The organism is Streptomyces sp. NPDC037290 (assembly GCF_055603245.1).
On the sequence record NZ_JBVJVZ010000010.1, the window covers coordinates 1 to 55,904 of the forward strand.

Annotated in this window: 54 protein-coding genes; 10 read left to right on the forward strand and 44 right to left on the reverse strand. The window is 70.9% G+C overall.

Translation table 11 applies throughout. The annotated features are described in order from the left end of the window. Positions 1-138: 138 nt before the first annotated feature. The 7 genes from ACZ7HQ_RS29485 to ACZ7HQ_RS29515 form a co-directional block, all read right to left on the reverse strand. Positions 139-936, reverse strand: coding sequence for a maleylpyruvate isomerase family mycothiol-dependent enzyme (locus ACZ7HQ_RS29485; RefSeq protein ID WP_470996191.1), 798 nt, complete (start codon positions 934-936; stop codon positions 139-141). Between the two features lie 25 nt (positions 937-961). Then, positions 962-1,981 (reverse strand): ABC transporter ATP-binding protein, encoded by a 1,020-nt coding sequence (locus ACZ7HQ_RS29490; RefSeq protein ID WP_470996194.1) that lies wholly within the window; start codon positions 1,979-1,981, stop codon positions 962-964. A gap of 29 nt (positions 1,982-2,010) precedes the next feature. Continuing rightward, positions 2,011-3,612, reverse strand: coding sequence for an ABC transporter permease (locus ACZ7HQ_RS29495; RefSeq protein ID WP_470996963.1), 1,602 nt, complete (start codon positions 3,610-3,612; stop codon positions 2,011-2,013). 38 nt (positions 3,613-3,650) lie between these two features. Continuing rightward, on the reverse strand, positions 3,651-4,724 hold the full coding sequence (locus tag ACZ7HQ_RS29500; RefSeq protein WP_470996196.1) for a thiamine ABC transporter substrate-binding protein: 1,074 nt from the start codon (positions 4,722-4,724) through the stop codon (positions 3,651-3,653). 215 nt (positions 4,725-4,939) lie between these two features. Further along, positions 4,940-6,046 carry a dual-specificity RNA methyltransferase RlmN gene (gene rlmN, locus ACZ7HQ_RS29505; protein WP_470996199.1) on the reverse strand — a complete coding sequence of 369 codons (1,107 nt, stop codon included), beginning with the start codon at positions 6,044-6,046 and terminating at the stop codon, positions 4,940-4,942. A 384-nt stretch (positions 6,047-6,430) separates the two neighbouring features. After that, on the reverse strand, positions 6,431-6,754 hold the full coding sequence (locus tag ACZ7HQ_RS29510; RefSeq protein WP_470996202.1) for a hypothetical protein: 324 nt from the start codon (positions 6,752-6,754) through the stop codon (positions 6,431-6,433). Then, positions 6,754-7,020 carry a hypothetical protein gene (locus ACZ7HQ_RS29515; protein ID WP_470996205.1) on the reverse strand — a complete coding sequence of 89 codons (267 nt, stop codon included), beginning with the start codon at positions 7,018-7,020 and terminating at the stop codon, positions 6,754-6,756. Before ACZ7HQ_RS29515 ends, ACZ7HQ_RS29510 begins: the two co-directional genes overlap by 1 nt. A gap of 181 nt (positions 7,021-7,201) precedes the next feature. Here ACZ7HQ_RS29515 and ACZ7HQ_RS29520 point away from each other — a divergent pair, with 181 nt between their 5' ends. Beyond that, a complete protein-coding gene (locus tag ACZ7HQ_RS29520) occupies positions 7,202-7,855 on the forward strand; it encodes a YceI family protein (protein WP_470996208.1) in 654 nt (217 codons plus the stop codon). A 70-nt stretch (positions 7,856-7,925) separates the two neighbouring features. Here the strand turns inward: ACZ7HQ_RS29520 and ACZ7HQ_RS29525 are convergent, their stop codons facing one another. From ACZ7HQ_RS29525 to rpsB, 5 genes are all read right to left on the reverse strand, one after another. After that, positions 7,926-9,065, reverse strand: a complete 1,140-nt coding sequence (locus ACZ7HQ_RS29525; RefSeq protein WP_470996211.1) for a phosphatidate cytidylyltransferase — start codon at positions 9,063-9,065, stop codon at positions 7,926-7,928. Continuing rightward, positions 9,065-9,622, reverse strand: coding sequence for a ribosome recycling factor (frr, locus tag ACZ7HQ_RS29530; RefSeq protein WP_055706853.1), 558 nt, complete (start codon positions 9,620-9,622; stop codon positions 9,065-9,067). The genes ACZ7HQ_RS29525 and frr overlap by 1 nt, the downstream gene beginning before the upstream one ends. A 176-nt stretch (positions 9,623-9,798) precedes the next feature. Continuing rightward, on the reverse strand, positions 9,799-10,557 hold the full coding sequence (gene pyrH, locus ACZ7HQ_RS29535; protein ID WP_067010707.1) for a UMP kinase: 759 nt from the start codon (positions 10,555-10,557) through the stop codon (positions 9,799-9,801). Between the two features lie 227 nt (positions 10,558-10,784). Then, positions 10,785-11,621, reverse strand: coding sequence for a translation elongation factor Ts (gene tsf / locus ACZ7HQ_RS29540; protein ID WP_470996214.1), 837 nt, complete (start codon positions 11,619-11,621; stop codon positions 10,785-10,787). Between the two features lie 160 nt (positions 11,622-11,781). Beyond that, positions 11,782-12,678: a 30S ribosomal protein S2 gene (gene rpsB, locus ACZ7HQ_RS29545; protein WP_365583871.1), complete on the reverse strand. Its 897-nt coding sequence runs from the start codon at positions 12,676-12,678 to the stop codon at positions 11,782-11,784. A 284-nt stretch (positions 12,679-12,962) separates the two neighbouring features. Between rpsB and ACZ7HQ_RS29550 the strand changes: the two genes are divergently transcribed. Then, positions 12,963-13,532 carry a murein hydrolase activator EnvC family protein gene (locus ACZ7HQ_RS29550; RefSeq protein ID WP_470996966.1) on the forward strand — a complete coding sequence of 190 codons (570 nt, stop codon included), beginning with the start codon at positions 12,963-12,965 and terminating at the stop codon, positions 13,530-13,532. Between the two features lie 50 nt (positions 13,533-13,582). Here the strand turns inward: ACZ7HQ_RS29550 and ACZ7HQ_RS29555 are convergent, their stop codons facing one another. The 17 genes from ACZ7HQ_RS29555 to ACZ7HQ_RS29635 form a co-directional block, all read right to left on the reverse strand. Continuing rightward, positions 13,583-14,140 carry a TetR/AcrR family transcriptional regulator gene (locus ACZ7HQ_RS29555; RefSeq protein WP_470996969.1) on the reverse strand — a complete coding sequence of 186 codons (558 nt, stop codon included), beginning with the start codon at positions 14,138-14,140 and terminating at the stop codon, positions 13,583-13,585. An 86-nt stretch (positions 14,141-14,226) separates the two neighbouring features. Further along, on the reverse strand, positions 14,227-15,069 hold the full coding sequence (whiG, locus tag ACZ7HQ_RS29560) for an RNA polymerase sigma factor WhiG (protein ID WP_399174884.1): 843 nt from the start codon (positions 15,067-15,069) through the stop codon (positions 14,227-14,229). A 320-nt stretch (positions 15,070-15,389) separates the two neighbouring features. Beyond that, on the reverse strand, positions 15,390-16,550 hold the full coding sequence (dprA, locus tag ACZ7HQ_RS29565) for a DNA-processing protein DprA (RefSeq protein ID WP_470996217.1): 1,161 nt from the start codon (positions 16,548-16,550) through the stop codon (positions 15,390-15,392). After that, positions 16,547-18,172, reverse strand: a complete 1,626-nt coding sequence (locus tag ACZ7HQ_RS29570) for a YifB family Mg chelatase-like AAA ATPase (RefSeq protein WP_470996220.1) — start codon at positions 18,170-18,172, stop codon at positions 16,547-16,549. The genes dprA and ACZ7HQ_RS29570 overlap by 4 nt, the downstream gene beginning before the upstream one ends. Further along, positions 18,173-18,538 (reverse strand): YraN family protein, encoded by a 366-nt coding sequence (locus ACZ7HQ_RS29575; RefSeq protein WP_470996222.1) that lies wholly within the window; start codon positions 18,536-18,538, stop codon positions 18,173-18,175. Positions 18,539-18,626: 88 nt separating this feature from the next. Continuing rightward, positions 18,627-18,935 carry a DUF2469 domain-containing protein gene (locus tag ACZ7HQ_RS29580; RefSeq protein ID WP_003965949.1) on the reverse strand — a complete coding sequence of 103 codons (309 nt, stop codon included), beginning with the start codon at positions 18,933-18,935 and terminating at the stop codon, positions 18,627-18,629. An 89-nt stretch (positions 18,936-19,024) separates the two neighbouring features. Further along, a complete protein-coding gene (locus tag ACZ7HQ_RS29585) occupies positions 19,025-19,549 on the reverse strand; it encodes an NUDIX hydrolase (protein ID WP_470996226.1) in 525 nt (174 codons plus the stop codon). Further along, on the reverse strand, positions 19,539-20,273 hold the full coding sequence (gene lepB / locus ACZ7HQ_RS29590) for a signal peptidase I (protein ID WP_470996228.1): 735 nt from the start codon (positions 20,271-20,273) through the stop codon (positions 19,539-19,541). The genes ACZ7HQ_RS29585 and lepB (ACZ7HQ_RS29590) overlap by 11 nt, the downstream gene beginning before the upstream one ends. A 94-nt stretch (positions 20,274-20,367) precedes the next feature. Then, on the reverse strand, positions 20,368-21,348 hold the full coding sequence (gene lepB, locus ACZ7HQ_RS29595) for a signal peptidase I (RefSeq protein ID WP_470996230.1): 981 nt from the start codon (positions 21,346-21,348) through the stop codon (positions 20,368-20,370). Beyond that, complete coding sequence (gene lepB / locus ACZ7HQ_RS29600) at positions 21,236-22,327, reverse strand: signal peptidase I (protein ID WP_470996233.1); 1,092 nt, start codon at positions 22,325-22,327, stop codon at positions 21,236-21,238. Before lepB (ACZ7HQ_RS29600) ends, lepB (ACZ7HQ_RS29595) begins: the two co-directional genes overlap by 113 nt. Further along, positions 22,320-23,021, reverse strand: a complete 702-nt coding sequence (lepB, locus tag ACZ7HQ_RS29605; RefSeq protein WP_470996236.1) for a signal peptidase I — start codon at positions 23,019-23,021, stop codon at positions 22,320-22,322. The genes lepB (ACZ7HQ_RS29600) and lepB (ACZ7HQ_RS29605) overlap by 8 nt, the downstream gene beginning before the upstream one ends. A 45-nt stretch (positions 23,022-23,066) precedes the next feature. Then, positions 23,067-23,417, reverse strand: coding sequence for a 50S ribosomal protein L19 (gene rplS, locus ACZ7HQ_RS29610; RefSeq protein ID WP_055704359.1), 351 nt, complete (start codon positions 23,415-23,417; stop codon positions 23,067-23,069). A 135-nt stretch (positions 23,418-23,552) separates the two neighbouring features. Beyond that, complete coding sequence (trmD, locus tag ACZ7HQ_RS29615; RefSeq protein ID WP_470996239.1) at positions 23,553-24,386, reverse strand: tRNA (guanosine(37)-N1)-methyltransferase TrmD; 834 nt, start codon at positions 24,384-24,386, stop codon at positions 23,553-23,555. Continuing rightward, a complete protein-coding gene (rimM, locus tag ACZ7HQ_RS29620; RefSeq protein WP_470996242.1) occupies positions 24,383-24,928 on the reverse strand; it encodes a ribosome maturation factor RimM in 546 nt (181 codons plus the stop codon). The genes trmD and rimM overlap by 4 nt, the downstream gene beginning before the upstream one ends. An 82-nt stretch (positions 24,929-25,010) precedes the next feature. Continuing rightward, entirely contained in the window at positions 25,011-25,250 is a 240-nt protein-coding gene (locus ACZ7HQ_RS29625) for an RNA-binding protein (protein ID WP_003973401.1), read from the reverse strand. Positions 25,251-25,255: 5 nt separating this feature from the next. After that, a complete protein-coding gene (gene rpsP, locus ACZ7HQ_RS29630; protein ID WP_030785131.1) occupies positions 25,256-25,675 on the reverse strand; it encodes a 30S ribosomal protein S16 in 420 nt (139 codons plus the stop codon). Between the two features lie 313 nt (positions 25,676-25,988). Then, positions 25,989-26,585 (reverse strand): hypothetical protein, encoded by a 597-nt coding sequence (locus ACZ7HQ_RS29635; RefSeq protein WP_470996245.1) that lies wholly within the window; start codon positions 26,583-26,585, stop codon positions 25,989-25,991. 523 nt (positions 26,586-27,108) lie between these two features. Here ACZ7HQ_RS29635 and ACZ7HQ_RS29640 point away from each other — a divergent pair. Continuing rightward, positions 27,109-28,008, forward strand: coding sequence for a class I SAM-dependent methyltransferase (locus ACZ7HQ_RS29640; RefSeq protein ID WP_470996249.1), 900 nt, complete (start codon positions 27,109-27,111; stop codon positions 28,006-28,008). Here the strand turns inward: ACZ7HQ_RS29640 and ftsH are convergent. The 6 genes from ftsH to nsdA all read right to left on the reverse strand — a co-directional run bounded on the left by ftsH (position 28,005) and on the right by nsdA (position 37,706). Then, entirely contained in the window at positions 28,005-29,945 is a 1,941-nt protein-coding gene (ftsH, locus tag ACZ7HQ_RS29645) for an ATP-dependent zinc metalloprotease FtsH (RefSeq protein WP_470996253.1), read from the reverse strand. The two genes, ACZ7HQ_RS29640 and ftsH, sit on opposite strands and share 4 nt — an antisense overlap. Before the next feature lie 87 nt (positions 29,946-30,032). Further along, positions 30,033-31,583 (reverse strand): signal recognition particle protein, encoded by a 1,551-nt coding sequence (ffh, locus tag ACZ7HQ_RS29650; protein WP_470996256.1) that lies wholly within the window; start codon positions 31,581-31,583, stop codon positions 30,033-30,035. A 142-nt stretch (positions 31,584-31,725) separates the two neighbouring features. Then, positions 31,726-34,182, reverse strand: coding sequence for a [protein-PII] uridylyltransferase (locus tag ACZ7HQ_RS29655; RefSeq protein WP_470996259.1), 2,457 nt, complete (start codon positions 34,180-34,182; stop codon positions 31,726-31,728). A gap of 29 nt (positions 34,183-34,211) precedes the next feature. Beyond that, entirely contained in the window at positions 34,212-34,550 is a 339-nt protein-coding gene (locus ACZ7HQ_RS29660; protein WP_100828472.1) for a P-II family nitrogen regulator, read from the reverse strand. Further along, positions 34,547-35,890, reverse strand: a complete 1,344-nt coding sequence (locus ACZ7HQ_RS29665) for an ammonium transporter (protein ID WP_470996262.1) — start codon at positions 35,888-35,890, stop codon at positions 34,547-34,549. The genes ACZ7HQ_RS29660 and ACZ7HQ_RS29665 overlap by 4 nt, the downstream gene beginning before the upstream one ends. Before the next feature lie 337 nt (positions 35,891-36,227). Next, a complete protein-coding gene (gene nsdA / locus ACZ7HQ_RS29670; protein WP_470996265.1) occupies positions 36,228-37,706 on the reverse strand; it encodes a transcriptional repressor NsdA in 1,479 nt (492 codons plus the stop codon). A 491-nt stretch (positions 37,707-38,197) separates the two neighbouring features. On the opposite strand from nsdA, the gene ACZ7HQ_RS29675 reads away from it, so the two are divergent. Continuing rightward, complete coding sequence (locus ACZ7HQ_RS29675; protein WP_470996268.1) at positions 38,198-38,860, forward strand: bifunctional DNA primase/polymerase; 663 nt, start codon at positions 38,198-38,200, stop codon at positions 38,858-38,860. A 275-nt stretch (positions 38,861-39,135) separates the two neighbouring features. On the opposite strand, the gene ftsY is transcribed toward ACZ7HQ_RS29675, so the two are convergent. After that, positions 39,136-40,344, reverse strand: coding sequence for a signal recognition particle-docking protein FtsY (gene ftsY, locus ACZ7HQ_RS29680; RefSeq protein WP_470996271.1), 1,209 nt, complete (start codon positions 40,342-40,344; stop codon positions 39,136-39,138). 168 nt (positions 40,345-40,512) lie between these two features. Here ftsY and ACZ7HQ_RS29685 point away from each other — a divergent pair, with 168 nt between their 5' ends. Together ACZ7HQ_RS29685 and ACZ7HQ_RS29690 are read left to right on the forward strand one after the other, a co-directional pair. Continuing rightward, positions 40,513-41,964, forward strand: a complete 1,452-nt coding sequence (locus tag ACZ7HQ_RS29685) for a cytosine permease (protein WP_470996274.1) — start codon at positions 40,513-40,515, stop codon at positions 41,962-41,964. Between the two features lie 54 nt (positions 41,965-42,018). Next, the gene (locus tag ACZ7HQ_RS29690) at positions 42,019-42,999 is read left to right on the forward strand and encodes an LLM class flavin-dependent oxidoreductase (protein WP_470996277.1); all 981 of its coding nucleotides are present in this window, start codon (positions 42,019-42,021) and stop codon (positions 42,997-42,999) included. Positions 43,000-43,122: 123 nt separating this feature from the next. Here the strand turns inward: ACZ7HQ_RS29690 and ACZ7HQ_RS29695 are convergent, their stop codons facing one another. The 4 genes from ACZ7HQ_RS29695 to ACZ7HQ_RS29710 form a co-directional block, all read right to left on the reverse strand. Next, complete coding sequence (locus ACZ7HQ_RS29695) at positions 43,123-44,538, reverse strand: sugar porter family MFS transporter (protein ID WP_470996280.1); 1,416 nt, start codon at positions 44,536-44,538, stop codon at positions 43,123-43,125. 200 nt (positions 44,539-44,738) lie between these two features. Next, positions 44,739-48,386, reverse strand: a complete 3,648-nt coding sequence (smc, locus tag ACZ7HQ_RS29700; protein ID WP_470996282.1) for a chromosome segregation protein SMC — start codon at positions 48,384-48,386, stop codon at positions 44,739-44,741. A 245-nt stretch (positions 48,387-48,631) separates the two neighbouring features. Continuing rightward, positions 48,632-48,835 carry a hypothetical protein gene (locus ACZ7HQ_RS29705; protein WP_030346494.1) on the reverse strand — a complete coding sequence of 68 codons (204 nt, stop codon included), beginning with the start codon at positions 48,833-48,835 and terminating at the stop codon, positions 48,632-48,634. A gap of 380 nt (positions 48,836-49,215) precedes the next feature. After that, on the reverse strand, positions 49,216-49,497 hold the full coding sequence (locus ACZ7HQ_RS29710) for an acylphosphatase (protein WP_470996284.1): 282 nt from the start codon (positions 49,495-49,497) through the stop codon (positions 49,216-49,218). A gap of 181 nt (positions 49,498-49,678) precedes the next feature. On the opposite strand from ACZ7HQ_RS29710, the gene ACZ7HQ_RS29715 reads away from it, so the two are divergent. Further along, positions 49,679-50,806 (forward strand): CAP domain-containing protein, encoded by a 1,128-nt coding sequence (locus ACZ7HQ_RS29715; RefSeq protein WP_470996972.1) that lies wholly within the window; start codon positions 49,679-49,681, stop codon positions 50,804-50,806. Positions 50,807-50,826: 20 nt separating this feature from the next. Here the strand turns inward: ACZ7HQ_RS29715 and ACZ7HQ_RS29720 are convergent, their stop codons facing one another. Continuing rightward, on the reverse strand, positions 50,827-51,378 hold the full coding sequence (locus ACZ7HQ_RS29720) for a tyrosine-type recombinase/integrase (RefSeq protein WP_470996287.1): 552 nt from the start codon (positions 51,376-51,378) through the stop codon (positions 50,827-50,829). 1 nt (position 51,379) lies between these two features. Then, the gene (locus ACZ7HQ_RS29725) at positions 51,380-51,814 is read right to left on the reverse strand and encodes a phage integrase central domain-containing protein (protein WP_470996290.1); all 435 of its coding nucleotides are present in this window, start codon (positions 51,812-51,814) and stop codon (positions 51,380-51,382) included. 267 nt (positions 51,815-52,081) lie between these two features. Here ACZ7HQ_RS29725 and ACZ7HQ_RS29730 point away from each other — a divergent pair, with 267 nt between their 5' ends. Both ACZ7HQ_RS29730 and ACZ7HQ_RS29735 read left to right on the forward strand, forming a co-directional pair. Then, positions 52,082-52,627 carry a peptide deformylase gene (locus ACZ7HQ_RS29730; RefSeq protein WP_470996293.1) on the forward strand — a complete coding sequence of 182 codons (546 nt, stop codon included), beginning with the start codon at positions 52,082-52,084 and terminating at the stop codon, positions 52,625-52,627. Between the two features lie 393 nt (positions 52,628-53,020). Then, positions 53,021-53,194 (forward strand): hypothetical protein, encoded by a 174-nt coding sequence (locus ACZ7HQ_RS29735; protein ID WP_470996296.1) that lies wholly within the window; start codon positions 53,021-53,023, stop codon positions 53,192-53,194. A gap of 624 nt (positions 53,195-53,818) precedes the next feature. Here the strand turns inward: ACZ7HQ_RS29735 and ACZ7HQ_RS29740 are convergent. Beyond that, positions 53,819-54,403, reverse strand: a complete 585-nt coding sequence (locus ACZ7HQ_RS29740) for a flavodoxin family protein (protein WP_470996299.1) — start codon at positions 54,401-54,403, stop codon at positions 53,819-53,821. A gap of 121 nt (positions 54,404-54,524) precedes the next feature. Between ACZ7HQ_RS29740 and ACZ7HQ_RS29745 the strand changes: the two genes are divergently transcribed. Further along, complete coding sequence (locus tag ACZ7HQ_RS29745; protein WP_470996302.1) at positions 54,525-54,935, forward strand: winged helix-turn-helix transcriptional regulator; 411 nt, start codon at positions 54,525-54,527, stop codon at positions 54,933-54,935. Here ACZ7HQ_RS29745 and mutM read toward each other — a convergent pair. Further along, complete coding sequence (mutM, locus tag ACZ7HQ_RS29750) at positions 54,908-55,768, reverse strand: bifunctional DNA-formamidopyrimidine glycosylase/DNA-(apurinic or apyrimidinic site) lyase (protein ID WP_470996304.1); 861 nt, start codon at positions 55,766-55,768, stop codon at positions 54,908-54,910. The two genes, ACZ7HQ_RS29745 and mutM, sit on opposite strands and share 28 nt — an antisense overlap. Positions 55,769-55,904: the final 136 nt, after the last annotated feature.

Consider the following 55,904-nt stretch of genomic DNA (forward strand, 5'->3'; position numbering starts at 1 on the left):
CTGTTTTTTCCCTGGGCGGGCGTTGGCGAAAAACCCCCCCCCCCCCCCCCCAACACCCCCCCCCCCCCTCCCCCCCCCCCCCCCCCCCCCCCCCGGCCCCCCCCCGCGGTCGTTCATCCGGCCGGCTCCGCGCCCGGCTCAGCCGAAGGTCGCCCGCTCCAGCCAGAACTCCAGCACCGCACGCTCGCCGAGGACTTCGAGGCCGGGGCCGTCCAGCGGCAGCCGGCGGTAGAAGGCGAGCAGCACGGAGGTGAGCGGGCCGCGCAGGGCGACCGTGGCCTTCTCGTGGCCGCGCCGCCATCGGACCCCCTCCTCACCCAGTTCGACCAGCCACTCGGCGTGCAGCGCCGGGTCGGCGTCGGTGGCGTGCAGATGGATGCTGCTGCCCGGCCGACGCAGGTCCTTCGCCGGGTCGTGGGGCAGGTTCCGCTGGGCCCACTCCACGATCTGGAGCCACTCGTCCAGCGCGTCGGCGGCGATGTCGGGGGCCAGCTCGTAGGGCAGCCCGGCGGCGAGGGTGGCGTCGGCGCGGTGGACGGCGATCTCGTGGGTCATCCGGCGGGCCCAGAAGCCGGAGTTCAGCACCCCGGCCCAGGCCCACACCTTCGTGTCCGGGCCGGCCTCGCGCAGTGCGCCCACGACCAGTTCCCCGGTCTCCGCGAGCCACCTGTCGATGGCCGCGGCGTCGCTCCGCCCCTCGGGGCCGCCCGCCAGCGGGATCCGCTCCTCCGGGATGTTCTCCTGCGACCGGGTGCGCACCAGGGCGTCCACCCAGCGCAGGGCGCCACCCATATGCCGTACGAGGTCCTCCAGGGACCAGTCCGGGCAGGTCGGCACGGTCGCGGACAGATCGGCGCCCGAGGTCACCAGGAACCTCAACTGCCTGACCTGGTGGTCGATTTCGTCGCAGTAGCGGTCATGCGCGAGCAAGGTCATGACCCTCACCCTAGGGGCGCGGTGATCAGTCGAGCACGACGATTTCGGCCGCGTCGAACTCCACACCCACGCCGTCCCCGACCCCGGGCGCGTCCCGCAGCGCGCAGGCGGCCTCCAGCCTCGGCCCGTCCGCGGGCTGGAGATGGACGGCCACATGGGTGCCCTTGAAGGTGCGGGCGGTCACCGTGCAGGGCAGGCCCGCGTCGGCCGCCACGAGCCGCACTCCGGCGGGCCTCACCAGCAGGCTGCGGGCGCCCTGCGCGGAGCCCTCGGGCACCGGGAGCTTGCCCCAGGGGCTGTCGGCGGCCGTACCGGCGACGGTCGCCGGGACCACGTTGTCGAAGCCGAGGAAGCGGGCCACGAACGCGTCGGCGGGGCGCTGCCACACCTCCAGGGGAGTGCCGGACTGGGCGATCCGCCCGTCCCGCATCACCACCACCCGGTCGGCCAGCGCGAACGCCTCGCCCTGGTCGTGCGTCACGGCGAGCACGGTCGTACCCAACCGCCCGAAGAGCTCCCGCAGTTCGACCACCAGGCGTTCCCGGAGCGAGCGGTCGAGCTGGCCGAGCGGCTCGTCCAGCATGAGCAGCCGGGGCCGGGGCGCCAGCGCACGGGCGAGGGCCACCCGCTGCTGCTCGCCGCCGGACAGGGAGGCCACGGCCCGGCGGGCGGCCCCCGGCAGCCCGACCAGCTCCAGCAACTTCCCGGCCTCGGCGGCCCGTTCGCCCTTGGCGACGCCGTGCATCCGCAGGCCGAACGCCACGTTCTCGCCGACGTCCCGCTGCGGGAAGAGCTGGTGGTCCTGGAACATCAGGCCGACGCCACGCCGGTGCGCGGGGACGCCCGACTGGTCGCGGCCGTCCAGCAGCACCCGCCCGCAGTCGAGGGGCTGCAGCCCGGCAACCGCCCGCAGCAGCGTCGACTTTCCGCTGCCGCTGGGCCCGAGGACGCACACCACCTCGTGCTCGGCGACGTCGAGGTCGACCGCGTCGAGCACGGCCCGCCCGCCGAAGCGCACGGTCGCGGCATCGAGGCTCAGCAGCATCCGGCACTCTCCCGTCCGGCCACCAGCATCTAGAACTCTCCCGTCCGGTCGGTGCGCAGCCGCTCCAGGATCAGCAGCGCGGCGGCACACACCACCATCAGAATGGTCGAAAGGGCCATCGCCTGGCCGTAGTTGAGGTCCCCGGGGCGGCTGAGCAGCCGGGCCACGGCGACCGGGAGCGTCGGGTTGTCGGGCCGGGCGATGAACACGGTCGCCCCGAACTCGCCGAGCGAGACGGCGAACGCGAACCCGGCCGCGACCAGCAACGCCCGCCGCACCAGCGGCAGGTCCACCTCCCGCCACACCCGCCAGGGGGAGGCCCCGAGCACGGCGGCGGCCTCCCGCAGCCGGGCGTCCACCGCACGCAGCACCGGCAGCATGGTCCGTACGACGAAGGGGGCGCCGACGAGCGCCTGGGCGAGCGGCACCAGGATCCAGGACTGGCGCAGATCCAGCGGCGGCCTGTCGAGTGCGATCAGGAAACCGAAGCCCACGGTCACGGCGGACACGCCGAGCGGCAGCATCAGCAGCGCGTCGAAGCCCCGCACCAGCCGTCCGGCGTCCCGGCGGGCCAGCGCGGCGGCGGCGAGGCCCCCGATCACGACGGCGATGAGGGTGGCGGCGACGGCGTACTGCAGTGACGCCCACACCGCGTGCACCGGCGCCACCAGGAACGTACCGCCGTCGGAGTGCGTGAGCGCCCGGTAGTAGCCGAAGCCGGGCGCGTCGAGGGAGCGGTGGACGAGCACGGCGAGGGGCAGGACGAGGAGCAGCGCGACGGTGGCGAGGACCCCGGCGAGCAGGACCCACTGTCCCGCGCCGCGCGGGCGGCGGACGGTCACCCGGGGGTCGACCAGCCGGAGGGCGGTCTCCCGGCGCCGTACCGTCCAGGCGTGCACGGCGAGGATCGCGCCGACGGCCACGAACTGGACCAGGGTGAGCACGGCGGCCGTGGAGAGGTCGAACACCTCGGAGGTCTGCCGGTAGATCTCCACTTCGAGGGTGGAGAAGGTGGGGCCGCCCAGGATCTGGACGACGCCGAAGGAGGTGAAGGTGAACAGGAACACCATCAGCGCGGCGGCGGCCACGGCCGGCGCGAGCGCCGGGAGGGTGACCTTCCGCCAGGCGCTGAGCGAGGACGCGCCCAGCATCCGGGCGGCCTCCTCCTGCCGGGGGTCGAGCTGGGCCCACAGGCCGCCCACCGTGCGGACGACGACCGCGAAGTTGAAGAAGACGTGGGCCAGCAGGATCGCCCACACCGTGGTGTCCAGCCGTACGCCCCACAGTTCGTCGAGCAGCCCTCCGTGCCCGACGAGGGCGAGGAACGCGCTGCCGGCGACGACGGTCGGCAGCACGAACGGCACGGTGACCACGGCCCGCAGCAGCTGCTTGCCCGGAAAGTCCAGGCGGGCGAAGACATACGCGGCGGGCAGCGCGAGCAGCAGGGTGAGCGCGGTGGAGGCGAACGCCTGCCAGGTGGTGAACCACAGCACGTGCCGGATGTCCGGCTGCGTGACCACGTCCACGATCCGCCCGAACTGCCAGGCGCCGTCGACCTTCAGCCCGCGCGCGACGATCGCCACGACGGGCCAGGCGAAGAACGCGGCGAAGAACGCGACGGGCAGGGCCATCAGCCCGAGCCGCGCCGCGCTCCTGCGCCGGAACCGGGCTACTTCAGTACGAGCGAGGTCCACGACTTGACCCACTGGTCGCGGTTGGCGGCGATCTTGCCGGGGGCCATGGTCTCGGGATGCTGGGCGGCGGGCCCGTACTGCGTGAACTCGGCGGGCACCTTCGCGCCCCGCAGCACCGGGTAGACGTACATCTCCAGCGGCATGTCCTCCTGGAACTCCCTGGAGACCAGGAAGTCGACGAACGCCTTGGCGCCCTTGGTGTTGTGGGCGTTGCTGAGCAGTCCGGCGAACTCGATCTGCCGGAAGCAGGTGCCGGTGGCGACGCCGGTCGGGGCGGTGGCGGGCCGCTTCTTGGCGTAGATCACCTCGGCGGGCGGGGAGGAGGCGTACGAGACCACGAGCGGGCGGTCACCGCCGGCCTTCTTGCCGCCGGTGGAGCCGGAGAACTCCTGGGTGTAGGCCTGCTCCCAGCCGTCGACCACCTTGACGCCGTTGGCCTTGAGCTTCTTCCAGTAGTCCTGCCAGCCGTCGTTGCCGAACTGCGCGGCGCTGCCGAGCAGGAAACCGAGGCCGGGCGAGGAGGTGGCGGCGTTCTCGGTGACGAGGAGGTTCTTGTACCGGGGCTTGACCAGGTCGGCGAAGGACTGCGGCGGGGTCAGCCGGTGCTTGCCGAACCAGGCCTTGTCGTAGTTGACGCAGATGTCGCCGTAGTCGACGGGCGTGACCCGGTGCTTGTCCCTGTCGAGCTGGTAGGCGCCGCCGACCTTGTCCAGGCCCTTGGCGGTGTACGGCTGGAACAGCCCGTTGTCGAGGGCCCTGGACAACAGCGTGTTGTCGACGCCGAAGAAGACGTCGCCCTGCGGGTTGTCCTTGGTCAGGATCGCCTTGTTGACGGCCTGCCCGGCGTCGCCGTCGTTGAGGACCCGCACGTGGTAACCGGACTGCTTCTCGAAGTCCTTCAGCACGTTCTTGGAGACGGCCCACGAGTCGTGGCTGACGAGCGTCACGGTCTTGGAGTCCGCGGACGACTTGGCGTCCGTCGAACCGCACGCGGACAGCGTGATCAGGCCGAGCCCGACCGCCACGGCCACGAAGGTCTTGTTCTGCACTGGATGTCCTCCTGGGGTTGGCCAGGAAGAGACGCGGCCCTGCCCGGGCGTCTCACGAGGAGAACCCGGGCAGGGCGCAACAGCTTGAGTGATGACCGAACTCCCTACCCAGAATGACCTGGGCGAGGTTCAGAGGGTCTGCGGCCCTGTCCGCCGCACTCTCAGCGCTGTGGCGCTCCCCTGTCGGAATATGAAGATGTGTGGACCCGGCCAGATTACCGCTCGGTGGCCGCGAGCTGACCACAGGCTCCGTCGATCTCCTGGCCACGGGTGTCCCGGACGGTGACGGGCACACCGTGCGCGGCGATGGCTTCCACGAACGCCTTCTCGTCCTCGGGCCGCGACGCGGTCCACTTCGACCCCGGCGTCGGGTTCAGCGGAATGAGGTTGACGTGCACGGGCTTGCCCCTGAGCAGCCGCCCCAGCCGGTCCCCCCGCCACGCCTGGTCATTGATGTCACGGATGAGGGCGTACTCGATGGACAGCCGGCGCCCGCTCTTCTCGACGTACTCGAACCCGGCGTCCAGCACCTCGCGCACCTTCCAGCGCGTGTTCACGGGGACGAGGGTGTCGCGCAGCTCGTCGTCGGGGGCGTGCAGGGAGATCGCGAGTCGGCACTTGAAGCCCTCGTCGGCGAAGCGGTGGATGGCCGGCACGAGCCCGACGGTGGACACGGTGATCCCGCGCTGCGACAGCCCGAGCCCGTCGGGGGCCGGGTCGGTGAGCGCCCGGATGGCTCCGACCACGCGCTTGTAGTTCGCGAGCGGCTCGCCCATCCCCATGAAGACGATGTTGGACAGCCGGGAGGGTCCCCCGGGCACTTCCCCGTCCCGCAGGGCGCGCATCCCGTCCACGATCTGGTGGACGATCTCGGCGGTGGACAGATTCCGGTCGAGGCCCGCCTGCCCGGTCGCACAGAACGGGCAGTTCATCCCGCAGCCGGCCTGCGAGCTGATGCACATGGTGACCCGGTCCGGGTACCGCATCAGCACGGACTCGACGAGGGTCCCGTCGAACAGCCGCCACAGCGTCTTGCGCGTGGTCCCCTGGTCGGTGGACAGATGCCGTACGACGGTCATCAGCTCCGGAAACAGCGCTTCCTGCAGCTTCCCGCGCGACCCGGCGGGGATGTCGGTCCACTGCTCGGGGTCGTGCGCGTACCGCGCGAAGTAGTGCTGCGAGAGCTGCTTGGCACGGAACGGCTTCTCACCGATCTCGGCCACCGCGTCCTTGCGCTCGGCGGGCGTGAGGTCGGCGAGATGCCGCGGCGGCTTCTTGGCTCCGCGCGGGGCGACGAAAGTGAGTTCTCCGGGCTTAGGCATGGCGTTACCAGTGTCGCAGATACATTGGGGTGACCTGCGGCCGTCGCCGGCTGCGACCGTCCGTGGCAGACGCCGCCGGCCGGCGCCGAGCGGCCGCGGACGGCCCAGCGACGGCCCTGCAGCGATCACTCGCCGGCTGCCCGCCGCTCGTCGAGGCGGACCCTGACCTGGTGGTTGTCGGCGTGCCGGACGACCTCACCGCTGACGAGGGCCCCGAGAGCCGGGAGATCCATTCCGTGCGACGTGGCCGTGATCTCCCCCGGCGCTATGGCGTTCGGCACTGCATCTGCGCGTACGAGGATTCCGAGGGGCCGGCACCCGACGACACTCACCGGTGATCCGTGCCCCTGCGGGCAGCGCCGCGACGGTCCGCGCTCGCCGTCCTCAATCGAGGGCGCGAGGCCTGCGCGCCCGAGAGACGTGGTACGCCGCCCGGAGGACCAGGATCAGCACTGCGACCGACAGCACGCCGCTGAGAGGGTCCATGATCATGACGACGGGGTGGGGCGCCGCCAACAGGCTCGGCAGCTTGGCGCTGATCACCTCCAGGCCCATCAGGATCTGGAGCCACGGCCGAAAGAACCGCGCGCCCTGGCCGGGACTCCTCCCCTCCCGGACCTCGGTGCGCTCCCGCCACCGGCTGCCCAGACCCGCGAACACCAGCGCGCACCCCATCGCGACCACGGACCAGTCCATGAACCGCAGCATCACGACTCCTCTGTGGGGAGGAGGATCTTCGGTCCGCACGATCGGTCCTGCCGCCGTCGTCCATGACGCAAGCCCCCGGCGCCGGCGACGGCCAGGAAGAACGTGCCGCCCGCTGTCATGGGAAGGTGAGCGGCGAAGGGCCCCGGAGGGGGATGTTCGAGGAAGGCCCGGTCGAACGCGATGCCGAGCAGGGCGGCGGTCAGCGTGATCGCCCACAGGAGCAGTACGAGCGACCATCCGCTCCGGGCGCTCAGCCAAGAAGTCATGAGGGCATCATGCATGGGTGGCTCTGCGCGGTGGGAGATGCCGTCGATCACGATCTGCGCAAGCGGACCGAGCGGGGGATCGTTCCTTCACCGGCCGGCGCTGTGAAGTTCTGCTGACGAACGGTCGGGTTTCCTGGTCGGGCCTTGTCCCGTCCCCTGACGTGCCGTAACCAGATGAGCCATGAACCTTTTCGGCCGCAACTCCTCCCAGCGGCGCGCTCAGCCGTCCGCCGCCCCCGTGGCGACCGCCGCCCCGGTGGCCAGAGCCACCGCCGTACTGCCCGATCCCGAGCTGGCGGGCCTCACCGGCGAGTGGCTGATCGATCCCGCGCACAGCAGGATCGGGTTCTCCGTGCGGCACGCGATGGTGACGACGGTGCGCGGCGCCTTTGCGGAGTACGAGAGCCGCCTGTACTTCGACGGCCGTGACCCGGCTCGCTCCCGCGCCGACATCGTGCTGTACACCGCCAGCGTCGACACCGGTGTCGAGCAGCGCGACGCCCACGTGGTGGGCCGTCAGTTCCTGGACTCGGCGGCGTACCCGCGGATGACCTTCACGAGCACAGCCGTGCGGCTCGCGGGCAGGGACGTCTATCGCATGACCGGCGACCTCACCATCAAGGACACCACCCGCCCCGTCGATCTGGAGCTCACCTACATCGGTCACGTGACCGACGCCTTCGGTGACGAGCGGGTCGGTTTCGACGGCACCACCACCATCAACCGCTCCGACTGGGGCCTGACCTACGACGCCAGGCTGGCCCAGGGCGGCTCCATGGTGAGCGAGAAGGTCCGCCTCCAGTTCGACATCGCCGCCATCCGCGCCACGGCCTGAGGAACCGGCCATGGCCAACGGCCCCCGGCCCTGCGGGAGGGACGGGGGCCCGAAGCCGGAGACACGCGGCTCACGCGGAGCCGACGAACACCACCAGCAGCAGCCACACCACCGGGGCCGTCGGCAGCAGGGAGTCGAGGCGGTCCATGATCCCTCCGTGGCCGGGGAGCAGGGTGCCCATGTCCTTGATCCCCAGGTCGCGCTTGATCATGGACTCGCCGAGGTCGCCCAGCGTGGCGCTGGCCGCGACGGCGAGACCCAGCAGCAGCCCCTGCCACCAGGTGCCGTGGTCGATCAGGAACTGCATGCACAGTGCGCCCGCCACCATCGCGAACAGCACCGCACCGAGCAGGCCCTCGCGGGTCTTTCCGGGGCTGATGCGCGGCGCGAGCTTGTTCCTGCCGAACCGCCAGCCGACCGCGTACGCACCGGTGTCGCTGACGACGGTCAGCAGGAGGAAGGTCAGGACCCGCCACGGGCCGTCGTCGGCGGTGAGCATCATCGCCACGAACGTGGCCAGGAACGGTACGTAGAACGCCGCGAAGACGCCCGCCGTGACGTCCTTGAGGTAGCCCTCCGGCGACTCCGTCATACGCCAGACCAGGGCCGCCAGGGCGGTGAGGGCCATGGCGACCCATGCGCCCTCGGCGCCGCGGACGTACCCGGCGACGACCATCGCCGCACCGCCGACCGCGAGCGGCACCAGCGGCGCCTTGATCCCCTTGCGCTCGCGCAGCCGGCTGGTCAGCTCCCACAGGCCGACGACCACCGCGACCGCGATGACGCCGACGAACGCGGGCTTCCAGACGAACAGGGAGGCGACGATCACCACACCCAGACCGACCCCGACCCCTATGGCCGCGGTCAGGTCGCGGCCCGCGCTCTTCTTCTGCGGCGCTGGCGCCGGCTGGGGGGCGTCGGGCATGGGCTCCGGATTCTGGTTCTCGGCCGGGACGGTCCGGGCCGGCGCGGGCGCGGAGCGGAACTCGTCCTGGAACAGGGCGCCGCTCACCCGAGCGGCCCCCCGGTCGTCGGCTCCGCCGTAGGCGGGCTCGTCGGGCACGATGGGCATGGGGCGAGTGTGCTGCGCCTGAGGCGCATCGTACGCGGGACCCGCCGGGGCGGCCCCCTGGAGAGGCCCACCCTCGGTGGGCCTCCAGTAGCGGGCCTGCCCCGCCGGTGGCGGCGCCCCCCAGGGAGAGTCGCTCATCAGACTTCGAGCAGTTCCGCTTCCTTGTGCTTCAGGAGCTCGTCCACCTGCGCGACGTATTTGTGCGTGGTGTCGTCGAGCTCCTTCTCCGCACGGCGGCCCTCGTCCTCGCCGACCTCGCCGTCCTTGACGAGCTTGTCGAGGGCCTCCTTGGCCTTGCGGCGCACGGAGCGGATGGACACGCGCGCGTCCTCGGCCTTGCCCTTGGCGACCTTGATGTAGTCGCGGCGGCGCTCCTCGGTCAGCTCCGGGAACACCACCCGGATGATGTTGCCGTCGTTGCTGGGGTTGACGCCCAGGTCGGAGTCGCGGATCGCCTGCTCGATGTTGCGCAGCGCGCTCTTGTCGAACGGCGTCACGACCGCCATGCGCGGCTCCGGCACGGAGAACGAGGCCAGCTGGTTGATCGGCGTCGGGGCACCGTAGTAGTCGGCCACGATCTTGTTGAACATCGCCGGGTGCGCACGACCGGTGCGGATCGCGGCGAAGTCCTCCTTGGCGACCACGACGGCCTTCTCCATCTTCTCCTCGGCCTCGAGGAGGGTCTCTTCGATCACCACTTGCTCCTGCGTGTCTTGAGTAAGGCCCGGCTGCTGTACCTCTGACGGGGCGGCGGCCGGCTGCGTCGCGTCTTCTTCCTGCACGGTTCCCGACCGGCAGGACATTGTCCATCCCCCGGCCAGGGTCCGGCCCCCTCACAGGGCCGCACATCACCGGCCGGGTTGATCCCGGGTCAGGCCCGGCTGCCCTGGTCACCCACCAGGGTGCCGATCTTCTCACCCTTGACGGCGCGGGCGATATTGCCCTCCGCGAGAAGCTCGAAGACGAGGATCGGGAGCTTGTTGTCGCGGCACAGCGTGATGGCGGTGGCGTCGGCGACCTTGAGGTCGCGGGTGATGACCTCGCCGTAGCCGAGGGCGTCGAACTTGACGGCGTCGGGGTTGGTCTTGGGGTCGGAGTCGTAGACCCCGTCCACGCCGTTCTTGCCCATGAGCAGCGCCTCGGCGTCGATCTCCAGGGCGCGCTGGGCGGCGGTGGTGTCGGTGGAGAAGTACGGCATGCCCATACCGGCGCCGAAGATGACCACGCGGCCCTTCTCCAGGTGGCGCACGGCGCGCAGCGGGATGTACGGCTCGGCGACCTGGCCCATGGTGATGGCGGTCTGCACCCGGCTGTCGATGCCCTCCTTCTCCAGGAAGTCCTGGAGGGCGAGGCAGTTCATCACGGTGCCGAGCATGCCCATGTAGTCGGAGCGGGCCCGGTCCATGCCGCGCTGCTGGAGTTCGGCGCCGCGGAAGAAGTTGCCGCCGCCGATGACGACCGCGATCTCGGCGCCGTCCCGGACGACGGCCGCGATCTCACGGGCGATCTTGTGCACCACGTCAGGGTCCACGCCCAGGCCCCCGCCACCGGAGAAGGCCTCTCCGGACAGCTTCAGCAGAAACCGGCCGCGTACTTTGCCGTCGTCGCTCTTCTGGGCCTTGGTGGTCATGGGGATCCCGCCTCTTTCACGTGTTGCACATACGAAGAAGGCCATTGCCGATGGGGTCGCTTTTCGCTCCCATGCGCGGCAATGGCCTCCTCGTCAGATCTGCTGCCGTCCGCCCCACGCCGGGGTGTGGCGGTGTGCGCGGACGACTGCTTACGACCCTATCGGGATTCCTCCCGGGTTTGTCCCCGGAATCCCTCCGTGGGTCGTGCGTCGAGCGCGGTACGGACTCAGATGCCGACCTTGATGCGCGAGAAGCGCTTCAGGGTGACACCGGCCTCGTCCAGCACCTTCTGGACCGACTTCTTGTTGTCCAGCGCGTAGGGCTGGCCAAGCAGCGTGGCGTCCTTGAAGAAGCCGTTGAGGCGACCCTCGACGATCTTGGCGATCGCGGCCTCGGGCTTGCCCTCGGCGCGGGTCGTCTCCTCGGCGATACGACGCTCGGACTCGACGACGTCGGCCGGCACCTCGTCCTTGGAGAGGTACTTCGGCGCGAAGGCGGCGATGTGCTGCGCGACGCCCTTGGCGACCTCGGCGTTCGGCTTGTCCAGCTCGACCAGGACACCGATCTGCGGGGGCAGGTCGGGCATGGTGCGGTGCATGTAGGCGAGCACGAAGCCGTCGGCGAACTGCGCGAAGCGGTCCAGGACGATCTTCTCACCGAGGTTGGCGTTGGCCTCGTCCACGAACGCCTGGACGGTCTTGCCGGGCTCGATCTCGGAGGCGAGCAGCGCCTCCAGGTCGGCCGGGGAGGTCTTGGCGACGTGCTCGGCGATCGTCTGGGCGACGGCCTGGAACTTCTCGCCCTTCGCGACGAAGTCCGTCTCGCACTTCAGCTCGACCAGGACGCCGGAGGAGTTGTCGTCGGCGATGATGGAGACCACGGCGCCGTTCTCGGCGGAGCGGCCCTCGCGCTTGGCGACGCCCTTCTGGCCCTTGATACGCAGCGCCTCGACGGCCTTCTCGACGTTGCCCTCGGCCTCGTCCAGCGCCTTCTTGCAGTCCATCATGCCGGCGCCCGTGAGCTCACGGAGCTTCTTGACGTCGGCGGCGGTGTAGTTCGCCATGAGTCTGTGAGTCTTTCTCGAAGTCTGGAAGATCTTCAGATCAGCACGGTGTGCGCTCAACATGTGAACGCGGAGCGCATACGACGCGCCGACCTACGGGTGAACAGCGGGGGCGGACTTCATGTCACCGCCCCCGCCGTTGAACTCTGACGGACCGGCGTCAGGCCTGCTCGCCCTCGGCGGCCTTCTCCTCGGCCGGGGCGGCCTCGGCGGCAGGGGCGGCCTCGGCGGCCGGAGCAGCCTCAGCGGCCGGAGCAGCCTCGGCGGCCGGAGCCTCGTCCTTCTTCTCACCCTCGAGCAGGTCGCGCTCCCACTCGGCGAGCGGCTCGCCAGCGGCCTTCTCGCCCTTGTCACCGGTGGCGACGCGAGAGCGGGAGATGAGGCCCTCGGCGACGGCGTCGGCGATCACACGGGTGAGCAGGGTGACGGAGCGGATCGCGTCGTCGTTGCCCGGGATCTTGTAGTCGACCTCGTCGGGGTCGCAGTTGGTGTCGAGGATCGCGACGACCGGGATGTTCAGCTTCCGGGCCTCACCAACGGCGATGTGCTCCTTCTTGGTGTCCACGATCCAGACGGCGCTGGGCACCTTCTGCATCTCGCGGATACCGCCGAGGGTCTTCTCCAGCTTGGCCTTCTCACGCGAGAGGACCAGGAGTTCCTTCTTGGTCAGACCCGACGCCGCGACGTCCTCGAAGTCGATCTGCTCGAGCTCCTTGAGGCGCTGCAGACGCTTGTAGACGGTCGAGAAGTTGGTGAGCATGCCGCCCAGCCAGCGCTGGTTGACGTAGGGCATGCCGACGCGGGTGGCCTGCTCGGCGATGGCCTCCTGCGCCTGCTTCTTCGTGCCGACGAACATGACCGTGCCGCCGTGGGCGACGGTCTCCTTGACGAACTCGTAGGCGCGGTCGATGTACGACAGCGACTGGAGCAGGTCGATGATGTAGATGCCGTTGCGCTCGGTGAAGATGAAGCGCTTCATCTTCGGGTTCCAGCGACGGGTCTGGTGACCGAAGTGGACGCCGCTCTCCAGCAGCTCCCGCATCGTGACGACGGCCATGGCCGTTTCTCCTTGAGTTTCTCGGTTGTGCCGCGGATGCCGGACGGCTCCCGCGCCTGACGCCCGCGTGCGCCGTGCCGCGAAGGACCGAGGGGCGCTGACAGGGACCGTTGCCGGCCGCCGTGTCGGGGCGTGCGAAGTCGACCCGGTGACCCGGATCGCCAGAAGAAGTGTACGGGACCGCCGGGGCACCGGGTGACGCCGCTGTCCACAACCGGGGAGTGGTCCACAGGTTCAGGCCGTGATCGGCGGGGGTGCGGGACGGTGGTCGCATGCGACGAGCGATGCGATGCGTGTCTTTGTGGGCGGTGCTGGTGCTGGGCGTGCCGGTCGGCGCGCTCACCGCGCCGGCCTGGGCGGATCCGCCTGCACCGGCGCCCGCCCCGCCCCCTCGGGCCAAGGTCCCGGCCCTCGCCCGCACCTGGCCGGTGGGCGTGCACCCGTTGGTGTTACGGGGCTGGGAGCCACCGGCGACGGTCTACGGCCCCGGTCACCGTGGCGTGGACCTGTCGGCACCGGCCGCGTCCGCGGTACGAGCGGTGGCGCCGGGCCGGGTGGCCTTCGCGGGGCGGGTGGCGGGAAGGGGGGTGGTCTCGGTCGACCTGACGGGCACGGACCTTCGTACGACGTATGAGCCGGTGAGTCCGTCGGTGAAGAAGGGCGCCGAGGTGGGCGCGGGGGACGTGCTGGGCACGCTCGAGCCCACGGGCACCCACTGCCCGACGTCCTGCCTGCACTGGGGCCTGCGCCGGGGCGACACCTATCTGGACCCGCTGTCCCTGCTGCCGCCCTGGCTGCTGCACAGGGGGCCGCCGAGACTGCTGCCGGTGCTGGGGGTACCACTGCCGCCGTAGCCGCGGCACCTCCGGCGAGCAGCGCGCGTGCCCGGCGGCCGGAGCCGGCGTCAGCCCTTCACGCCCCGCAGCACCATGGCCACGGCCGCGTCGGTGATGGCTGCGGGATCCTCCGCCGCTCCCAGCTCGATCCGCCGCACCGCCGCGTCCACGATCCCCTGCAGCAACATCGCCGCCAGCCGGGGCTGCTCATGCCCCATCTCCGCGAGCGCCTCGGCGATCATGGCGACCAGTCCTCCGTGCGCCGCCCGGATCTTCTCCCGCGCCCCGGCGTCCAGCTCGCTCGCCGAGATGGCGACGACCGCCCGGTGCCGCCGGTCCCCGACCAGGGCCAGCTGCTGCCGCACATAGGCCTCGACCTTGCCCTCGGCAGACCCGGCCCGCTCCATCGCGGCGGCCACCTCGGCCGCCCACAGCGGAAAGTCGACCTCGCACAGTTCCTCGACCACGGCGGCCCGCGACCGGAAGTACTCGTACACGGACGACCGGGCCAGCCCCGTGCGCTCGGCCAGCGCGGGAAAGGTCAGCGCTTCGGTCCCGCCCTCGGACAGCAGGGACCGAGCCGCGTCCAGCAGGGCGGCTCGCTGCATCGACCGGTGCTCGGCCACGGAGGCCGCTCGAATCCTTGGCACGTCAACCACTTTACGGACGCCCCCACCCGAACGGGAGCCACTCGACGCCGCGCCGCCCCGCCTCAGCGCCCGAAGCTCGCCAGCTTGGCCCGCAGCTGCAGCACCGACTTGGTGTGGATCTGGCTGACCCGGCTCTCGGTGACCCCGAGCACGTTGCCGATCTCGGCGAGGGTGAGTCCCTCGTAGTAGTACAGCGTGACGACGGTCTTCTCCCGCTCGGGCAAGGTGTTGATCGCCCGCGCGAGAAAGCGGCGCAGCTCCCGGTCCTCGGCCACCTCCACGGGGTTGTCCGCGGCGGTGTCCTCCAGCGTGTCCATCAGGCTGAGCCGGTCGCCGCCCTCGCTGCCGACGTGCAGCAGCTCCTCCAGCGCGACCACGTTGGCCAGGGACAGCTGGCTGAAGACGGCATGCAGCTCGTCGACCTCCATGCCCAGCTCCGCGGCGACCTCGCCCTCGGTCGGGGTGCGCCGCAGCCGCGCCTCCAGGGTGGCGTAGGCCCGCTCGACGTTCCGCGCCTTCTGCCGCACCGAGCGTGGAATCCAGTCCAGCGCCCGCAGCTCGTCGATCATCGCGCCCCGGATCCGGGTGATCGCGTACGTCTCGAACTTGATCTCCCGGTCGATGTCGAACTTCTCGATCGCGTCGATCAGCCCGAAGACACCCGAGGAGACGAAGTCGGCCTGCTCCACGTTGGGCGGCAGCCCGACGCTCACCCGGCCCGCCACATATTTCACGAGCGGTGAGTAGTGCAGGATCAGCTGCTCCCGCAGCCGGTCGTCCCCCGTCGCCTTGTACGACCGCCACAGCTCGTCGAGCGTCGAGGGAGCGGGCGGCCGCACGCTGCCACCGTCGCGGGCGGCTGGGGGGATGGCCGCCCGGTCGGACCCGGAGGTGTGCTGGGGCATTCGTCGCCTTGTGCCGTTCTGCCGTGAAGTGCTGTGAAGTGCTGTGAAGTGCGAGGGGTGGGATTCGGTGGGGTGAAGTGGGCTGCCTGGGTGAGCTGTCGGACCGGTGTCGAGTTGGCGCGATCTGTGTCGCGTCTTCGTGAGCGTAGCGTGACTGAGCTGTCGCGGTGTGCGAACACCGAGGCGCCACCCGTGCGCGGGGCGCTCCCACCGGCCTCGGGCGCGCGTGGGGTGGCTCGCTCTGTGTGACCGGCCGGAGCGCCAACTCCGGGAAACCTCAAGGGCGTCGGGGATTCCCCCGGACGGCCGAACACGCTCGGTCAACAAGGAGCTCGACCCGCGCGGACCGACATCACCGCCTGGCGTGTCAACTTCCAGCCATCGCCGTGTCGTTCGACGTAACCAAGTGCTCGGAGTTCGTACAATCTCGCGATCGCCTCGTCCCGGGTGGTCGGCGTGCCGAGCGCGACCTCCTCGACGCTGGCCGCACGGTTGCCGGGCAGGGCCGCGAGGACGGCCCGTACGGCGGGTTCCAGCAGGTCACGCGGGAGGACGGGGCCCCGGCGGGCGGGCGCCAGCTCACCCATGTCGCCCACGAGTTCCACGACTTCCGCGGCATCGGTGACCAGCGTGGCCTCTCCCCGCAGCAGTTCGTGCACGCCGGCGGAGAGAGCGCTGGTGGCGGGGCCGGGCACGCCCATGGTGAACCGTCCGAGGCGCCCCGCGGCCCGTGCGGTGGCCAGCGAGCCGCTGCGGGCGGCGGCCTCCACGACGAGGGTGCCTCTGGTCAGCGCGGCGATGACGCGGTTGCGCAGGATGAACCGGCTCGGCGTCGGATGATCTCCCGGGGGCAACTCGCCGATCACCAGTCCCTGTGCCGCGATCCGGCTGATCAGGGCGGCGTGACCGCGCGGGTAGGGGCGGTCGACACCGCAGGCCAGAACGGCGACGGTGGCTCCGCGGGCGGCGAGGGCGCCTCGGTGGGCGGCGCCGTCGATGCCGTACGCGCCCCCCGAGACCACGACCCAGCCGCGCTCGGCGAGCCCTGCGGAGAGCGTGGCGGCCATGTGGGAGCCGTACTCGGTGCAGGCACGGGCTCCCACGACGGCCACCGATCTGAGCGCCCAGATCCGGAGACTGGGCCGGCCGCGCACCCACAGACCGATGGGCCGGGCATCCGCGAGATCGTCGAGCTGCCGGGGCCACTCCGCGTCGCGGGGACCCACGAACCGCGTCCCGGCGGCCCGCGCCACCGCGAGATCCCGCTCCGGCTCGGCCTGCCGGGCGCGCGCGACCAGCCCGGCCCAGCGCACGTCGCTCACCCCCGGCAAGGCCCGCGCCCCCTCCCGCAACCGCCGCACCACCTCCTGCACCCCGAACTCCCGGATCCACCGCCCACCGGCCTCGTCCCCCGGCTCGACGACCCGGCAGAGGAAGACCCGCCCGAGGAGTTCAGCCGCGGGGTCCTCTTCCGTGGTCATGTCAGCGCCCCGACGGCCATCGGCACCCCTCGGGGCACTCCGGTGCGCAGTTGCAGGGCCAGGCAGACGTCGGCCGCGTCCGGACGGTCGTGTCCGACGAGGTCGGCGACCGTCCAGGCGACGCGCAGGACCCGGTCGATCCCGCGGGCGGTGAGCACACCCCGCTCCAGGTTGCGCTCGGCCTCGTCCATCGCGCCGGCCACCGGGTGGAAGCGGCTGCGCAGTTCACGGCCCGGCACTTCGCTGTTGGTGCGCCACGGGGTTCCGGCCAGACGGGCAGCCGTACGCTCGCGGGCCTGCCGTACCCGCGCGGCCACGGTCGCCGTGGACTCACCGCGGGCCTCCGGTTCGCTGAGCTGGGCGCGGGTGACCGGGTCGACCTCGACGCGCAGGTCCACCCGGTCCAGGAGCGGACCGGAGAGCCGGGACTGGTAGCGGCGGATCGCCGACGGCGGGCACTCGCACAGGGAGTCGCGCTGCGAGAAGCGTCCACAGGGGCAGGGGTTCGCCGCCAGCACCATGAGAAAGCGGGCCGGGAACCGGACGACGCCCGCACTGCGTGCGATCACCACGTGCCCGGACTCCAGCGGCTGTCGCAGGGCGTCCAGGGTCTGGCTGTGGAACTCGGGCGCCTCGTCCAGGAACAGCACGCCTCGATGGGCGAGGGAGACCGCACCGGGCCGGGCGATGCCGGGGCCTCCGCCGACGAGCGACTGCATCGTGGCCGAGTGGTGCGGGGCGCAGTAGGGGGCGACGTCGATGAGCGGCTTGCCCGGGGGCAGCAGCCCGGCCACCGAGTGCACCGCCGTGACCTCCAGCGACGCCTCCCTGGTGAGCCGCGGAAGGACGGCGGGCAGTCGCTCGGCGAGCATGGTCTTGCCCGCGCCGGGCGGCCCCTCGAGGAACAGGTGGTGTCCCCCGGCGGCGGCCACCTCCACGGCCGTGCGGGCCGAGGTCTGGCCGACGACGTCCGCGAGGTCGTGATCGTGTTCGTGCTGCGTGGCGCCGACGCTGTGCATTCCGGTGGCCGCGCCCGTGCCGGGCATGCGCAGGCCTGCCAGGAGGGGGTCGGGGCGCCCCTGCTCCTCCGGTTCCTCGTCGGGGACCGGCTCTTCGGTGAGGACCGCGATGAGCTGCCGCAGACTGCGGACGCCGAGCACCGAGACTCCGGGGACCAGCGAGGCCTCGGCGGCGGCGCACTCGGGCACGACCACCTGTTCGTAGCCCGCGTCGGCCGCTGCGAGGACGGCGGGCAGGATGCCGCGGACCGGTCGCACCCGGCCGTCCAGGCCCAGCTCCCCGATCATGACGATGTCCGCGAGGACACGGGGGTCGATCCGTTCGGCGGCGCCGAGCACCGCACAGGCGACGGCGAGATCGAAGCCCGAGCCGGCTTTGGGCACCGACGCGGGGCTGAGTCCGACGGTGAGCTTCTTCTGCGGCCACTCGCCGCCCGAGTTCACCACCGCCGCCCGAACCCTGTCGCGGCTTTCCGTCAGGCTCTTGTCGGGGAGGCCGACCAGGGTGAAGGCGGCGACGCCGGGTTCCAGGTCGGCCTGGACCTCGACCACCACTCCCTCGACCCCGACCAGGGCCACCGAGCACGTGCGGGCGAATCCCATTCAGGCCACCCCCCGCGCGTGCTCGACGGACGGGGCGCCCCGGTGCGGCAGCAGCACGCCGACCAGGTCGATGCGGACACCGCCCGGGGGCGCTCCTCCGTGGGCCTGGATCCAGTGCTCGGCCAGCTCGCGCAGCCTGGCCGCCTTCTCGGGGGTCACGGCGGCCATCGGGTGTTCGTAGTCGCCGCCCTTGCGGGTCTTCACCTCGCAGACGACCAGCGCGTCGCCGTCGCGGGCCACGATGTCGATCTCGCCGGAGCGCCCGCAGCGCCAGTTGCGCTCCAGGATCGTCATTCCGGCCTCGGCGAGCCGCCGGGCGGCCAGGTCCTCGCCGTACTTGCCCAGTCCGTTGCGTGCCCTGCTCATGTCGGCACCACCTCCGGCGCCAACGGTCACGCATCCGGCCGACAAATGTTGATCTTGGTGGGTTACTCAGGAGTTGTGGACAACCCTCTCACCCGCCCGGCAGCTCCAGGTCGCTCTTGTTCAGCTCCTCGATGTTCACGTCCTTGAACGTGAGCACCCGCACCTGCTTCACGAAGCGCGCCGGCCGGTACATGTCCCAGACCCAGGCGTCGGCCATCGACACCTCGAAGAAGACCTCGCCCTGGACCGAGTGCACCTGCATCTCGTAGTCATTGGTGAGGTAGAAGCGCCGCTCGGTCTCGATCACATATTTGAACAGACCGACGACATCTCGGTACTCCCGGTAGAGCTTCAGCTCCATCTCGGTCTCGTACTTCTCGAGGTCCTCGGCGCTCATGGCATGTTCCCCTTCAGCCGTGCGATCCCCCCATTGTGCGCCAGTCCGACGGCCCCTCAGACGATTTCCGGGTCGCCAACCGATTGTCGCTAGACGATTTCCGGGTCGAGGGTCACAGGACTGGCCGGGGGACCCTCGTCGAGCAGCGTCAGCAGCAGCTCGGCGAGTCTGGTCGGATACACCGTCTCATGTGCCCGGGTCAGTTCCTGACACGTCCACCAGCGCGCTCCCGCGACACTGCGCCGTTCCAGCTCCGTCAGGGCCGTCGCCGCGGTGGCCGTCTGGGTCGTACGGGCCAGGTAGTACCACTCGTCCTGGTCCCAGCGGCGGCCCGCGAACGGGAAGGAGCATCTGCGACGCCACAGCACCGGGCCCAGTGCGACATCGGTGATGCCGGTCTCCTCGGCGAGTTCCCTGAGCGCGGCCTCCTCGCGCGTCTCGGCGCCCTCCAGACCGCCGCCGGGGGTGAACCACCAGTCGTCGGCCGGATCGTCCGGCTCGTGGCCGTGCAGCAGGAGGATGCGGTCCTCGGGATCGAGGAGGACCACTCGGGCCACCTTGCGCAGGCCGCCCCCGTAGGAGTCCTCGCTCGCCCGCGTGGTGTCAGCGGACACCGGCCGTCTCCGGGCGGGCGGCACGCGCGCGCGAGCGGCCCATGCGCTTGGCGATCGGGCCGTACGCGCCGCCGGCCAGGACGAGGACGGCGCCGGCGACGATCAGCAGCTCGATCGTGGGCAGCGGGCCGGGCTGCGAGAGGGATCCCAGGGCCTCGAAGCCGGTGGGGCGCGTCAGCGGCCCCTTCCAGGGCCATACGACGGCGTCCACCCGGGCGGTCACGGCGTTCCGGGAGACGGTCCCCTTGGCGGCGTCGGTGAGGTGGGCCGTGGAGTCCAGGGAACCCTGGCGCTCGTCACCGAGGAGGAACAGGCGCCCCTGGGGCACGGTCACCGTCGGGATGTTCTTGATCTCGGCCAGGGTGCCCTTGGGCAGATAGGGCTCGTCGATCTGCTTGCCGTTGACGGTCAGCTTGCCGTTCGTGCAGCAGGAGACGGTGTCGCCGCCGACCGCGACCACGCGCTTGACCACCTTGGCGCCGGTGACCCAGCTCTTGTCCTCGAAGACGACGACGTCACCGCGCTTGACCTGACCGCCGTCGACCTTCTGCGCCAGCACCCGGTCGCCGGCGTCGATGGTGGGCGTCATGGAGCTGGTGGGCACGGTGTACGGCCGGTAGGACACCGCTGCCCAGGCGAATCCGCCGAGGAAGAGCACCAGTCCCAGTGCCACGGCGATTCCGGACAGCCGCTGTCCCAGGCCTTGCCTGCGCTCACCACTCATGGACCCGGACCCTACCCGGCAGTACCGGGGCTTGCCCAGCCACCTGGGTGACTTCGGCGGCTGGGCCGTTCGCCGGGGCGTCCGGCCCGGCTTGTCAGCCGCGCTCCGCCTTCACCGCACGCCGGCGCCGCCACACCGCCACCGGCAGCACCGCCGCGATCGCCACGCCTTCCGGGGCCACCGACAGGGCGGCGGACGCCGACGTCTGCTGCCCGATGCCGGGCTGGTCGAAGGTGTCCGGGATCGGCAGGGTGCCCCAGCGATTGATCGGCCAGGCCTTGACGATCGCGCGGCCGACGACCTTGTCGACGGGGACCATGCCGTGGTGCTTGTCGGACTGGTTGTAGCGGGAGTCCCGGGAGTTCTGGCGGTGGTCGCCCATCACCCAGATGTAGCCCTTGGGGACCTTCACCTTGAACTGGCCGCCCAGCTGGTCGTCGGTGCACGGCGTGTTGCCGGGGTAGACGTACGGCTCGTTCAGCGCCTTGCCGTTGACCAGCAGCGGGCCGGTGCCCTTGCACTGGACGGTGTCGCCGCCGACGCCGATCACGCGCTTGATGAGGTCCTTCTCGTTGGCGGACGGCATCAGGCCGATCCAGCTGAGGACCCGCTGCACCGGGTTCGGGGTCGGCGTCGGCTCGCCCGCCAGCCAGTCGGACGGGTCGTGGAAGACGACGACCTCGCCGCGCTCCGGCTCGGAGCCGAACCACGGGGTGAGCTTGTCGACCAGGACGCGGTCACCCACCTGCAGGGTGTTCTGCATCGAGGCGGACGGGATCGAGAACGCCTGCACCAGGAACGTCTTGATCAGCAGCGCCAGGACCAGCGCGATGACGACGAGGATCGGCAGCTCCTTCCAGAAGGAGCGCTGCTTTTTCGCCCGGGCCGCGGCCGCGCCGGCACCCGCTTCCCCGGCCTGGGGCCGCTGCCCGTCCTGCGGCGTGCCGGCGCCGCCCGCCGCGTCATTCCCGGAGGTCATGGCGCCGTCCGGTACGGGGGCGTTCGCTTCCACGGGGTGCCCGCGGTGCTCCTCGCCGTCGTGCCCCGACCGTGCGCCAACCGCCACATCCCCCACGCCAACTCCTTACTCTGTGCCGCCGCCTGCCCCACATACGGCGCAGGCCCACCACTCCCATAACGAGCGGGAGTTCCGCAGGGGTCGGGAGGTGGGTCATTCCGTTCGGATTCTCGGGGGTAACCCTATGCGACACCGCAGGACCGGCGGTCGCCCCCGACACGGAGTCGGTGACGCTTGCGAAGGTTTTAGGTTCCCGCAGCCGTGTCCAGTGGCCGACCGGCCAGCCGATGACGACGGCCCGGCCGACGACGGAGTTCTCGGAGACCGTGCCGCCGTACGGGGTGTCCTGGTGGGCGCGGGAGTCCGCGGAGTCGTCCCGGTGGTCGCCCATCACCCACAACCGGCCCTTGGGGACAGTGATGTCGAAGGGCTGGGATGAGGGCGAATTACCCGGATAGAGGTAGTCGCCCTCGGTCAGCGGCACGCCGTTGACGGTCACCCGGCCCTGCGCGTCACAGCACTTGACGTGATCGCCGCCGACTCCGATGACGCGCTTGATCAGGTCTTTCTCGTTGTCCGACGGCAGCAGGCCGATGAAGGCGAGGCCTTCCTTGAGCTGCTTGACGACGACCGGGTCGTGCTTCTTCGCCGTCTGCTCGTCGGCCAGCCAGCCGCCCGGGTCGTGGAAGACGACGACGTCACCACGTTGCGGCTCGGAACCGAACCACGGGGTGAGCTTGTCGACCAGGACACGGTCGCCGATCCGGATCGTCTGCTCCATCGAGCCGGACGGGATCACGAACGCCTGGACGAGGAAGGTCTTCAGGACCAGCGCTATGAGGACGGCCACACCGACCAGAAGGGGGATCTCCCGGACGGCTGAACGCCGGCGCTTTCGCTTGACCTTGCGCTGGAGTTTCCGTCGCTCCGCGCGGGTACGGCCGCCGCCGGGCGCGGAGGCGCGGCGCGATCCGGTGGGCAGCAGATCGTCGGCGGGGCTGCTGGGCACTCCGCGCGGTTTGCCCCGGCTACCCATGGGCGCCGTCCGCGGAGGCGGCGGGCACGCGCGCGTAGGCGGACGGCCGCGTCAGGTGCGTCCAGTGGGCGGACGGCCACAGGATCCAGTCGGCGCGGCCGATGACGTCACCGAGCGGGATCATGCCGCCGCCGGGCGAGCCGAGGTGGTCCCGGGAGTCGCTGGAGTCGCTGCGGTGGTCGCCGAGGACGAACAGACGGCCGGCGGGCACGACGACGTCGAAGGGCACGCTGGAGGCGGTGTCCCCCGGATAGAGGAACGCCGACTCGTCGACCGCGCGGCCGTTCACCTCGATCCTTCCCTCCTTGTCGCAGCAGACGACATGGTCCTCCCCCACCCCCACGACGCGTTTGACGTAGTCCGCGTCCCCGAAATACCCCGTGCCGTCGAACACGATCACGTCACCGCGGCGCGGCTGGGCACCGAAACGGTACGCCAACTTATTTACGAGAACGCGGTCCCCGATCCTCAAGGCCTGTTCCATGGATCCGCTCGGAATCTGGAACGGTTGCACCACGAAAGCGTTGAGGACCAGCAAAAACACCAGGCAGACGAAGAGGGTGAGGGTGATCCGGCCGCCCGGCAGCCAGTCGGCGATCCGCTCCACCAACGCGAAACGCGACCGGCCCTCCGGACCCGGGGAATCCGGGCGGGAGGAGCGGTCGCGTTCCGTCGGCTGTGCTTCGGTGTCCATCGGGGCGAGATGCTATCCCGCCCGGCTGTGGGCGCCGTGAAGCGCTCAGCTCTCGCGCTTCTCCTTGATCTTCGCGGCCTTGCCGCGCAGGTCACGGAGGTAGTACAGCTTGGCGCGGCGCACGTCACCACGGGTGACCAGCTCGATCTTCTCGACGATCGGGGTGTGCACCGGGAAGGTGCGCTCGACGCCGACGGAGAACGAGACCTTGCGGACCGTGAAGGTCTCGCGGACACCGGAGCCCTGGCGACGGATCACAACGCCCTTGAACTGCTGCACACGGGAGCGGTTGCCCTCGATGACGCGCACGTGGACGTTGACGGTGTCACCCGGGCGGAAGGCCGGGATGTCGCTGCGCAGCGACGCGGCGTCGACGGAGTCGAGCAGGTGAGACATTTCGTCTGCTTTCTTCGCTGATGCCACAGGTCATCAACGGAAACTAGGTGTGTAGGAAGTCTGCCGTGCGGGTCGGGGCGGGCGTCGTGTCCCCCTGTGGCAGGGGCGCACGCCGGACGGGCGCACAACAGCGGCCTATTCTTCCACGCCCTCGGCCCGCCGCCAAAATCGGCCGTACGGCTCCCCGGCCGGGTCGGGCTCCCAGCCCAGGATGGAGAGCATCTCGCGGTCCTTCTTGTCGAAGGCCTTGGGATCGCAGCGCTCGATCAGGTCGGGCCGGTGGGCGGTCGTACGCCTGAGGGCCTCGTCGCGGCGCCAGCGGGCGATCTTTCCGTGGTGGCCGCTGAGCAGCACGTCCGGGACGTCCCGGCCACGCCAGACGGGCGGCTTGGTGTAGACCGGGCCTTCGAGGAGGTTGGCCATCGCGCCGGGCGCGAAGGAGTCGTCGCGGTGGGACTCGGCGTTGCCGAGGACGCCGGGCAGCAGCCGGGCGACGGCCTCCGTGACGACCAGGACGGCGGCCTCGCCGCCGGCGAGCACGTAGTCGCCGATGGAGACCTCGTAGACGGGCATGCGGGTCGCGTACTCGTCCATCACGCGCCGGTCGATGCCCTCGTAACGGGCCGGCGTGAAGATCAGCCAGGGGCGCTCGGAGAGTTCGACGGCCAGTTCCTGGGTGAAGGGCCGGCCGCTGGGGGTGGGGACGATCAGCGCGGGGGCCCGGTCACCGGTCTCGTACCCCTCGGCGAGGATCGTGTCCAGGGCGTCGCCCCAGGACTCGGTCTTCATGACCATGCCGGGGCCGCCGCCGTACGGGGTGTCGTCCACCGTGTGGTGCCGGTCGTACGTCCACTCCCGCAGGTCGTGCACATGGACGTCGAGCTGTCCACGCGCGCGTGCCTTGCCGACGAGGGAGACGTTCAGGGGCTCCAGGTATTCGGGGAAGATCGTGACGACGTCGAGCCTCATGCGCTGTCGTCCCTCGAAGAGGCGATCTCCGCGCGGTCGTCGATCAGGCCAGGCGGCGGGGCGATGACCGCCTTCTGTTCGGCCAGGTCGATCTCGGTGACGATCTCCTCCACGAAGGGGATCAGCACCTCGCTGCCGTCGGGGCGCTCGACGATGAACAGGTCCTGGGAGGGCAGGTGCGAGATCTCGGTGATCCGGCCGACCTCCGTGCCGTCCGCGGTGACCACGTCGAGGTCGATCAGCTGGTGGTCGTAGTACTCGTCCTCGTCCTCGGGCAGTTCCTCCGGGTCGATCTCGGCGATCAGGAGGGTGTTGCGCAGGGCCTCGGCCGCGGTGCGGTCGGTGACACCCTCGAAGCGCAGGAGGAGGCGGCCGCTGTGGACGCGTCCTGTCTCGATGGTCAGCGGTCCCGTGGAGGCGGGATCCGTGGCGAGTACGGCGCCGGGCGCGAGCCTGAGTTCCGGCTCGTCGGTACGCACCTCGACGGTGACCTCACCCTTGATGCCATGGGCACGGCCGATCCGTGCGACTACCAGCTGCACCTGTCCAAATCTCCTGTCATACGACTGCGGGCCGGGGACGGCCCAGTGGCCCTCCCCGGCCCGAGCCGGTTGCTATGAAGCGTCAGCGGACGTGGTCCACGTCGACGAGGTCGACGCGGACACCGCGGCCGCCGATGGCGCCCACGACGGTGCGCAGGGCGCGCGCGGTCCGGCCGTTGCGGCCGATCACCTTGCCGAGGTCGTCCGGGTGGACCCGGACCTCGAGCACGCGCCCGCGACGCAGGTTGCGCGAGGCGACCTGCACATCGTCAGGGTTGTCGACGATGCCCTTCACGAGGTGCTCAAGCGCCTCTTCGAGCATGCTGCTCAGGCCTCGGTCGACTCGGACTCGGCAGCGGCCTCGTCCTTCTTCTCAGCCTTCTTCTTCTGGGTGATCGCCTCACCCTTGCCCTCGTCGTCACCGCCGAGAGCCTCGAACGACGGACGGGCCGGCTTCGGCTCGGCGACGAGCAGCGGCGCGGGAGCCGGCTCGCCCTTGAACTTCTGCCAGTCGCCGGTCTTCTTCAGGATGGCGAGAACGGGCTCGGTCGGCTGCGCGCCGACACCCAGCCAGTACGCCACGCGCTCGGCGTCCACCTCGATGACCGACGGGTTGTAGGTCGGGTGGTACTTGCCGATCTCCTCGATGGCCCGGCCGTCACGGCGGGTACGGGAGTCGGCGACGACGATGCGGTAGTGAGGCGAACGGATCTTGCCCAGACGCTTCAGCTTGATCTTGACTGCCACGGGAGTGGGTTCTCCTGGTTTTGACGTGGTTGGGCACGGCGAGTTGCCGCGTGGGGTTGCGGTACCCGAGTGCCCGATGGACGCGTCAGCCGGAGGAGAGAGGGGTCCTGTGCGACTGTCGAGTACAGCTAGCCATTGTGCCACACCCTGTGGGTCGCTTCTGGCCGGGGCGGGTCGGTGGATTCCGGGCACGCCCAGGAGGCACCCGGCGTGGAGGTGACCGTACGTCGGGTGCGCTGCCCTGTGCTGTGAAGTTGCCGCGGGGGCCGCCACCGGCACCCACGAGATGCCGGTACTCCGTGGCCGTCCGCGGTTACGCCGCTCCCGCGACCTCCGGGATTCTGAACGGCTTGCCGCAGCCGCCGCAGACGATGGGGGCCTGGGCCAGGACCGAGGGCACCACGCGGACGTTGCGGCCGCAGTCGCAGACCGCCTTGACGCGCACGCCGCCGCCGGAGGAGCCGTGCCGGGCGGCCGGACCCCGGAAGCTGCGGGGGGTGTCCGAGGCGGTCGCCGCCGTGTGGGCCTTCAGCGCGCGCTGCAGCCGCTCGATGGTCGGGCGGTAGCGCCGCTTGGCCTCGGGGTTGAGCGTGACCAGTGAGAAGCCGCTGCTCGGGTGCGGCTCCTCGGGGTGGTCGAGGCCCAGCTCCTCGGCGATCGCGAGGAAGCGGCGGTTGTGGTAGCGGCCGGCGCGGGAGGTGTCGCGGATCCCACGCGCGGCGGCGATGCCGTGGACTGCCTCATGGAGCAGTCGCTCGAAGGAGAGCTCGTGCCCGCACGCGGACGACGACTCCCCGATCAGGGACTCTGGCGCGGCGAGGTCCGGCAGCTCGGGGTGGTACCGCTGAATGTCGGCCCACGCCTGCGCCAGCTCTGCGGCGAGAACAGGTGGTGTCTGTGTCGTGCTCACGTAATGACAACGAGCGGGGGTGCCGCTGTGTTCCTATTCCGGGGCATCCCAAATAATTTGCACGTACCCGTCAGTTGCCGCTGATGCGTCCGGACGAGGGCGGGTGCGCTGATCTGCGGAGAAGCCGCACAGCTCATATCAAGCTGGTGCGTAGTCCGCCGTACGCACCGGCATGTACGGCCCGGTGCGGCCGTGGCCGGCGGCTGCGCAAGAGACGTTTCGGCCGCTCTCCTCGCGATGCCTCACTTCGGTCAGCGTCCGGGACCGCCGTGACGTTACCCTTCGCCGTCCGACGCCCCGGCACCAGCCGGTACCCCGGAGGCGGACACCGTACGGCCATCCAGATGACCGGCATGTGAAATCTCGCCACACCCGCGTCCGGAGCCCAAGCGGAACCCCACGCCCCCTGGACGGAGCCGCGAGCCGGGAGTTACCTGACATACGTGGGAAGTACGCGCGCACGGCACGGGGGCCACGCAACCGGGCACAGCGGCGAACTGTCGGCGGATTGGGGCGCTTACCTATGACACCTACGCTCGTGCCGCAGCACGTGTCTCGCGCGGGCTACGCACCCCGCGCGGACCTGTGCGCACGCGCGCGTGACTGGTCCGAGATCCAGGAGCGGATGCTGGTGCCGCTCTACGAAGCCGTCTACGAACGACTCGAAGTGGGCCCCGCCACCCGGCTGCTGGGCCTGCGCTGCGGCTCCGGGCTCGCGCTGCTGCTGGCGGCGGGCAGAGGTGCCGAGGTCACCGGGGTCGACTCCGCCTCCCCCGAACGGCTCGCCCTCGCCCGCGACCGTCTGGCGGCGGACGCCCCGCGCGGCGGCAGCGGCGGGGTGGGCCCGCGCGGCGGAAGAAGCCGGTCCCGCGCGCGTGCGGCCGCGCGGCTCATCGACGGCTTACCCCGTGACGCGACCGGCGCGGAGACGGCCGCGTACGGCCTGGTGACCGTCTTCGAGCCGATCGGCTGCCTCGCCGGCGACTCCGAGGGGCTCGGCGAGCTGCTGGCGGACGCGCTGCCGCTGGCCGCGCGCGGGGCCGCCGTGGTGCTGGCCGGCTGGGGTCCGCCGGAGCGCTGCGCCACCTCCTCGGTGCTGCGGGTGGCGACGAAACTGGCCGACCCGCTGCGCAGCGCGCGCAGCTGGCGGCCGGCCCGGCGGGACGACCTGGAGGAGGTCGCGCAGCGGGCGGGGCTGAAGCCGGACGGCTCGGGGCGGGTGGCCTGCCCGTTCGGGTACGCGGACGTCGACAGCGCCGCACGCGGTCTGCTGTCGACCGGCCTGTTCGACGCGGCGATCGCGGCGACCGACGCCAAGCAGGTCGACAAGGAGCTGACGGAAGCCCTGCACCCGCACCGCCGCCCGGACGGCTCCGTGTGGATGCCGAACGTCTTCCGCTACCTCGTCGCCCGGGTGCCCTAGGCCTCGTCGGCGTCCTTGGTCAGGCGGGTGATCCCGGCGATCCGGTACGCGTCCGCCTCCTCCAGCGTCTCACTGGCCAGCAGGGCCTGGGCGAGGGCGTCCAACTGGCCGCGGTGGTCGCGGAGTTTGCGGCAGGCCTCCTCGTAGCACTCGTCCACGATCCGCCGCATCTCGGCGTCGATGACGTCGAGGGTCTGCGGGGCGGCGGCGAGGCCGTAGGCCTGCTGGGCGTCGTTGGGGAGCGCGGAGAGGCGGCCGACCTCCCGGCTCATGCCCCAGCGGGACACCATCCCGCGCGCGATGTTGGTGACCTGTTCCAGGTCGCTCTCGGAGCCGGTGGTGATCACGTCGTAGACGACGTGCTCGGCCGCCATGCCGCCGAGGGCGCCGATGATGCGGCCGCGCAGGTACTCCTCGGTGTACGCGTACCTGTCCGCCTCCGGGGTGGACAGGGTGACGCCGAGCGCGCGGCCGCGCGGCACGATGGTGATCTTGCGGACCGGGTCGGCGCCCGGCTGGAGCATGCCGAGCAGGGCGTGTCCGCTCTCGTGGTAGGCGGTGCGCCGGCGCTCCTCCTCGGGCATCACCAGCGGGCGTTCCGCGCCGAGCTGGACCTTCTCCAGGGCGTCGGACATGTCGGACCGGGTCACGCGCTGCTGCTGCCGTTTCACCGCGAGCAGGGCGGCCTCGTTGGCGAGGTTGGCCAGATCCGCGCCGGTCATGCCCGGGGTCGTACGGGCGACCTGGGCGAGGTCGACGTCGTCGGCGAGCGGGATCTCGCGGGTGTGGATCTCCAGGATGGCCTCGCGGCCGCCGCGGTCCGGGGGCGAGACCTGGACCACCCGGTCGAAGCGGCCGGGGCGGGTCAGGGCCGGGTCGAGGATGTCGGCACGGTTGGTGGCCGCGATGACGATGACGCCCTCCGAGCCGGAGAAGCCGTCCATCTCGGTGAGGATCTGGTTCAGGGTCTGCTCGCGCTCGTCGTGCCCGCCCATCGTGGCGCCGCCGCCGCGGGCCCGCCCGATGGTGTCGATCTCGTCGATGAAGATGATCGACGGGGCGACCTTGCGGGCCTCCGCGAACAGCTCCCGCACGCGCGAGGCACCCACGCCCACGATCATCTCGATGAACTCGGACGCGGACGCGGAGAAGAACGGCACACCCGCCTCTCCGGCGACCGCCCGCGCGAGCAGTGTCTTGCCGGTGCCGGGCGGGCCGGCGAGCAGCACGCCGCGGGGCATCTTGGCGCCCATGCGACGGTAGGCGTCGGGGTTCTTCAGGAAGTCGACGACGTCGTTCAGCTCGCCCTCGACCTCGTCGATGCCGGCCACGTCCGCAAACGTGGTGCGCTTCTCGCCCGGCACCAGCTCGACCGGCTTCGGCGGCGCCTTGCGGCCCAGCATGCCGCCCGCCCCGCCGAGGCCCGCGCTCATCCTCCGTGCGACGAGGATCCACAGGGCGACGATGATCAGCATCGGCGCCAGCGAGATCAGCAGGTTGGACAGGAAGCTGCGGTGCTGGACGACCGGTTCGGCGGTGACCGTCACGTTGTGCTTGGTCAGGTTCGACCAGAGGTTGTCGTTCGCGAAGGACGGACGCTCGGTGTTGAACTTGGTGTAGTTCCCGCCGCCCTCGGGCTTCTTCCGCGCCTTCCTGAGCTGGCCCTGGATCGAGTCGCCCTTGGCGTAGATCTTGGCGACGTTCCCGTCGTTCACCTGCTTGCTGAACTCGGTGTACGCGATCGTCGGCTCGTTGGCCTGGTCGAAGTAGGACAGCACCAGGTTGGCGATCAGGTAGACGACCAGCGCGGTGACGATCAGCCGCCACCAGCCGCCACGCATCCGGCGCCCGCCGGGCGGCTGCTGCGGCTCGTCGGGAGCGCCCTCGGTACGCCAGGGCTGGTCGGGCGACTTGCGTGGCGGCGCGGGGTTGGTCATATCCGGACCGTACGACAATGACCAACCCCTGGCATGCCCAGCGGTGAACCCGGGGCGAACCCCGCGGGGCGAACCCCGCGAGGGGCATCAGCCCATGAACTTCTTGAACTCGTCCGGCAGCTCGAAGTCCTGGCCGCCCTGCTGCGGCAGCCCGAAGGCGTTCCCGCCCTGGGCGGCGGCCTCGCGGCGCTGGGCCTCCTCCAGCTCCTGCTGCCTGCGCTTCATCGGGTTGCCGGAGCGCTGCTTGCCCTTGGCCTTCTTCTGCTGCTTCTTCTGCCGGCCGGGGCCGCCGCCCATGCCCGGGATCCCCGGCATGCCCGGCATGCCGCCGCCCTGCGCCATGCGGGACATCATCTTGCGGGCCTCGAAGAACCGCTCGACCAGGTTCTTCACGGCGCTGACCTCGACGCCGGAACCCTTGGCGATACGCGCGCGGCGGGAGCCGTTGATGATCGTCGGGTCCTGACGCTCGACCGGGGTCATCGACTTGATGATCGCGGCGGTGCGGTCGACGTCCCGCTCGTCGATGTTCTGGATCTGGTCCTTGATCTGGCCCATGCCCGGCAGCATGCCGAGCAGCTTGGAGATGGAGCCCATCTTCCGGACCTGTTCCATCTGGGCCAGGAAGTCGTCCAGGGTGAAGTCCTGGCCCTTCTTGGACGCCAGCTTCGAGGCCATCTTGGCGGCCTCTTCCTGGCTGAAGGTCTTCTCCGCCTGCTCGATCAGGGTGAGCAGGTCACCCAGGTCGAGGATGCGGGAGGCCATCCGGTCCGGGTGGAAGGCGTCGAAGTCGTCCAGCTTCTCGCCGTTCGACGCGAACATGATCGGCTTGCCGGTGATCTGCCGGATCGACAGGGCGGCACCACCGCGGGCGTCACCGTCGAGCTTGGAGAGCACCACGCCGTCGAATCCGACGCCGTCGCGGAAGGCCTCGGCGGTGTTGACGGCGTCCTGGCCGATCATCGCGTCGACGACGAACAGGATCTCGTCCGGGGAGACCGCGTCGCGGATGTCCGCGGCCTGCTGCATCATCTCGGCGTCGATACCGAGGCGGCCGGCGGTGTCCACGATCACGATGTCGTGGACCTTGGACCTGGCGAAGTCGATGGAGTCCTTGGCGACCTTGACCGGGTCGCCGACGCCGTTGCCCGGCTCGGGCGCGTAGACGGCGACACCGGCGCGCTCGGCGACGACGCTCAGCTGGTTGACGGCGTTCGGGCGCTGGAGGTCGGCGGCGACCAGCAGCGGGGAGTGGCCCTGTTCCTTGAGCCACTTGGCGAGCTTGCCCGCGAGGGTGGTCTTACCGGCACCCTGCAGACCCGCCAGCATGATCACGGTGGGCGGCTGCTTGGCGAAGCGCAGGCGCCGGGTCTCACCGCCGAGGATGGTGACCAGCTCGTCGTTGACGATCTTCAGGACCTGCTGGGCCGGGTTCAGCGCACGGGAGACCTCGGCGCCGAGCGCCCGCTCCTTGACGTTCTTGATGAACGCGCGGACGACCGGGAGGGCGACGTCCGCCTCCAGCAGAGCGATGCGGATCTCGCGTGCGGTGGCGTCGATGTCCGCCTCGCTCAAGCGCCCCTTGCCGCGCAGGTTCTTGAAAGTCGCTGAGAGGCGATCGGAGAGAGTATCGAACACGGCGGCGTCGGTCCTCGGAGTCGGGGGCAGTCTGAGCGTCTTCCAGGGTATCCGGCCCGACAAGTCAGCGGTCCCCGCCCGCCGCATCCGGCGCGCGGGGCGATCCCGCGCACGCCCGGGGGCCGCCTGTCCGACCATGCGGTCACGCCCGCAGCGTCTCCTCCAGCACCCGGGCCGTGGACGCCGCGTCCGGCGCGGGCAGGGGCGCGCCCGCGCCCGTGGTGACGTAGAACGCGTCCACCGCGTTGGCGCCCAGCGTGCTCACGTGCATGCTGCGCACCCGCACGCCCGCCTTCTCCAGGGCCATGCCGATGCGGTGCAGCAGGCCCGGGGCGTCCTGGGCGCGGACCTCGATCACCGTGGCGTGGTGGGAGGCGGCCGGCGCCACCGTCACCCGGGGCGGCGGGGCGACCCAGCCGCGTCGGCGGGGGTAGGCCGCGTCCCGTTCGGCGAGGCGGCCGGCGATGTCCAGGCTGCCGTCCAGGGCGCGGACGAGGTCGGCGCGCAGCCGGGCCGCCTGCGGCAGGGAGCCGTACTCGGCGGCAACCCGCCAGTTGAGCAGCAGCACCGAGCCGTCCTCGACGTCGTCCGGCAGGCGCAGGGTGCGCAGCTCGGCCGTGCGGACGGTGAGGCGGTGCACGGCGAGGACACCGGCGACGGAGGGGAGCACGGCGGGCTGGTCGGGTACGGCGATGACCAGCTCGACGCCGAGGGGTTCCTGGGCGGGCTCCTGCTCGGTGGCCGGTTCCGTCTGGGTCTCCGTCTGTGCGCGCAGGGCGAGGACCGGGCCGCCCGTGCGGTACGCCTCGATCGCCAGCCGCTCCTGCTCGGCCGTGGGCGCGGCGGGCTCGGGCTCGTCGGGGGCGTCGCCGGCGAGCACGGCGGTGACGCGGCGGACCAGGTCGGCTACGAGGGAGCCGCGCCAGGAGGACCAGGCCGCCGGTCCGGTGGCGAGGGCGTCGGCCTCGGTCAGCGCGTGCAGCAGTTCCAGGGTGCTCTGGGTGCCGACCGCCTCGGCGACCGAGCGGACGGTCGCCGGGTCCTCGAGGTCGCGGCGTGTCGCCGTCTCGATCAGCAGCAGGTGGTGGCGGACGAGTGCCGAGAGCACGGCCACGTCCGCACGGTCGAAGCCGATCCGCGCGGCCACGTCCTTGGCGATGATCTCGCCGGCCACCGAGTGGTCGCCGGGCCAGCCCTTGCCGATGTCGTGCAGCAGGGCGGCGACCAGGAGGAGGTCGGGGCGGCTGACGCGGCGGGTCAGCTCGGAGGCGCGGACGGCCGTCTCGATCAGGTGCCGGTCTACCGTCCAGATGTGGACGGCGTTGCGCTGCGGGCGGCAGCGGACCCGCTCCCAGTCCGGCAGCAGGCGGCTGATCAGGCCCTCGGCCTCCAGCGCCTCCCAGACCTCCACCGTCGGGCGGCCGGAGCCGAGCAGCGTCACCAGCTGCTCGCGCGCCTCGGCGGGCCACGGCGCGGACAGGGGGCGCGCGGTGGCAGCCATGCGCCGTACGGCGTGCAGGGAGAGCGGGAGGCCGGCCTGCGCGGCGGCGGCCGCGGCGCGCAGAGGAAGCACGGGGTCGCGCTCGGGGCGCGCGGCACGGGCGAGCACCACCTCGCCGTCCTGCTCCACCACGCCCTCGGCGAGCGGGGAGCGCTCGGCGACGGGTTTCGCACCACCCAGCATGGCGCGCAGGCGCGGGCGGACGGCGCGCGAACGCAGCACGCGCCCCACCTCGCGCCAGGTGACGTCACTGGCGTACGAGATGACCCCCGCCGCCTCGTAGACCTGCCGCAGCAGCGTGTCCGCGTCCAGCAGCCCCAGCTCGGCCGCCACCTGGTCCTGCTCCTGCAGCGCGAGCCGGTCGGTCGCGCGCCCGGTCGACAGATGCAGCGCGTCCCGGACGTCGAGCAGGCGCCGGCGGGCGTCCGCGAGGCCCTCGCGCGGGGCGTCGGCGAGCCAGGAGGCGGCGACGGCGCGCAGGGCGGTGGCGTCCCTCAGTCCGCCGCGGGCCTCCTTGAGGTCGGGTTCCAGCAGGTACCGCAGCTCGCCCTGGCGTTCGGCGCGCTCGGCGCAGAGTTCCTGGAGTTCGGGGAGGCGTTTGGGCGCCTGGTTGCGCCAGTCGGCCAGGACGGCCGTACGCAGTCCGGCGGTGAGGCCGAGGTCGCCGGCGAGATGGCGGGCGTCCAGGAGGCCGAGGTGGACTTTCAGGTCCTCGCCGGCGGTCCGGCGGGCCTCCGCCGGAGTGCGCACGGAGTGGTCGAGGGCGAGACCGAGATCCCACACGGGGTACCAGAGACGGTCGGCCAGGGCGGCGACCGCCTTCGGGTCGGAGCCGTCGTGCAGCAGCACGAGGTCGAGGTCGCTGCGCGGGGACAGCTCGGCGCGGCCGTAGCCGCCGACGGCGACGAGAGAGACCCCCTGCACCCCCTCGGCCGCCGCGCTGAACAGTCCGGCCAGCCAGCCGTCGGTCAGTTCCGCGAGGGCGGCACGGCGCGGCGGCCCGGACCGCGCCCCCTCGGTGAGGAGGCGCAGCCGGGCCGCCGCGTAACCGCTGGGTCCCGAGTCCTCTGCTTCAGTTCGCACGTCCGTTCCCGTCACCCAGGGACTCCCGTTTCTCAGAATCGTGGTCAGAGCGCGTCCGGGCCGCGCTCGCCGGTGCGGACCCGTACGGCCGTCTCGACCGGCAGGGACCAGACCTTGCCGTCACCGATCTTGCCGGTGCGGGCCGCCTTGACGATGACCTCGACCAGCTGCTCGGCGTCGTCGTCCTCGGCCAGCACCTCGATGCGGATCTTGGGGACCAGGTCGACGGTGTACTCGGCGCCGCGGTAGACCTCGGTGTGGCCCCGCTGACGACCGTAACCGCTGGCCTCGGTGACCGTCAGACCGTGGACGCCGAATGCCTGAAGGGCCTCCTTGATCTCGTCCAGCCGGTGCGGCTTGACGACGGCGGTGATGAGCTTCATGCGTCCACCTTCTTGGTCTGCGCGGCGGCCAGGGCCGGGGCGTGGGCGGCGGAACCGATGACACCGCCGCCGGCGCCGCTGAAGTCGTAGGCGGTCTCGGCGTGCTCGGCCTGGTCGATGCCCGAGATCTCCTCGTCCTCGGTGACCCGCATGCCGATCGTCTTGTCCAGCAGGAAGGCGAGGACCGCGGAGACGATCAGGGAGTAGGCGAGGACCGCGCCGACACCGGCGCACTGCTTCCACAGCTGGGTGAAGGAGTGGTCGCCGTAGAGGACGCCGGTCGCGGTGGACTGGCCCTTGCCGGTGGCGAAGAAGCCGATCAGCAGGGAGCCGATGATGCCGCCGACCATGTGGACGCCGACGACGTCGAGCGAGTCGTCGTAGCCGAACCGGAACTTCAGGCCCACGGCCGCGGCGCAGGCGACACCGGCGATGGCGCCGACGGCGATCGCGCCGAGCGGGGAGACCGCGCCACCGGACGGGGTGATCGCGACGAGACCGGCGACCGCGCCGGAGGCGGCGCCCAGCGTGGTGAACGCGCCGTGGCGGATCTTCTCGTAGGCGAGCCAGGCCAGCATGGCGGCGGCCGTCGCGACCTGGGTGTTGACGAACATCAGCGCGCCGACGCCGTCGTCGTTGCCGAGCCAGGAGCCCGCGTTGAAGCCGAACCAGCCGAACCACAGCAGGCCGGCGCCGAGCATGACCAGCGGCAGGCTGTGCGGGCGCATCGGGTCCCTCTTGAAGCCGACGCGCTTGCCGATGACGAGGATGACACCGAGCGCCGCCGCACCCGCGTTGATGTGGACCGCCGTACCACCCGCGAAGTCGATCACGCCGAGCTTGTAGGCCCAGCCGTCGGCGCCCCAGACCCAGTGGGCGACCGGGACGTAGACGATCGTGAGCCACAGCGCGATGAACAGCGACCACGCCGAGAACTTCACCCGGTCCGCGAGGGCGCCGCTTATCAGGGCCGGGGTGATGATCGCGAACATCATCTGGAAGACCATGAACACGAAGACCGGGATGGTGTAACCGGGCCAGAGCTCCGTCAGGCCGATCTTGCGCAGACCGAACCAGTCGGAGTCCCAGCCGATGAGGCCGTTGTTCGTGCCGAAGGCGAGGGAGAAGCCGTAGAACACCCACAGAAGGGTGACGATGCCCATGCTGATGAAGCTCATCATCAGCATGTTCAGGGTGCTCTTGACGCGGACCATGCCCCCGTAGAAGAAGGCAAGGCCCGGCGTCATGATCAGCACCAGGGCGGAAGCAATGAGCATGAAGCCTGTGTTCGCGGCAGACAGCTTGGGTGCCTCCGCGGCAAGCGTGATGGCTGGTGCCATCGGCGTCTCCTCGTCGGTTGGTACGGCCCCGTGCGGGCGGTGCCTGAGCGGTCCGGCGGGTGTGGGGTGGGCCGGTTATGCGCCACGAGATTGACGCAGCGCGGTTTCGGTCGAAGCCACTCGTTGTTTCGCCGGGGTGACGAAGGCGCCCTGCTTGTTACGCCTGGATGAACCGCCGGATTCCGGACTCGGAGATCGTTGCCGTGACGCGGCCTCCTCCGGACAGCCCCTGAGGAGACAGGCCGGCCGCGGCGGCCTCTCCGATGACCTGGCGCGGGGGAGCCGAGTCGGGCAGTTCGGGAGGACCGGCCGCGGCCGGGGCACGGAGCCGGAGGCGTCAGACCGCTGCGGCGGTCTCCGGCAGGTCGACGGCGAGCTGGTCGGTGAGGTCGACGACGGCGGTGAGGTCGCCGTAGTCCCGTACGGCCGTGTCGACCGTCTTTCGAATACGAGTGTTCACACGCTCGGAGCGGACCTTCTTGGCGATGTCCATGGCCTGGGAGGCATAGGCCGTACTCTGTTCGGGCTCGCGCTGCAGCAGGTGCACGGTGGCCATGCCGATCAGGTTGAGGGCGTAGGACCGCTGGTGCTCGCTGTCCTTGGCGAACAGCTCGACCGCCCGCTGCATGAGCGGCTCGGCGAGGGAGGCGTAGGTGGGGCTGCGTCCGGCGACGTAGGCGAGGTCGCGGAAGGAGTGGGAGTTCTCGCCGTACAGCTCGGCCTCGGAGAAGAAGCGGATCCAGTCGGGGTCCGGCTCGTCCCACTCGTCGGCCTCGGCGAAGGTGGTCTCGGCCATGCGCACCGCGCGCTTGGTCTTGCCGGGCTGGCCCATGTTGGCGTACGCGCGGGCCTCCATCGCATACAGCATGGACTGGGTGCGCGGGCTCGCGCAGTCGCGGCTGCCGTACTGGGCGAGGTGGATCAGCTCCAGGGCGTCGTCGGGCCGGCCGAGGTGGATCATCTGGCGGCTCATGCTGGAGAGGATGTAGGAGCCGAGCGGCTTGTCGCCGGCCTCCTTGGCCGCGTGCAGGGCGAGGACGAAGTACTTCTGCGCGGTGGGCTGCAGTCCGACGTCGTACGACATCCAGCCCGCGAGTTCCGCGAGTTCGGCGGCGACCTTGAACAGCTTGCGGGCGGTGGCCTCGGGCTGGGGCTCCTGGAGCAGGTCGGTGACCTCGTGCAGCTGTCCGACGACCGCCTTGCGGCGCAGACCGCCGCCGCACTGGGCGTCCCACTGGCGGAACATCCGCGTGGTGGACTCCAGCAGGTCCAGCTCGGGCTTGGACAGCCGGCCGGGCCTGCGGGAGTCGAGGAGCGGATCGGGGTCGGGCGGGAGCGGGGAGGCGGGGGTGGGCACGAGCCAGCGCTGCATCGGCTCGATGAGGGACGGACCGGCGGACAGGGCCAGGGAGGTGCCGAGGAAGCCGCGCCGGGCCAGCATCAGGTCGCTGCGCGAGAACTCGCTGAGCAGGGCGACCGTCTGCGGGGCGGTCCAGGGCAGGTCGACGCCGGACGCGGAGGGCGACTGGCGGGCGGCGCGCAGGCCGAGGTCCTCGATGGAGACCACACAGCCGAAGCGCTCGGAGAACAGCTCCGAGAGGATGCGCGGGATCGGCTCGCGCGGGTTCTCGCCGTCCAGCCAGCGGCGCACGCGCGAGGTGTCGGTCGAGATGTGGTTGGCGCCCATCTGACGGGCCCGGCGGTTCACTTGGCGGGCGAGCTCGCCCTTGGACCAGCCGCTGCGCACAAACCACGATCCGAGCAGCTCGTTGGGGCGCTTGTCAGCGTTCGTCCCGCTACCGCCGTTGCCGCTCACTGGAACGCCCCCATCCCTGAGACCACTTGTCGTCGCTGCGACCCGCGGTCGCCCCGGAGGGAGACCGTCGCGCGCCAAGCCCTATCAGAATGCCGGTAAATACGGCTTCCCGTCCGGAGGTTCTCACCCTTCGAACGAGCCGACGACTCGCCTCCGGCATACCCATCGGTGCATATGCCTCCCGGGCTCGCACACTCACAGTAATCCTACGATCACCCGCTCAGCCACGGGGATCCCGGAAACGCCACCATTCGCCACCCCTTCGAATGAACTCACGGGCGCCCGGACGCGATTCACTTGACATACGACGGCCGGAAGTGGGCGGAGTGAAGCACGACGGGGCACGCAGCCGCCCGTACGCCACCCTGTTGCGCTTCAAGGCGCCGCCTTGGCCTCGCGTCGGCGCGGGAAGGCGGAGCCGTAGCGTTACGTTCCGCTTCCGTCCCGTTCCGTGTCGTAACCACCGGCGCGCCGGACCCGTTGGAGGGGGCATGGGCTTCACGATCGGCGGCATTCGCGAGATCCGTTCCGGCACGCGCCGGCGCGGCCGTCCGTCGGAGTGCACCACCGTCGCCGAGTTCACCGGCCTGTGGGGCTGGGACGTGGTGCCGGGCGCGCGGGCCGCGGCGGGGGTCTGCTCGTGCGGACGCGCCGACTGTACGGCGCCGGGCGCGCACCCGCTCGGCTTCGCACCCCAGGTGCCGGCCGGGGCCACACTGGACGAGGTGAGCAAGGCCTGGTCCGAGTTCCCGGGCGCCGCGGTGATGCTGCCGGTGGGCCGGGCGTTCGACACGGTCGAGGTCTCCGAGGCCGCCGGCCGGCGCGCCCTGGTCCGCCTGGAGCGGATGGGCCTCCCGCTCGGGCCGGTGACCGCGACCCCGGACGGCCGCGCCCACTTCTTCGTCGCGCCCGGCGCCGCCGCCGAGCTCCCCCGGCTGCTCTACCGCATGGGCTGGGACGACCCCACGGCCCTGGACCTGCGCGGCCTCGGCCCCGGCACGTACATCACGGCGCCGCCCTCCGACCAGGGCGGGCTGGGCCCGGTGCGCTGGCTGCGCCCGCCCGCACTCGACTCGGCGACCAGGCCTCCGGCGGCGCGGCTGCTGCTGGGGACACTGGCGTACGTGGCGCACAGGTCGCGGGCGCGGGGGTAGCCCTCGCCGGCACGGCGAAGCGCCCGTTCCGACTGCACCTCGGGACGGGCGCTTCTCGCGAGCAACTGCGAGGGGGGGACGTGGCCCCTGGGGCCTGTCACCGGCGGATCATGCCGGAGTCGCGGGGCAGGGTGCGCCCGTCTGCGGCGTTGTCGTCGGCCCCGACGCTCCGCGTCGACGCCCTCCTCCGCCTTGCAGCTGGACGCACCCTGCCCCGCTCGCCCGCACCGACACGGCGCCGTCGCCCGGAGCCGGCCTGATCCGCCGGACAGGGCCTAGTCGCCGATCAGCGCGTCCACGAACGCCTCCGGCTCGAACGGCGCGAGATCGTCCGCGCCCTCGCCGAGTCCGACCAGCTTGACCGGCACACCCAGCTCGCGCTGGACCGCGACGACGATGCCGCCCTTGGCCGTACCGTCCAGCTTGGTCAGCACGATGCCGGTGATGTCCACGACCTCGGCGAACACGCGGGCCTGGACCAGGCCGTTCTGCCCGGTGGTGGCGTCCAGGACCAGCAGCACCTCGTCCAGCGGCGCGTGCTTCTCCACGACCCGCTTGACCTTCCCGAGCTCGTCCATGAGCCCGGTCTTCGTGTGGAGCCGGCCGGCGGTGTCGATGAGGACGACGTCGACCCCCATCTCCTTGCCCTCCTTGACCGCGTCGAAGGCGACGGAGGCGGGGTCGCCGGCCTCGGGTCCGCGCACGGTGTAGGCGCCGACCCGCTCGCCCCAGGTCTGCAGCTGGTCGGCGGCGGCGGCGCGGAAGGTGTCGGCGGCGCCGAGCACGACGGTGCGGCCGTCGGCCACGAGTACACGCGCGAGCTTGCCGGTGGTGGTGGTCTTGCCGGTGCCGTTGACGCCGACGACCATCACGATGCCGGGCTTGCGGTCCTCCGGCTCGGTCTTCACCGTGCGGTCGACGTCGGTGCCGACCAGCTTGAGCAGCTCCTCGCGCAGCAGGCCGCGCAGCTCCTCGGGGGTGCGGGTGCCGAGCACCTTCACGCGCTCGCGCAGCCCTTCGACCAGTTCCTGGGTGGGCTGCACGCCGACGTCGGCGGTGAGCAGCGTGTCCTCGATCTCCTCCCAGGTCTCGTCGTCCAGGTGCTCGCGCGAGAGCAGCGTGAGCAGGCCCTTGCCGAGGGCGTTCTGGGAGCGGGACAGGCGGGCGCGCAGCCGGACCAGCCGGCCCGCGGTGGGCTCCGGGATCTCGAGCTCGGGGACCTCGAGGGCGGGGCCACTGGGCGGCTCCTCGACGACGACCGCGGGGCCGCCGGGGAGATCCACCTCCTCGATCGTCCGGCGCGGTTCGTCGCGCGGTGTCTCGGCCTCGTCGCCGACGTGCGGCTCGGCCGGGGGCGCGGTGATGTCGGGCGTCTTCGGGGGCGGCGGGGGCAGCGGCTTCCGGCGCCGGCTGCCCACGATCAGCCCGCCGAGCGCGCCGAGCACGACCACGGCGATGACTACAGCAAGGATGACGGTTTCCATAACTCGTCCAGTATCAGCCATGGGGTACGGGGAGAGGCTGTTTGTGGCTTCCTCCGAGAGACAAACACCACTTAAAGCGAGGAGTCGGAGCAAAGTACGATGGTGGCGGCTCTGTTGACGCGCGTAGAGTCCGATCGTCCCTGTCCCCCCACGTCTGGCCCCTTTTTCATGAGCAAAACCGTCGAGACCGAGGGCGCTCTCGAGACCCGTGGCATCGAGCAGGTCCCGGATCACGAACGCACCGGGAAGACCCGCGAGCTGTTCCCCACCTGGGTCGGCGCCAACATCAGCGTGCTGCTGCTGACCATGGGCGCGAGCCTGGTCGTGGCGTACCACCTGGACATCTGGCAGGCGCTCGTCGTGGCGGTGGCCGCGCCGGTCGTGTCGTACGGCCTGGTCGGGCTGATCGGCATCGCCGGCAAGCGGGGCGGTGCGCCGGGCATGGCGCTGTCGCGCGCGGTCTTCGGGCAGCGCGGCAACCTGCTGCCCGGCTCGCTGATCTGGGTCGCCCGCTGGGGCTGGGAGACGATCAACGCGGTGACCGGCGCCTACGCGATGCTCACCATCGTGGACATCCTGTTCGACCTGAAGGCGAACAGCGTGCTGGACATGGTGATGCTGCTGGTGTTCGTCGTCGCGACCTTCGCGATCTCCGGGCTCGGCATCAACGCCGTCCAGAGGTGCAACAAGTACGCGACCTATCTGTTCGGCGTCTTCTCGGTGCTGGTCCTGGTCTACCTGGTCGCGAATACGGACTGGTCGAAGGTTCTGCACCACGGCGGCGGCTCCACGGCCGCGGTGATCACCGGCGTCGGCATGATCGCCGCGGGCGGCGTCAGCTGGATCCCGACGGCGCCGGACTTCACCCGCTACCTGCCGCGTACGGCGTCCTCGAAGGCGATCGTCGGCACGGCGGTCGGCGGCGCCGGCATCGTCGTCCTGCCCATGGTCCTGATGGGCGCGGTGATGGCGGTCTCCACGCCGGACCTGGCCTCGGCGACCGACCCGGTGTCCTTCCTCGGCGAGATCCTGCCGACGTGGATCGCGGTGCCGTACCTGTTCATCGCACTGATCGGCATGCTGCTGATCAACTCGATGTCGATGTACTCGGCGGGCTTCACGGCGCAGACCCTCGGCTTCAAGGTGCCGCGGCACTGGGCGGTCTCGGTGAACGCGGTGATCTCGCTGGTCTTCGGCGGTGTGCTGATGCTGGTGGCGACGAGCTTCATGGGCTCGTTCATCGCCTTCCTGTCCCTGCTGGCGGTCGCCTTCTCGGCCTGGGTGGGCGTGTTCGGCGCGGACATGCTGCGCCGCACCGAGTACGACGGCGAGGCGATGACCGACACCACCCGCACCAGCGCCTACTGGTACCGGGGCGGCTTCTCCCCCGCGGCCGTGGCCGCCTGGGCGGTGGGCCTGCTGGCGGGCCTGATGTTCACCACCTCGGACTGGTTCACGGGTCCGCTCGCGAAGAACAACGTCATCGGCGAGTACGGCCTCGGCTGGGTCGCCACGATCGTGATCTCGGGCCTGCTGTACACGGTCCTGCCGAAGCCGGCCGTGACGACCGCGGCCGGGGCCGCCGAGACCGCCGAGGAGCCCGAGACTCTGGCCGTCTGACGCTCCGTCAGCTACCGTCCCCCTCCACCGCATCGCACCGGAGGGGGACTTCCCATGCCCGTCACGGTCGTCCGTTTCAACCTCGTCGCGCCCGGGGCCGCCCCCGCCGCCCTCTCGGCCCGCTACCGGGCCGCCCTGGAGATGGCCGCGTACGCCGATGAACACGGCATCGCCACCGTGCAGACGGAGGAGCACCACGGCGCGCGGAACAACTGGCTGCCGTCGCCGTTCGCCTTCGCGGGAGCGGTGTTCGGGGCGACCCGGCGGATCGCGGTGACCGTGTCTGCGGTGATCGGCCCGCTGCACGACCCGCTGCGGCTGGCCGAGGAGATCGCCGTACTGGACCTGCTGAGCGGCGGGCGGCTGGTGACGGTGGCCGGCATCGGCTACCGGCCCGAGGAGTACGCCCTGTTCGACGTCGACTGGAAGCGTCGGGGCCGGCTCCAGGACGAGCTGCTGGAGACGCTGCTGAAGGCGTGGACCGGCGAGGAGTTCGCGTACCGGGGCCGTACGGTGCGGCTCACCCCGCGCCCGTACACCGACCCGCACCCCCTGCTCCTGGTCGGAGGTTCCTCGAAGGCCGCCGCCCGCCGGGCCGCCCGCCTCGGCCTCCCCTTCTTCCCGAGCGCGCATCTGCCGGAGCTGGAGTCCTACTACAAGGAGAAGCTCACCGAGTACGGCACCGAGGGCTGGGTCATGATGCCCGCGGCCGAGACCCCCCTGCTGCACCTCGCTAAGGACCCGGACCGGGCCTGGGCGCACTACGGCGAGCACTTCCTGCACGAGGCACGGACCTACGCCTCCTGGCAGTCGGCGCAGATCCGCTCGGCGGTGAGGTCTGCGGCCACCACGGTGGAGGACCTGCGCGCGGAGGGCGTGTACCGCGTCCTCACGCCCGAGCAGTGCGTCGCGCAGGGGCTGGACAGCCTCGTCCTGCATCCGCTGGTGGGCGGGATGCCGGTGGAGGAGGGGTGGCGCAGCCTCAGGCTGTTCGCGGAGCGGGTGCTCCCGGCGCTGGAGGACCGGGCGGCGTAGGAGAGCCGTACGACACCGCCGCCCCCGGTCCGGGCAGTGGCCGGAGCGGGGGCGGCGGGTGGTGCGAGGAGAGGGGCAGCGGGGTCTTGGGCCCCGTCTCCTCGGTCTCGGGGGCTGTCCGTGTCAGCCCATCTCCTCCAGCGCCTTGCCCTTCGTCTCCTTGACGAACTTCAGGACGAACGGGATGGAGAGCGCGGCGAAGACGGTGTAGATCACGTAGGTGCCGGAGAGGTTCCAGTCGGCCAGCGACGGGAAGCTCGCGGTGATGGCCCAGTTGGCGATCCACTGCGCGGCGGCGGCCACGCCCAGGGCGGCGGCGCGGATCCTGTTCGGGAACATCTCGCCGAGCATGACCCAGACGACCACGCCCCAGGACAGGGCGAAGAAGAGGACGAACACGTGGGCGGCGATCAGGGCGACCCAGCCCTGGGTGGCCGGCAGCCTGCCGTCGACCAGGTGCGAGGAGAACGCCCAGGCCTCCAGGGCGAGGCCGAGAGCCATGCCGACCGAGCCGATGAGGGCGAGCGGCTTGCGGCCGATGCGGTCCACGAAGATCATCGCGATCACGGTGCCGACGATGTTGATGATCGACGTCGTGAAGGAGTAGAAGAACGAGTCCGTCGGGTCGACGCCCACCGACTGCCAGAGGGTGGAGGAGTAGTAGAACGCGACGTTGATGCCGACGAACTGCTGGAAGACCGACAGGCCGATACCGATCCAGACGATCGGCTTGAAGAAGAAGCCGCCGCCGAGCAGGTCCTTGAAGCTGGACTTGTGCTCGCTCTTCATCGCGTGCTCGATCTCGGCGACGCGCGCGTCCAGGTCGATGTCGCCCTCGACCTCGGCGAGGATCTCCTTGGCGCGCTCACGCTTGCCGACGGAGAGCAGGAAGCGGGGGGACTCGGGGATCGCGAAGGAGAGCAGGCCGTAGAGGACGGCGGGGATGACCATCACGCCGAGCATGACCTGCCAGGCCTCCAGGCCCATCAGGTGGCCGCGCTGGTTGCCGCCGGCGGCGTTGAGCAGACCCCAGTTGACCAGCTGGGAGATGGCGATGCCGACCACGATCGCGGCCTGCTGGAAGGAGCCGAGCCGGCCGCGGTAGGCGGGCGGGGCGACCTCGGCGATGTAGGCGGGGCCGATGACCGAGGCCATGCCGATGGCGAAGCCGCCGACGATGCGCCAGAAGGCGAAGTCCCACAGGGAGAAGGGAAGCGCGGAGCCCACGGCGCTGACGACGAAGAGCGCCGCCGCGATCTGCATGACCCGTATACGGCCGATCCGGTCGGCTATCCTGCCGGCGGTCGCGGCACCGATCGCACAGCCGATCAGCGCGACCGCGATCACCTGGGCGAGGGCCGCGGAGCCGATGTCGTACTTGCCGCGGATGGCCTCGACCGCGCCGTTGATCACGGAGCTGTCATAGCCGAAGAGGAAGCCGCCCATCGCGGCAGCCGCCGCGATGAAGATGACGTGCCCGAGATGTTCGGGGTGAGCCGTCCTGGCTCCTGGCTGAGGTGCCTGCGTTGTGCTGGTCACGGATATCTCCTCGGGCCCCGGCAACGCTGCCGGGTGGGGGTGAGCCCTTCCAGGTGAGACCTGAAGGTAAAAGCAACGTTGCAGAGACTATGCCTTCAAGTTTCGAAGTCAATACTTCAAACGCTGTGAGTTTTTCGATAGGCGCAGTTGCTCCATGTTCACTTCTTGAACACAGAGTCAGTTGATCTTGAATGCCTGCGCTAACGAAGGCGCTGCGAGATGACCTTCGATACGCCGTCGCCCTGCATGGACACGCCGTAGAGCGCGTCGGCGACCTCCATCGTGCGCTTCTGGTGCGTGATCACGATCAGCTGCGAGGCCTCCTGCAGCTCCTGCATGATCCGGATCAGCCGCTGGAGGTTGGTGTCGTCCAGCGCCGCCTCGACCTCGTCCATGACGTAGAACGGGCTCGGCCGGGCCTTGAAGATCGACACCAGCAGCGCGACGGCCGTCAGCGAACGCTCGCCGCCGGAGAGCAGGGAAAGCCGCTTGACCTTCTTGCCCGGCGGACGCGCCTCGACGTCCACGCCCGTGGTGAGCATGTTGCCGGGGTCGGTCAGGACGAGCCGTCCCTCACCACCCGGGAACAGCCGGCTGAAGACACCCTCGAACTCCCGGGCGGTGTCGCGGTAGGCCTCGGTGAAGACCTGCTCGACGCGCTCGTCGACCTCCTTCACCACCTGCAGCAGATCGGCGCGGGTCTTCTTCAGGTCCTCCAGCTGCTCGCTGAGGAACTTGTGCCGCTCCTCCAGCGCCGCGAACTCCTCCAGCGCCAGCGGGTTGACCTTGCCCAGCTGCTGGTACGCCCGCTCGGCGGCCTTGAGCCGCCGCTCCTGCTCGGCGCGGTGGAATGCCTTGGGCTGGTTGCGCGGGTGCTCGGGGTCGTCCGGGAGTACCTCGCCCTCGGCGGGGGGCGAGGGCGGCACGGGCTGGTGCGGACCGTACTCCGCGACCAGTCCCGCAGGCTCGACACCCAGCTCCTCCAGCGCCTTGGACTCCAGCTGCTCGATGCGCAGCCGCTTCTCGGCGCCGAGTACCTCGCCGCGGTGCACCGAATCGGTCAACTTGTCCAGCTCGGCCTTGAGTTCCCGTCCGGCGGTGCGGGCAGCGGTCAGCTCCTGCTCGCGCCGGGCCTTGGCGGCCTCGGCTGCGGTGCGTTCCCGTTCGGCCCGGGCCAGGGACACCTCGATGTGCGCGAGCAGCTGCCGGGCGCCGGAGGCGACGGCCTCGGCGACCGCCGCCTCGTGCCGCAGCCGGGCGCGGCGCTGCTCGGCACGCGCGCGTGCCTCGCGTTCCGCGCGGGCGGCCCGGTCGAGCGAGTCGGCCCGTCCGGCGAGCCCCTTGACGCGTTCCTCGTGGGTACGGACCTGGAGCCGGGCCTCCATCTCGGTCTGCCGGGCGTTGGCACCGTCGGCGGCCAGCCGGTCCCGCACGGAGGTGTCGGGTTCCTCCTCGACCGGCATCTCCTCGGCGACGGCCAGGCGCTCGGCCAGTTCCTCGGCCTCCTGTACGGCCTTCTCCAGCGCCTCCTGCGCACGTGCGGCGGCCGCGGCGGACCGTTCGGCCTCGCCCGCCGCCCCCCGCGCCTGTCCGGCGAGCCGCCCCAGCTGCTGGGCCACGGCCGACTTCTCCCGGTCGGCGGCCCGGCGGCGCTCTCCGATCTCCTCCACGAGGGCGGCGGCCTCGGTTCGCCGTTCAGCTGCCGTCCGCTGCTCCCGGGCCAGCTCCTCGCACCGCACCGCCAGCTCGGCCAGCTCGGCGGCGGCCTCGTCGACGGAGGCCTGCACCTCCAGCAGGCTGGGGGCCCCGGCGGATCCGCCGTGTGCGAAGTGGGCGCCCAGGAGGTCGCCTTCCGCGGTGACGGCGGTGAGTTCCGGGTGCGCGTGGACGAGGTCTTCGGCGTCGTCGAGGGTGTCCACGACGACGATTCCCCGCAGGAGGCGGCGGACGGCGGGCATCAGCTCGGCAGGGCCGCGAACCAGGTCGGCGGCGTGGCGCGAGGTGGGCAGGGCGGTGGCGGGCGGTCCGCCGTCCGCGGATACGTCGTGGCTGGTCGCGCCCGCCGGCGAAGCCGCATGCCGGTGCTGCTCCGCGCCCCCTGGGGACGCGTCCTGCGGCGTCGGCTCCGTCGCTCCTGCCAGCAGCAGTGCCGCCCGGCCGCCGTCCTGCTTGCGCAGGAGGCGGATCGCCTCGGCTGCCGCCGCCGTGGTCGACACGGCGATCGCGTCCGCCGCCGCGCCGAAGGCGGCCGCCAGCGGAACCTCGTAGCCGGGGGTGACCGTCAGCAGTTCTGCCGCCGGTCCGAGGACTCCGGTGAGCCGGTCGCGGTCCCCCAGGAGTATGCCGGTGCCGTCCTTCCTCCTCAGGCCCAGCGCCAGCGCCTCGTGGCGGGCCTGGGTCGCGGCGCGGGCGCGTTCGGCCGCGGTCGCCGCCTCGCGGGCCGTGCTCAGGGCCGCTTCCGCTCCCGCCAGCCGCCGTTTCGCCGCCTCGTGCTGCTCGGCCAGGTCCGCGTCGTCCGCGTCGAGGCCGTCGACCTCCGCCTTGAGCGCCTCGTACTCCTCCTGGGCCCGCACGGCACGTTCCTGCGCCTCGTCGCGGGCCGTGGCCAGGCGGTCGATCTCGGCCTGGGCCGAGGCCGCTCGGGAGCGCGCGGCGTTGACCTGGCCGGACAGGCGAGCCAGGCCCTCGCGGCGGTCGGCGATGGCGCGGGCCACGTCCTTCAGACGGCGTTCCTCGACGGCCAGCTCCCGCTCCAGGTCGGCGCGGTGGGACACGGTGTCGTCGAGGGCGCGCTGGGCCGCCTCCAGGGCCGCCTCCAGCTCGGCCTCCTGCTCACGGATGCGGGCGGCCTCCCGCTCCAGGTCCTCGGGGTCGCGGCCGCGGCGTTCGTCGGGGGGCGCGGAGGTGGCGCTCTTCACGCGGGCGTCGGCGAGGGAGACCGTGCCGCGGACCCGCTCGGCCAGCTGGGACAGCTCGTACCAGGTCTGCTGGGCGCGCTGCAGGCGGGGGGTGAGCTGCCGTACCTCGTCCTCCAGGAGGCCCTCGCGGTGCAGGGCCTTCCTGAGTTCCTGCTCGGCCGCCTCCTTGCGCTCCTTGAGGGCCGCCTCGTCCGCGATCTCGGCCTTGAGTGCCACGCGCAGGCGTACCAGGTCGTCGGCCAGCAGCCGCAGGCGTGCGTCGCGCAGATCCGCCTGGATCACGGCGGCCCGTCTCGCCACCGCCGCCTGGCGGCCCAGCGGCTTCAGCTGGCGGCGCAGTTCGTCCGTGAGGTCCTGCACGCGCGCGAGGTTGGCCTGCATCGCGTCCAGCTTGCGCAGCGCCTTCTCCTTGCGCTTGCGGTGCTTGAGGACGCCGGCCGCCTCCTCGATGAAGGCGCGGCGGCCCGTCGGATCGGCGTGCAGGACGGAGTCGAGCTGGCCCTGGCCCACGATGACGTGCATCTCCCGGCCGATGCCGGAGTCCGAGAGGAGTTCCTGGATGTCCAGGAGGCGGCAGGTGTCGCCGTTGATCTGGTACTCGCTGCCGCCGTTGCGGAACATGATCCGCGTGATGGTGACCTCGGCGTACTCGATGGGCAGGGCGCCGTCGGAGTTGTCGATGGTCAGGGACACCTCGGCGCGGCCCAGCGGCGGACGGCCGGTGGTGCCGGCGAAGATGACGTCCTCCATCTTGCCGCCGCGCAGCGACTTGGCGCCCTGCTCGCCCATGACCCAGCTGAGCGCGTCCACGACGTTGGACTTGCCCGAGCCGTTCGGGCCGACGACACACGTGATGCCCGGTTCGAACCGGAGCGTGGTCGCCGAGGCGAACGACTTGAACCCGCGGAGGGTCAGGGCCTTGAGGTGCACGCCGCTGGACTCTACCGGGCGCCGCTATCTCACTCCATGAACCCTCGCAACCGCGCGGTTTCACCGTTGAACATGCAGGGCACACCGTACGTTAAAGACGGTGAAAGGATGCGTGGGGCAAGAAAGAAGGGACGCCGAAGCGTCCCTTGCAACTCTGACGACCGGGTTCCGGTCGCCTGATCAACTGAGCGGTTGATACGGCAGCCTCGACCATTGCGACTGCTGTTGTGGAGCTGAGGCAGTGATCAGGTGAGCGCAGGCTCCGCCTGGTGTGCGTCGATGCTCTCCATGATCCTGTCCTGAGAGGCGGCAGCCGTCAGCGCTTCGTTCTCCGCCTGGATCCGTCCGAGCTCGGACTCCAGGTCCTGGACTCGCTGCTGCAGCCGTCGCATCTCGGCGAGGAGTCGAGGGTCGGAGCCGCCGACGTAACCGAGAAGCGCCTTTGCCATGATGGATGGTCCTCCACACTGAGTGACCGACCGATGCGGTGTGGGTCGTGAGGGATTCGCACCCGCGGTGCTTGGCACATCCGGGTGTTGCTCTGCTGTTGCTCCATGCCAAACAGCTAAGGTGCGCGGGGCTTTCAGCGTCTCACCAAAAAGTTTGACGGTCAACACGATCACGCCCTGTATTGGTGGGCAACCCGGGCGCGCGGCCGGAAAAGCGGCGGCGCTGCGACTCATCCGGGGCCCTCAGGGCGTGACGATCAGCTGTACCAGCGGAGCCTGCCATGCCGGGCCGTTCTTGGCAACCACCAGGCCGTTTCCGCTCTGAGCAGGCGCTTGCGGCAGTTTGCCGCGCGCCGGCGGGACGCCCGTGCGGCACCGGGTCAGCGGATGGCGAAGCCGTCGTAGCCGCCGCGGGGTGTGTCCCAGATCTCGGTGACTCCGTCCACTCGCCCGGGCGTGTCGTCGCCCTGGAGCCAGCCCAGGAGCCCCTCGCAGCCCTCCCGGGCCCCCTCCGCGACCACCTGGACGCGGCCGTCCGCCAAATTGAGAGCAAAACCACTCAGGCCGCCGATCTCCAGCGCCTTGGCACGCGTGAACCAGCGGAAACCCACACCCTGCACGCTTCCGCGCACCCAGGCGACCAGTCGTACTTCTTCGCTCATGGATGCAACCTAACCGGCCGATGTCGGTCAGGACACGTCGCCCCTCGGCGGCATGGGGTACCGTCCCGAGCCAATGCATCTCATATGAAACTCACTCGATCGAGTGAGTCGGGTTGGCCAGAGGGAGTCACTCGCCACGCAGGCGCCGGTCGACCGCGAGGACGAGGAAGAGGGCAAGGACATGGGACGCCACCGACGCATCGCCGCCGGCCGCGCCGCCACGAGCCGCGCCACAGGGGGCATACGCCCGCAGCGCTCCGGCAGCGGAGGCGACGGCTCGCGGAACTCCTACGCGGGCGAGGTGCCCAGGGGCATCGCACCGTACCTGAACCCGGAGGCCTACGCGGACGCGACCGCCAAGGCCCACGCCTATCTGTTCGCGGCGGACGGCGAGGGTGCGCCGGGCGGCTCCGCCGGCGGCGGCTTCCCCCCGGCCGGCGGCCCCTCCCCCGACGACCGGCACCGGAAGAAGGCCGGGAAGCCGGTGCGGGCCGGCCTGCTGGGAGTGTCCGCGGCCGTCGCGCTCGGTACGGCCGCGGTGGCCACGGGTGTGGTGCCGGGTCTGCAGAACTACAAGCTGGGCGGCGCCACGCACGCCACCGGCGGCGAGCGGGTGCAGGCGGTGGCCACGCCGAGCAACACGGCCGCCGAGCAGGGCGGCACCTCGGGCAGCGCCGACAGCCGGGCGGCCGGCGCCGGCACCAGCCGGAACACCACGCGCCCGCAGTCTCCGAGCCCGTCCGCCCCCGCGTCGGCGTCGGCATCGGCCTCCCCCACGCCCAGCCCGTCCAGGACGCCGTCCGAGAAGCCGGCGCCGACGGCCACGCCGTCGAAGCCTGGCAGCACGAGCAGCCCGACACGTACGGCGACGAAGACCCCCAAGGCACCCAAGGCGCCGGCGGCGACGTCCGCGCCGGAGACGGTGTCGGCGCGGTACGCCGCCGAGGCGGAGGTGCTCAAGCTGGTCAACCAGGAGCGGGCGAAGGTCGGGTGCAGCCCGCTGGCGGCGAACTCCGCGCTGACCAGGCTGGCCGAGACGTTCAGCGACGACATGGCCGCGCGGGACTTCTTCGACCACACCGACCCCAACGGCAAGTCGCCCTGGGACCGGGCCGCGGTGGCCGGCATCACCGACCTCGGCGGCGAGAACATCGCCCGCGGCCAGGCCGACGCGGCGGCCGTGATGCAGGCCTGGATGAACAGCCCCGGCCACCGCGCCAACATCCTGAACTGCGACTTCAAGACCCTCGGAGTCGGCGTCCACTTCGGCCCGGGCGGGCCTTGGTGGACGCAGGACTTCGGATACTGAGATAGCCGCAGGTCAGGCGGCTAAGCACCCTCCTGGGCCGTGTCCGGGCCGTCAATCGTGGGTTCCTCGTCCGCGAAGACGCGATCCACGGCGGCCCGGGTCCGGGTCCCGCTCGACGGCATCAGGTGGGTGTACGTCCGCAGCGTGAAGCCGGGGTCATGGTGGCCCAGGTACTCGCTCAGAGCCTTGATGCTCTCCCCCGCGTCCAGCAGCACCGAGGCATAGAAGTGGCGTAGCGCGCGCATGCCGTTGTCCCGCCCGGTCTCGGCACCCGCGGCTCGAAGTGCCGGCCGCCAGACGCGGTCGTTGAAGCGGTTCCGATCCAGCGGTAACCCCATGGTGCCGGTGAAGATCCGCGACGCCGTGACGGGAGGACCGTCGAGGGTCTTCCACGGCAGCGTGATCCTCGCGGCCGGGTGACCCTTGAGGTGACCGGCCAGCGCGAAGGCGACGGACTCAGGCAGAGGAACCTCACGCTCCTTGCCGACCCTCGGCGAAGCGAACACCGGCCGGGACAGCCGCAGTAGCTTCACCTGCCGTACGACGTGCACCACTCCCCCGAGGAAGTCCACGTCAGCGGTCCGGCAGCGCCGAGCGCACGGCCATGATCCGTTCGGCAGGCCACGGCTTGACCTTGCGGGGCTCCAGGCGTGGAGCACGCACAGACCGAGCGCTGCACGGGTTGGTCCGGATGATCCGGTCCTCGACGGCCACGGTGAAGACCGTGGAGACATGGGCGTAGATGCCGCGCCGGTACCCGGCGGATAACCCACGGTCCTCCAGGGTCCGCAGCCAGAGCCTCAGGTGTGACGGGGTGAACGAGGCCAACGGCCGAGTACCCAGGTACGGGATCGCGTGCAGCCGCAGACGACTCTCCACGGACTCACGGATCGCGGGGTCCGTGATCTGCGTGGCCATCCACTCTGTGGCGTACTGCTCGAACGTGACCTTGCCAGCGTCGGGGTCGAGGTAGTCGCCGCGCGACATGTCGGCGAGCCGACGACCCACGGCCCGCCTCGTAGCAGGTAGCTGATGTACTCCGGGGTGAGATCTCTTCGGGCGCTGGCCCCCGGCGCCAAGGTTCCGTCGGTGCGTGACGAGATCCTCCGTTAAGAGGGACTCATCTACACCAGCCCCGGCCGAGGCAGCTTCGTCCGCGAGCGGACGGATTTCGAACCGCAGCACGAAAAGCACTCCCCCGAGTATCTGGCGATCACGAAGCAGCTCAAGGCACTCGACTCGACTGTTGAGGACCTTGCGAGTCGGCTGGCCCAGTTGGAAGAGCTGGCGAAGGATCAGCGTCCAGCGTCCTGGCGACACCGTCGACGCGATGAGCTAGCCGGTCGATACTGGCCGTCGCCTCACTCAAGCGCTCAAGCACCTCTGCCAGTTCGTCCGGGGAACTCCGCCGCCGAGCGAGCCGCCAAGATTCACCTGTCCAGTAAGGGCATGGGATGCGCGGCACCTCAGATCGGGATCGACCGGGCCGCCGCCATCGTCCGCACACCACAGGGAGAGACGATCACACTCCTGAACCCGCGAGTCATCGAGGAGTCTGCGGAGAGCGATGATCAGTACGAGGGGTGCTGGAGCTTCTTCGACGTGCGGGGCAAGGTACCGCGACCGCTGAGCATCACGGTCGAGCACCAGGACGTGGACGGTGAGGGCCGCATCACGATGTTCGACCATGGCGTCGCACGCCTCGTCGCACACGAGATCGATCACCCGGAAGGCGCCCTGTACACCGCGCGCATGCGCCCAGGAGTGGACCCCATCCCTGTCTCCGAGTACAGAGGCACCGGTCGGTCATGGAACTACTAGGCCGAAGGAACTCGTTCCTGACCCCGAGCCCGTTACGGATTTCTCTACCTCATCGAGCCCCGGCTGCGCTCCGCCCGCGCTGCGCCGACGCGCGCCCACTGCTTGACGCCCTGAATGACGCCCGCTCCACGGAGTGTGGGTCGACGGCGTACGGGATGGGAGCTGGGGTGAGTGGTGGCGAGGGGTACGGAGTAGGCGCAAGGAAGGGGGCGAGCGGCATAGCCTCGATCCCCAGGGATATTCACAAGCGCACAACGTTGCGGTATGTGACCGGGATTGCCGACGCTGTCGCTCTACCTAGTTACGGATCGGGACGATTTACTGTCCGCAGATACTGATTGACTCGGATGTGGTTGATTGCTGGCCACGCACGGCGCTCGGACAGGAACGTGGATGATGATCACCCTGGTGGCCACTGAAGTCAACGCTGAACAACGCAAGTACGCCCTCCGCATGCTCCGAAGCTGCGTCCAGACACTTCAAGAACAGAACGAAGTCAATCGACAGCTCCTACAGGACGCCGCCAACTGGGCCGTCATCGCCGAAGCCCTCAAGCGGCGCAGCTAGGTGTATTGACCCGCAGGGTTGTTCACGCGGGTGATGGGCGGCTGGCCTCCGAGTGCGGTGTGGCAGCGGTGATGGTTGTAGCTGTGCAGGGCCAGCGTGCTTCGAACGCAGTCCTGACTGATCGGGATCCGCCGCCACCTGCTCACATGGCGGCGCACTCCGGCACCGCGCCGTGACCGAACCCGCCCCGGCGCCGTCGCCCTCCGTGTCCGGGCGGTTGCGCGCGATCGCTGTCGACGGGCAAAGCACTCAAGGAATCAGCACATGGCGGGACGCCATCGCACGACAGTTGTGGCTCTCCATCGGTGAGGTGTTCGTGCCGGTCGGGCGCGTAGCAACACCCACATCCTGCACAGCACAGAAGAACAGCAATTATGGCGACCGCGAGTGGCTGACCCCAGCCACCGTTAGCCCGTTGATCAGACTGATAGACCTGAGTGACCTCCGCGCCCGCAGTTCGCATCCAGGGAGCCGCGGGCCGTGCCACGTGGGCGTCCCCCGCCGGGGCGGTGAGGATCGGGCCAGCCAGTCCGCGGCCGGGCGTCTCCGCCTGAGCGGGCCCCGGGTCACGCCCCGGTGACCGGCCGACGCAGCCGTGACGTCGGCCGGTCCCGGGCCGTTCGGCTATGCGGCGGCCTGTCCGCGGGCGAACACCTTCGCCGTCTCCGTCACCCGGCGGCCGAGGTGCTCGGCGGTGGCGATGTCCGCCTTGTGAACGCCCTCGGGGCCCTCGTCGTTGTTGGTCTGGGCGGCGGCGCCGGCGAAGAAACCGAGGCGGTTGAGGTCGTTCTCGGAGGCGGTGCTGGCGTTCCAGCCGGGGTGCAGGCCGAGGTTGACCCAGGTCATGCCGTGCTGGGCGGCGAGCGTCTGGAAGAACTGCAGGGTGTGCTGCTTGTCCCCGCTCTTGGAGGCCGAGTTGGTGAAGCCGGCGGCCAGCTTGTCCTTCCAGTCCTGGCCGAACCACCGCTTGGAGGTCGCCTCCGCGAAGACGTGGAAGGCACCCGAGGCGGTGCCCATGTAGGTGGGCGAGCCGAAGACGATCGCGTCGGAGCGGTCCAGCGTCTCCCACTGCTCGTCGGTGATCTCGTCGACCTTGATCAGGTGCACCTCGGCACCCGCGTCGGCGGCCCCGGCGCGGACGGCCTCGGCGAGGACGGCGGTGTGGCCGAAGCCCGAGTGGTAGGCGATGGAAACGACAGGAGTGGTCACAGAGACTCCTTGAAAAGGCTGGCTCGGACGGGGCAGCTCAAGAGCAGTGACTCCAGGAAAGCACTAACCCTTGGTTAGTGCAACCTCGCGGTTAGCGCTGCGCACGCGTACCCTTTGCTCCATGACCGCCACCACCCGGGACCAGGACGACCAGGTGTACGACGACCTGGCCTACAACGTCTTCGCCAAGGCCTGCCCGTCTCGCGGCACGCTCGAGCACGTCACGGGCCGCTGGGGCGGACTGACACTCGGCGCGCTGTACGAGGGCTCGCTGCGCTTCAACGAGCTGCGCCGCCGCGTGGACGGGGTGAGCGAGAAGATGCTGTCCCAGACGCTGCACGCACTGGAGCGGGACGGCCTGGTGCACCGCGAGGCGCAGCCGACGAACCCGCCGCGCGTGGACTACGAACTGACCCCGCTCGGCCGCCAGGTCGCCGAGCGCCTGCTGGCGCTCATCCACTGCGTGGAGGGCGCGATGGACGACGTGCTGGCGGCGCGCACGCGTTACGACGAGACGCGCGGCGGCCTCTGACACTTCGGGCAGAAGTAGCTGGAGCGGTTCATCCAGGGGCGGCGGCGCATCGGCGTGCCGCAGCGCTTGCAGGGCAGGCCCTCGCGGCCGTAGGCGTCCAGGGACCGGTCGAAGTAGCCCGACTCACCGTTGACGTTGACGTACAGGCTGTCGAAGCTGGTGCCGCCGACGGCGAGGGCGGCGTTCATCACGTCGCGGACGTGGCCGAGGAGTGCCGTCGTGACCGGGCGGGTGAGGTTCGCCGTGGGACGGTCGTAGTGGATCCGGGCGCGCCACAGCGCCTCGTCCGCGTAGATGTTGCCGACCCCGCTGATCAGCGACTGGTCCAGCAGGGCCCGCTTGATCGTGGTCCGCTTGCGGCGCAGCGCCTGGTGGAAGGCCTCGTCGTCGAACAGTTCGTCGAGGGGGTCGCGGGCGATGTGCGCGATGACGTCCGGCAGGCCCTCGGGGGTGTTGTCGTGCAGCGACAGCCCGCCGAAGGTGCGCTGGTCCACGAAGCGGAGCTCTGTGCCGAGGGAGTCGGCGAACCGGACCCGGATCCGCAGGTGCTTCTCGTCCGGCGCCTCGTGCGGCTGCACCAGCAGCTGACCGCTCATGCCGAGGTGGGCGAGGACGGACTGGTTGGTCTCCTCCAGCGGCAGCCACAGGTACTTGCCGCGCCGGCTGGGGGTGCCGATGTGGTGGCCCTTGAGGCGGTGCGCGAAGTCGTCGGCGCCCGCGATGTGCCGGCGTACGGCACGCGGGTGCAGCACCTCGACCTCGGCCACGGTGCGGTGGGCGACCCAGCGCGCGAGGCCGCGCCGGACGACCTCGACCTCGGGCAACTCGGGCATCGGAACCCCCGTACGAAGCGGTGGATGAGCTGAGCGGCCGCCTCTCCCGGGAAAGGGGGGGCGGGTGCTCGGTCCCGCTTTGGGCTGGGCGGGGGGGGAGGAGGAATCTTCGGCGCTTACGGGTTTCTTTTCCCCC

Coding starts and splice junctions, on each gene's coding strand:
- ACZ7HQ_RS29485 (WP_470996191.1), bottom strand. CDS start 936: ATGACCTTGCTCGCGCATGACCGCTACTGCGACGAAATCGACCACCAG.
- ACZ7HQ_RS29490 (WP_470996194.1), bottom strand. CDS start 1,981: ATGCTGCTGAGCCTCGATGCCGCGACCGTGCGCTTCGGCGGGCGGGCC.
- ACZ7HQ_RS29495 (WP_470996963.1), bottom strand. CDS start 3,612: ATGGCCCTGCCCGTCGCGTTCTTCGCCGCGTTCTTCGCCTGGCCCGTC.
- rlmN (WP_470996199.1), bottom strand. CDS start 6,046: ATGCCTAAGCCCGGAGAACTCACTTTCGTCGCCCCGCGCGGAGCCAAG.
- ACZ7HQ_RS29510 (WP_470996202.1), bottom strand. CDS start 6,754: ATGCTGCGGTTCATGGACTGGTCCGTGGTCGCGATGGGGTGCGCGCTG.
- ACZ7HQ_RS29515 (WP_470996205.1), bottom strand. CDS start 7,020: ATGACTTCTTGGCTGAGCGCCCGGAGCGGATGGTCGCTCGTACTGCTC.
- ACZ7HQ_RS29520 (WP_470996208.1), top strand. CDS start 7,202: ATGAACCTTTTCGGCCGCAACTCCTCCCAGCGGCGCGCTCAGCCGTCC.
- ACZ7HQ_RS29525 (WP_470996211.1), bottom strand. CDS start 9,065: ATGAGCGACTCTCCCTGGGGGGCGCCGCCACCGGCGGGGCAGGCCCGC.
- pyrH (WP_067010707.1), bottom strand. CDS start 10,557: ATGACCACCAAGGCCCAGAAGAGCGACGACGGCAAAGTACGCGGCCGG.
- tsf (WP_470996214.1), bottom strand. CDS start 11,621: ATGGCGAACTACACCGCCGCCGACGTCAAGAAGCTCCGTGAGCTCACG.
- rpsB (WP_365583871.1), bottom strand. CDS start 12,678: ATGGCCGTCGTCACGATGCGGGAGCTGCTGGAGAGCGGCGTCCACTTC.
- ACZ7HQ_RS29550 (WP_470996966.1), top strand. CDS start 12,963: ATGCGATGCGTGTCTTTGTGGGCGGTGCTGGTGCTGGGCGTGCCGGTC.
- whiG (WP_399174884.1), bottom strand. CDS start 15,069: ATGCCCCAGCACACCTCCGGGTCCGACCGGGCGGCCATCCCCCCAGCC.
- dprA (WP_470996217.1), bottom strand. CDS start 16,550: ATGACCACGGAAGAGGACCCCGCGGCTGAACTCCTCGGGCGGGTCTTC.
- ACZ7HQ_RS29570 (WP_470996220.1), bottom strand. CDS start 18,172: ATGGGATTCGCCCGCACGTGCTCGGTGGCCCTGGTCGGGGTCGAGGGA.
- ACZ7HQ_RS29575 (WP_470996222.1), bottom strand. CDS start 18,538: ATGAGCAGGGCACGCAACGGACTGGGCAAGTACGGCGAGGACCTGGCC.
- ACZ7HQ_RS29580 (WP_003965949.1), bottom strand. CDS start 18,935: ATGAGCGCCGAGGACCTCGAGAAGTACGAGACCGAGATGGAGCTGAAG.
- lepB (WP_470996228.1), bottom strand. CDS start 20,273: ATGAGTGGTGAGCGCAGGCAAGGCCTGGGACAGCGGCTGTCCGGAATC.
- lepB (WP_470996233.1), bottom strand. CDS start 22,327: ATGGGTAGCCGGGGCAAACCGCGCGGAGTGCCCAGCAGCCCCGCCGAC.
- lepB (WP_470996236.1), bottom strand. CDS start 23,021: ATGGACACCGAAGCACAGCCGACGGAACGCGACCGCTCCTCCCGCCCG.
- rplS (WP_055704359.1), bottom strand. CDS start 23,417: ATGTCTCACCTGCTCGACTCCGTCGACGCCGCGTCGCTGCGCAGCGAC.
- trmD (WP_470996239.1), bottom strand. CDS start 24,386: ATGAGGCTCGACGTCGTCACGATCTTCCCCGAATACCTGGAGCCCCTG.
- ACZ7HQ_RS29625 (WP_003973401.1), bottom strand. CDS start 25,250: ATGCTCGAAGAGGCGCTTGAGCACCTCGTGAAGGGCATCGTCGACAAC.
- ACZ7HQ_RS29640 (WP_470996249.1), top strand. CDS start 27,109: ATGACACCTACGCTCGTGCCGCAGCACGTGTCTCGCGCGGGCTACGCA.
- ftsH (WP_470996253.1), bottom strand. CDS start 29,945: ATGACCAACCCCGCGCCGCCACGCAAGTCGCCCGACCAGCCCTGGCGT.
- ACZ7HQ_RS29660 (WP_100828472.1), bottom strand. CDS start 34,550: ATGAAGCTCATCACCGCCGTCGTCAAGCCGCACCGGCTGGACGAGATC.
- ACZ7HQ_RS29665 (WP_470996262.1), bottom strand. CDS start 35,890: ATGGCACCAGCCATCACGCTTGCCGCGGAGGCACCCAAGCTGTCTGCC.
- ACZ7HQ_RS29675 (WP_470996268.1), top strand. CDS start 38,198: ATGGGCTTCACGATCGGCGGCATTCGCGAGATCCGTTCCGGCACGCGC.
- ftsY (WP_470996271.1), bottom strand. CDS start 40,344: ATGGAAACCGTCATCCTTGCTGTAGTCATCGCCGTGGTCGTGCTCGGC.
- ACZ7HQ_RS29685 (WP_470996274.1), top strand. CDS start 40,513: ATGAGCAAAACCGTCGAGACCGAGGGCGCTCTCGAGACCCGTGGCATC.
- ACZ7HQ_RS29690 (WP_470996277.1), top strand. CDS start 42,019: ATGCCCGTCACGGTCGTCCGTTTCAACCTCGTCGCGCCCGGGGCCGCC.
- ACZ7HQ_RS29705 (WP_030346494.1), bottom strand. CDS start 48,835: ATGGCAAAGGCGCTTCTCGGTTACGTCGGCGGCTCCGACCCTCGACTC.
- ACZ7HQ_RS29710 (WP_470996284.1), bottom strand. CDS start 49,497: ATGAGCGAAGAAGTACGACTGGTCGCCTGGGTGCGCGGAAGCGTGCAG.
- ACZ7HQ_RS29715 (WP_470996972.1), top strand. CDS start 49,679: ATGGGACGCCACCGACGCATCGCCGCCGGCCGCGCCGCCACGAGCCGC.
- ACZ7HQ_RS29735 (WP_470996296.1), top strand. CDS start 53,021: ATGATGATCACCCTGGTGGCCACTGAAGTCAACGCTGAACAACGCAAG.
- ACZ7HQ_RS29745 (WP_470996302.1), top strand. CDS start 54,525: ATGACCGCCACCACCCGGGACCAGGACGACCAGGTGTACGACGACCTG.
- mutM (WP_470996304.1), bottom strand. CDS start 55,768: ATGCCCGAGTTGCCCGAGGTCGAGGTCGTCCGGCGCGGCCTCGCGCGC.